The sequence below is a fragment of the Arthrobacter sp. 35W genome, assembly GCF_000482545.1.
Classification (GTDB): Bacteria; Actinomycetota; Actinomycetes; order Actinomycetales; family Micrococcaceae; genus Specibacter.
In genome coordinates this window covers 2,108,931-2,166,601 of the sequence record NZ_KI519454.1, presented here as the reverse complement: position 1 = coordinate 2,166,601, position 57,671 = coordinate 2,108,931, and the positions used below count along the sequence as shown (strand labels likewise).

The 57,671-nt window shown below is 66.8% G+C and carries 50 protein-coding genes (2 of these 50 cut by a window edge); 20 read left to right on the top strand and 30 right to left on the bottom strand.

Going from position 1 to position 57,671, the window contains the following annotated elements:
• On the top strand, nt 1-1,014 hold the 3' portion of the coding sequence (rox, locus tag K254_RS0109580; RefSeq protein ID WP_026555176.1) for a rifampin monooxygenase. Its footprint begins 414 nt before the window's first position; only the last 1,014 of its 1,428 coding nucleotides appear in the window; the start codon falls outside the window, past its left edge; its stop codon occupies nt 1,012-1,014.
• On the opposite strand, the gene K254_RS0109575 is transcribed toward rox, so the two are convergent.
• Nucleotides 1,011-2,369, bottom strand: coding sequence for an MBL fold metallo-hydrolase (locus K254_RS0109575; protein WP_026555175.1), 1,359 nt, complete (start codon nt 2,367-2,369; stop codon nt 1,011-1,013). The two genes, rox and K254_RS0109575, sit on opposite strands and share 4 nt — an antisense overlap.
• An 87-nt stretch (nt 2,370-2,456) precedes the next feature.
• Entirely contained in the window at nt 2,457-3,902 is a 1,446-nt protein-coding gene (locus K254_RS0109570) for an MFS transporter (RefSeq protein WP_026555174.1), read from the bottom strand.
• Between the two features lie 162 nt (nt 3,903-4,064).
• Between K254_RS0109570 and K254_RS0109565 the strand changes: the two genes are divergently transcribed.
• Together K254_RS0109565 and K254_RS0109560 are read left to right on the top strand one after the other, a co-directional pair.
• Complete coding sequence (locus tag K254_RS0109565) at nt 4,065-4,973, top strand: helix-turn-helix transcriptional regulator (RefSeq protein WP_026555173.1); 909 nt, start codon at nt 4,065-4,067, stop codon at nt 4,971-4,973.
• Between the two features lie 2 nt (nt 4,974-4,975).
• Nucleotides 4,976-5,386, top strand: coding sequence for a (R)-mandelonitrile lyase (locus K254_RS0109560; RefSeq protein ID WP_026555172.1), 411 nt, complete (start codon nt 4,976-4,978; stop codon nt 5,384-5,386).
• 71 nt (nt 5,387-5,457) lie between these two features.
• Here the strand turns inward: K254_RS0109560 and K254_RS0109555 are convergent, their stop codons facing one another.
• The 6 genes from K254_RS0109555 to K254_RS0109530 form a co-directional block, all read right to left on the bottom strand.
• A complete protein-coding gene (locus K254_RS0109555) occupies nt 5,458-6,369 on the bottom strand; it encodes a Gfo/Idh/MocA family protein (RefSeq protein WP_026555171.1) in 912 nt (303 codons plus the stop codon).
• On the bottom strand, nt 6,366-7,283 hold the full coding sequence (locus K254_RS0109550) for a carbohydrate ABC transporter permease (RefSeq protein ID WP_155848492.1): 918 nt from the start codon (nt 7,281-7,283) through the stop codon (nt 6,366-6,368). The genes K254_RS0109555 and K254_RS0109550 overlap by 4 nt, the downstream gene beginning before the upstream one ends.
• Entirely contained in the window at nt 7,280-8,182 is a 903-nt protein-coding gene (locus tag K254_RS0109545; protein ID WP_051389026.1) for a carbohydrate ABC transporter permease, read from the bottom strand. Before K254_RS0109545 ends, K254_RS0109550 begins: the two co-directional genes overlap by 4 nt.
• Nucleotides 8,183-8,267: 85 nt before the next feature.
• Nucleotides 8,268-9,539 (bottom strand): sugar ABC transporter substrate-binding protein, encoded by a 1,272-nt coding sequence (locus tag K254_RS0109540; protein ID WP_026555168.1) that lies wholly within the window; start codon nt 9,537-9,539, stop codon nt 8,268-8,270.
• 67 nt (nt 9,540-9,606) lie between these two features.
• Nucleotides 9,607-10,980: a sulfatase family protein gene (locus tag K254_RS22670; protein WP_051389025.1), complete on the bottom strand. Its 1,374-nt coding sequence runs from the start codon at nt 10,978-10,980 to the stop codon at nt 9,607-9,609.
• Nucleotides 10,981-10,986: 6 nt separating this feature from the next.
• A complete protein-coding gene (locus K254_RS0109530; RefSeq protein WP_026555167.1) occupies nt 10,987-12,039 on the bottom strand; it encodes a hydroxyacid dehydrogenase in 1,053 nt (350 codons plus the stop codon).
• A 124-nt stretch (nt 12,040-12,163) separates the two neighbouring features.
• On the opposite strand from K254_RS0109530, the gene K254_RS0109525 reads away from it, so the two are divergent.
• From K254_RS0109525 to K254_RS0109495, 7 genes are all read left to right on the top strand, one after another.
• Complete coding sequence (locus tag K254_RS0109525) at nt 12,164-13,333, top strand: ROK family protein (RefSeq protein WP_026555166.1); 1,170 nt, start codon at nt 12,164-12,166, stop codon at nt 13,331-13,333.
• Between the two features lie 192 nt (nt 13,334-13,525).
• The gene (locus K254_RS0109520; protein ID WP_026555165.1) at nt 13,526-15,514 is read left to right on the top strand and encodes a PQQ-binding-like beta-propeller repeat protein; all 1,989 of its coding nucleotides are present in this window, start codon (nt 13,526-13,528) and stop codon (nt 15,512-15,514) included.
• A gap of 50 nt (nt 15,515-15,564) precedes the next feature.
• Nucleotides 15,565-17,583, top strand: coding sequence for an outer membrane protein assembly factor BamB family protein (locus K254_RS0109515; protein ID WP_026555164.1), 2,019 nt, complete (start codon nt 15,565-15,567; stop codon nt 17,581-17,583).
• 62 nt (nt 17,584-17,645) lie between these two features.
• A complete protein-coding gene (locus K254_RS0109510; protein ID WP_026555163.1) occupies nt 17,646-18,374 on the top strand; it encodes a GNAT family N-acetyltransferase in 729 nt (242 codons plus the stop codon).
• A 73-nt stretch (nt 18,375-18,447) separates the two neighbouring features.
• Complete coding sequence (locus tag K254_RS0109505) at nt 18,448-18,891, top strand: VOC family protein (protein WP_026555162.1); 444 nt, start codon at nt 18,448-18,450, stop codon at nt 18,889-18,891.
• A gap of 128 nt (nt 18,892-19,019) precedes the next feature.
• Entirely contained in the window at nt 19,020-19,439 is a 420-nt protein-coding gene (locus K254_RS0109500; RefSeq protein WP_026555161.1) for a YciI family protein, read from the top strand.
• Nucleotides 19,440-19,490: 51 nt separating this feature from the next.
• Nucleotides 19,491-20,696 (top strand): DUF6596 domain-containing protein, encoded by a 1,206-nt coding sequence (locus tag K254_RS0109495; RefSeq protein WP_081710098.1) that lies wholly within the window; start codon nt 19,491-19,493, stop codon nt 20,694-20,696.
• 131 nt (nt 20,697-20,827) lie between these two features.
• On the opposite strand, the gene K254_RS0109490 is transcribed toward K254_RS0109495, so the two are convergent.
• Nucleotides 20,828-21,712 (bottom strand): SDR family oxidoreductase, encoded by an 885-nt coding sequence (locus K254_RS0109490; RefSeq protein ID WP_026555159.1) that lies wholly within the window; start codon nt 21,710-21,712, stop codon nt 20,828-20,830.
• 103 nt (nt 21,713-21,815) lie between these two features.
• Between K254_RS0109490 and K254_RS22665 the strand changes: the two genes are divergently transcribed.
• The 4 genes from K254_RS22665 (at nt 21,816) to K254_RS22660 (ending at nt 26,172) form a co-directional block, all read left to right on the top strand.
• Nucleotides 21,816-22,226 carry a winged helix-turn-helix transcriptional regulator gene (locus K254_RS22665; RefSeq protein ID WP_051389024.1) on the top strand — a complete coding sequence of 137 codons (411 nt, stop codon included), beginning with the start codon at nt 21,816-21,818 and terminating at the stop codon, nt 22,224-22,226.
• 25 nt (nt 22,227-22,251) lie between these two features.
• Nucleotides 22,252-23,151: a LysR family transcriptional regulator gene (locus K254_RS0109480; RefSeq protein ID WP_026555158.1), complete on the top strand. Its 900-nt coding sequence runs from the start codon at nt 22,252-22,254 to the stop codon at nt 23,149-23,151.
• 130 nt (nt 23,152-23,281) lie between these two features.
• The gene (locus K254_RS0109475) at nt 23,282-24,616 is read left to right on the top strand and encodes an MFS transporter (RefSeq protein ID WP_026555157.1); all 1,335 of its coding nucleotides are present in this window, start codon (nt 23,282-23,284) and stop codon (nt 24,614-24,616) included.
• Nucleotides 24,616-26,172 (top strand): carboxylesterase/lipase family protein, encoded by a 1,557-nt coding sequence (locus K254_RS22660; RefSeq protein ID WP_051389023.1) that lies wholly within the window; start codon nt 24,616-24,618, stop codon nt 26,170-26,172. Before K254_RS0109475 ends, K254_RS22660 begins: the two co-directional genes overlap by 1 nt.
• Before the next feature lie 77 nt (nt 26,173-26,249).
• On the opposite strand, the gene K254_RS0109465 is transcribed toward K254_RS22660, so the two are convergent.
• The 7 genes from K254_RS0109465 to K254_RS0109435 all read right to left on the bottom strand — a co-directional run bounded on the left by K254_RS0109465 (nt 26,250) and on the right by K254_RS0109435 (nt 34,229).
• On the bottom strand, nt 26,250-26,885 hold the full coding sequence (locus K254_RS0109465) for an HAD family hydrolase (protein ID WP_026555156.1): 636 nt from the start codon (nt 26,883-26,885) through the stop codon (nt 26,250-26,252).
• The gene (locus K254_RS22655) at nt 26,882-28,000 is read right to left on the bottom strand and encodes an ABC transporter ATP-binding protein (protein ID WP_081709991.1); all 1,119 of its coding nucleotides are present in this window, start codon (nt 27,998-28,000) and stop codon (nt 26,882-26,884) included. Before K254_RS22655 ends, K254_RS0109465 begins: the two co-directional genes overlap by 4 nt.
• A 4-nt stretch (nt 28,001-28,004) precedes the next feature.
• Nucleotides 28,005-29,309 (bottom strand): extracellular solute-binding protein, encoded by a 1,305-nt coding sequence (locus K254_RS22650; RefSeq protein WP_051389021.1) that lies wholly within the window; start codon nt 29,307-29,309, stop codon nt 28,005-28,007.
• Nucleotides 29,310-29,369: 60 nt separating this feature from the next.
• On the bottom strand, nt 29,370-30,191 hold the full coding sequence (locus K254_RS22645; RefSeq protein ID WP_035749174.1) for a carbohydrate ABC transporter permease: 822 nt from the start codon (nt 30,189-30,191) through the stop codon (nt 29,370-29,372).
• Nucleotides 30,188-31,027 (bottom strand): carbohydrate ABC transporter permease, encoded by an 840-nt coding sequence (locus K254_RS0109445; protein WP_231391802.1) that lies wholly within the window; start codon nt 31,025-31,027, stop codon nt 30,188-30,190. The genes K254_RS22645 and K254_RS0109445 overlap by 4 nt, the downstream gene beginning before the upstream one ends.
• A 107-nt stretch (nt 31,028-31,134) precedes the next feature.
• Nucleotides 31,135-33,273, bottom strand: coding sequence for an outer membrane protein assembly factor BamB family protein (locus K254_RS0109440; protein ID WP_035749173.1), 2,139 nt, complete (start codon nt 33,271-33,273; stop codon nt 31,135-31,137).
• 65 nt (nt 33,274-33,338) lie between these two features.
• The gene (locus K254_RS0109435; protein WP_231391801.1) at nt 33,339-34,229 is read right to left on the bottom strand and encodes a MurR/RpiR family transcriptional regulator; all 891 of its coding nucleotides are present in this window, start codon (nt 34,227-34,229) and stop codon (nt 33,339-33,341) included.
• A gap of 183 nt (nt 34,230-34,412) precedes the next feature.
• Here K254_RS0109435 and K254_RS0109430 point away from each other — a divergent pair, with 183 nt between their 5' ends.
• On the top strand, nt 34,413-34,883 hold the full coding sequence (locus K254_RS0109430) for a hypothetical protein (protein WP_155848491.1): 471 nt from the start codon (nt 34,413-34,415) through the stop codon (nt 34,881-34,883).
• A gap of 44 nt (nt 34,884-34,927) precedes the next feature.
• Here the strand turns inward: K254_RS0109430 and K254_RS0109425 are convergent, their stop codons facing one another.
• From K254_RS0109425 to K254_RS22630, 8 genes are all read right to left on the bottom strand, one after another.
• Nucleotides 34,928-36,274 carry an MFS transporter gene (locus K254_RS0109425; RefSeq protein WP_026555151.1) on the bottom strand — a complete coding sequence of 449 codons (1,347 nt, stop codon included), beginning with the start codon at nt 36,272-36,274 and terminating at the stop codon, nt 34,928-34,930.
• A 63-nt stretch (nt 36,275-36,337) separates the two neighbouring features.
• On the bottom strand, nt 36,338-38,101 hold the full coding sequence (locus K254_RS22640; RefSeq protein WP_035749172.1) for a sulfatase: 1,764 nt from the start codon (nt 38,099-38,101) through the stop codon (nt 36,338-36,340).
• 44 nt (nt 38,102-38,145) lie between these two features.
• On the bottom strand, nt 38,146-38,760 hold the full coding sequence (locus K254_RS22635) for a PadR family transcriptional regulator (protein ID WP_081709989.1): 615 nt from the start codon (nt 38,758-38,760) through the stop codon (nt 38,146-38,148).
• Between the two features lie 109 nt (nt 38,761-38,869).
• A complete protein-coding gene (locus K254_RS0109410; RefSeq protein ID WP_026555150.1) occupies nt 38,870-41,125 on the bottom strand; it encodes a glycoside hydrolase family 3 C-terminal domain-containing protein in 2,256 nt (751 codons plus the stop codon).
• Between the two features lie 64 nt (nt 41,126-41,189).
• Nucleotides 41,190-42,482: an MFS transporter gene (locus tag K254_RS0109405; protein ID WP_051389020.1), complete on the bottom strand. Its 1,293-nt coding sequence runs from the start codon at nt 42,480-42,482 to the stop codon at nt 41,190-41,192.
• Nucleotides 42,483-42,515: 33 nt separating this feature from the next.
• A complete protein-coding gene (locus tag K254_RS0109400) occupies nt 42,516-43,733 on the bottom strand; it encodes a family 1 glycosylhydrolase (protein WP_026555148.1) in 1,218 nt (405 codons plus the stop codon).
• 268 nt (nt 43,734-44,001) lie between these two features.
• Complete coding sequence (locus K254_RS0109395; RefSeq protein ID WP_026555147.1) at nt 44,002-44,619, bottom strand: TetR/AcrR family transcriptional regulator; 618 nt, start codon at nt 44,617-44,619, stop codon at nt 44,002-44,004.
• 67 nt (nt 44,620-44,686) lie between these two features.
• Nucleotides 44,687-45,181, bottom strand: coding sequence for a winged helix-turn-helix transcriptional regulator (locus K254_RS22630; protein ID WP_051389019.1), 495 nt, complete (start codon nt 45,179-45,181; stop codon nt 44,687-44,689).
• Nucleotides 45,182-45,269: 88 nt separating this feature from the next.
• On the opposite strand from K254_RS22630, the gene K254_RS22625 reads away from it, so the two are divergent.
• Nucleotides 45,270-46,673: an MFS transporter gene (locus K254_RS22625; protein WP_155848490.1), complete on the top strand. Its 1,404-nt coding sequence runs from the start codon at nt 45,270-45,272 to the stop codon at nt 46,671-46,673.
• 10 nt (nt 46,674-46,683) lie between these two features.
• Here K254_RS22625 and K254_RS22620 read toward each other — a convergent pair whose 3' ends face one another.
• Entirely contained in the window at nt 46,684-46,962 is a 279-nt protein-coding gene (locus K254_RS22620; RefSeq protein WP_051389018.1) for a GrpB family protein, read from the bottom strand.
• A 54-nt stretch (nt 46,963-47,016) separates the two neighbouring features.
• Here K254_RS22620 and K254_RS0109375 point away from each other — a divergent pair, with 54 nt between their 5' ends.
• Together K254_RS0109375 and K254_RS0109370 are read left to right on the top strand one after the other, a co-directional pair.
• Nucleotides 47,017-48,057: an isopenicillin N synthase family dioxygenase gene (locus K254_RS0109375; RefSeq protein ID WP_026555146.1), complete on the top strand. Its 1,041-nt coding sequence runs from the start codon at nt 47,017-47,019 to the stop codon at nt 48,055-48,057.
• 368 nt (nt 48,058-48,425) lie between these two features.
• Entirely contained in the window at nt 48,426-50,204 is a 1,779-nt protein-coding gene (locus K254_RS0109370; RefSeq protein WP_231391800.1) for a polysaccharide deacetylase family protein, read from the top strand.
• Here the strand turns inward: K254_RS0109370 and K254_RS22615 are convergent.
• The 5 genes from K254_RS22615 to K254_RS0109345 form a co-directional block, all read right to left on the bottom strand.
• A complete protein-coding gene (locus K254_RS22615) occupies nt 50,165-51,196 on the bottom strand; it encodes a carbohydrate kinase family protein (RefSeq protein WP_051389017.1) in 1,032 nt (343 codons plus the stop codon). The genes K254_RS0109370 and K254_RS22615 overlap by 40 nt on opposite strands.
• A gap of 63 nt (nt 51,197-51,259) precedes the next feature.
• A complete protein-coding gene (locus K254_RS0109360; RefSeq protein WP_026555144.1) occupies nt 51,260-52,321 on the bottom strand; it encodes an NAD(P)-dependent alcohol dehydrogenase in 1,062 nt (353 codons plus the stop codon).
• 55 nt (nt 52,322-52,376) lie between these two features.
• Nucleotides 52,377-53,294, bottom strand: a complete 918-nt coding sequence (locus tag K254_RS0109355; protein WP_026555143.1) for a carbohydrate ABC transporter permease — start codon at nt 53,292-53,294, stop codon at nt 52,377-52,379.
• Nucleotides 53,291-54,259, bottom strand: a complete 969-nt coding sequence (locus K254_RS0109350) for a carbohydrate ABC transporter permease (protein WP_026555142.1) — start codon at nt 54,257-54,259, stop codon at nt 53,291-53,293. Before K254_RS0109350 ends, K254_RS0109355 begins: the two co-directional genes overlap by 4 nt.
• 26 nt (nt 54,260-54,285) lie before the next feature.
• Complete coding sequence (locus K254_RS0109345) at nt 54,286-55,632, bottom strand: ABC transporter substrate-binding protein (RefSeq protein ID WP_026555141.1); 1,347 nt, start codon at nt 55,630-55,632, stop codon at nt 54,286-54,288.
• Between the two features lie 273 nt (nt 55,633-55,905).
• Between K254_RS0109345 and K254_RS0109340 the strand changes: the two genes are divergently transcribed.
• A complete protein-coding gene (locus K254_RS0109340) occupies nt 55,906-56,829 on the top strand; it encodes an AraC family transcriptional regulator (protein ID WP_081709988.1) in 924 nt (307 codons plus the stop codon).
• A gap of 108 nt (nt 56,830-56,937) precedes the next feature.
• A protein-coding gene (locus K254_RS0109335; protein ID WP_035749170.1) for a pyruvate, water dikinase regulatory protein crosses the window boundary here: on the top strand, nt 56,938-57,671 show its 5' portion. 82 nt of this gene lie beyond the right edge of the window; the window shows 734 of its 816 coding nt (coding positions 1-734); its start codon is at nt 56,938-56,940; its stop codon lies off the right edge, out of view.

Sequence of the window (57,671 nt, the reverse complement as noted above, 5' to 3'; positions counted from 1 at the left end):
GACGGCACGCGGCTGCGCTCGCGCTGGCTGGTCGGCGCCGACGGCGGACGCTCCCTGGTGCGCCGGCTGCTGGGCATCGGCTTTCCCGGCGACGCCGCCACCACCGAATGGATCCTCGGCGAGATGGCGGTGACGGCACCACCGGAGGAGATTGCCGCGGTGTCGGAGAAGGTCCGCAGGACCCACAAGGGCTTCGGCATCGGCCCCGCCGGCAACGGCCTGCACCGCGCCGTCGTGCCCGCAGCAACGGTGGCCGAGGACCGGACGGTTCCACCCACGCTGGAGGAATTCCGGACGCAGCTGCGGGCCTACGCGGGCACAGACTTCGGCGTCCACTCGCCGCGCTCGCTGACCCGTTTCACCGACGCCACCCGGCTGGCCGAACGGTACCGCGTGGGCCGGGTGTTCCTGGCTGGAGATGCGGCGCATGTCCACCCGCCGCTGGGCGGGCAGGGGCTGAACCTGGGCATCCAGGATGCCTTCAACCTCGGCTGGAAGCTGGCCGCGGAGGTCACGGGGTGGGCGCCGGACGGTCTGCTGGACAGCTACTTCACGGAGCGCCACCCGGTGGCAGAGGACGTACTGACCATCACCCGGGCCCAGTCGGAGCTGATCTCGCCCGAGCCCGGTCCACGGGCGGTGCGCCGGCTGCTGGCGAAACTGATGGACTTCGAGGACGTCAACCGCTTCCTGGCCGAGAAGACCACCTCGATCGGGATCCGCTACGACTTCGGCGAAGGACCGGCGCTGCTGGGCAGGCGGCTGCGCGACATCCCACTGTCCCAGGGCCGCCTCTACGAGCTCACCCGCGAAGGCCGCGGGCTCCTGCTGGATGCGACAGGCAGCCTGTCGGTGTCCGGATGGACGGACCGGATCGACCACGTCGTCGACGCCGGTGCTGACCTGGACGCGCCCGCCGTGCTGCTCCGGCCGGACGGCCACGTGGCGTGGATCGGTGGGGACCAGGAGGACCTGCTCCGCCACCTGCCGGCGTGGTTCGGAGCCCCCTCCTAGGCCCGCCCCACCATAGGCAGCCCGGCCTTGGCGGCATGGGAGAAATGGTCGTCGATGAGCACTACGGCTCGTCCCCGGGCAGCCAGCATCGAGGTGACGATGGAGGCGCGGTAGCCGCTGGCGCAGTGCACCCACAGCTCTCCGGGCGGCAGACCGTCCAGCCGGGCGGGTACATCGTGCAGGGGAATGTTCAGTGCGCCCTCGATGTGCCGCTCCGTCCACTCGCCCCTGCGGCGCACATCCAGAACGGCCACCTCGCGGTGGTGGCGGACATTGGCCAGATCCGTGAAATCAGCCCGCAGGTAGCTCGCCAGCGGGGCATCGCTCCACTGCCCGGGGCCGCCCGTGGAAGCCGCCGCCGGGCGGTCGACGCCGATGCGCACCAGTTCGCGCTGGGCCCGGGCGACGTCGTCGGGAGTCTCCCCAAGCAGCGTCACCGGCGTGCCCCAGGGAATGAGCCAGCCCAGGTAGGTGGCGAACGAGCCATCCAAACCAAAGTTCAGCGTCCCGACGGCGTGGCCGGCGGCAAAGGCTGTGCGGTGGCGCAGGTCAACCACCCATTCCCCGGCCTGGATCCGCGCCAACAGCTGCGCCGCATCGGCCTGTGACGGCTCCGCCAGATCCGCAGGCTTCGGCCCGGCCAGGTTCCGGGCGCCCATGTGGGCGTAGTAGGCCGGGTAGGCGTCCAGGCCCGCCAGCATCTCGCGGACGTAGTCCTCCTCATCCTGGGTGAGCACCGGATTGGCCAACCTTTCCGCCCCGACGGTGGAGGCCGTGGCATGGGAGATGGCCGTCGAGCAAAAGCTGCCAAACCCATGGGTGGGCAGCAATTGCGTGTCGTCGGGCACCGCAGCGGCAATGAGCTGGGCCGAGCCGTATTGCTGGTGGGCCAGCTCATGCGTGTGCTCCGGGCCCAGCAGGTCCGGGCGGCCGGTGGATCCGAACAACAGCGAACCTCCGGTGAACACACCAATGGTCCGCCCACCGGAGGTCAGGACGTAGGACAGGTGCGTCAGCGTATGGCCGGGGGTGGCGAGGACGTCGAGGGTCATGGTGGGGGAGATGGCGATCCGCTGGCCTCCGGCGATGGGCGTCCGTTCAAAGGAGACCTCGTCGGCACCGTTGACCAGGTACTGCGCCCCCGTGGCCTGCGCAAGCGCCAGTCCACCCGTGACGTAGTCATTGTGGATGTGCGTTTCCAGCACGTGGGTGATCTGCACACCCGCGGTGCTGGCCTTCTCCAGGATCCTGTCGATGTCCCGCTGCGGGTCGACGACGAACGCGATTCCGCCGTCGTGGGCCAGGTAGCTGCGGTCACCCAGAGTAGGGGTTTCAATGATGATGATGGCAACCATCGGGGGTTCCTCCGCATGGACAGGTAGTTGCCTCAGGCTACGCCGGAGCCGGCCGGTGCTCAACGCCCCGGGCACCGCAGGTTGGGCTCAGCGCCGGGCCGGGATGGGCGCCTCGACGGCGGAGGGGCGGTGCCGGGCGGCCAGCTCGGCCGGCGCTATGAGGGCCAGTGCCACCGCCAGGCAGAGGGCCAGCATGAGGCTGCCGGCCGTCAATGCCGCACTCACGTGCCCGGCCAGGGCCTCCCGGCCAGACCCGGCACTGGGAACACTGGCTGCTGCGACCGCGGCCAGAATGCCCAGACCCAGGCTGCTGCCCAGCTGATGGGCCGTGTTCACCAGGCCCGAAGCGGCCCCGGCATCCGACGCCGGGACTCCGGCGATGCCCGCGGAGGTCAGCGGCGCAAAGGCGAGGCCTTGCCCGATGCCGAGCAGCACCATCGGCAGGGCAACCCCGGTGAGGTACAGGCTCCCGGCGTCCACCCTGGCCAGCCAGATCATGCCCGCGAGGGTCACCGCCACGCCCGCCACCAGCAGGGCCGCGTTGCCAAGCCGGGCCGTCAGCTTCGGGATGGCCAGCGCGACCGCGAAGTTGACGACAGTCATCGGGAAAAAGGCGATGCCCGCCTGCAGGGGGTTGTAGCCCAGCACGCCCTGCAGGAACTGGGTGGTGAAGAAAAAGAAGCCGATCATGGCACCCATGTAGAGCATCCGGGCGGCGTAGGCCCCGGTGCGTTCACGGCTCACGAAGAGCCGCAGCGGCATGATCGGATGTGCCACCCGCCGCTCGTTGACCACCAGCAGGGCCAGCAGCGCCAGCCCGGCGCCAAAGGCCACCAGCGTCACCGGCGACCCCCAGCCGGCGTCGGCCGAGCTGATGATGCCGAAGACGATGGCACCCATGCCCAGGGTCGCCGTGATGGCGCCGACGACGTCGAAACGCCCGGCCGTGCGCTGGGCCTGGGGCAGGAACCGCGGAGCCAGCACGATCATGGCCAGGCCGATGGGAACGTTGAGGAAGAATCCGGCGCGCCAGGAGATCCAATGCGTGAGCGCCCCGCCGATCACGAGCCCCAGGCTGGCGCCGATGCCGGCCGTGGCCCCGTACCAGGCCACGGCGCGGGTGCGCTCGCGGCCCGGCGCGAAGCTGGACGTCAGCAGCGAGAGCGACGTCGGGGCAACAACCGCCGCGCCGACACCCTGCAAGGCCCGGGCGCCAATCAGCCATTCGCCGGTGGGAGCCAGACCGATCAAGAGCGACGCCACGGCAAAGGTGGCAAGGCCTGCCACGAAGACGCGGCGGCGGCCCAGCAGATCACCGGCGCGGGCGCCCAGCAGGAGCAGCCCGCCGAAGACGAGCGTGTAGGCGTCCTGCACCCAGGCCAGGGAGGTGGCCGAGAGGTCCATGGCGGCCTGGATGCTCGGAAGCCCGGTGAAGATGATCGAGTTGTCGAGCAGGATCATGAAGTAGCTGGCGAGGATGATCGCCAGAATCGCGCCGGTCTTGGCGCCGGTGGCTGTGGGAGTGCCGGTCACTGGATTCCTTGGGGTGGAGTGGGTGGTGGCCGCGCTGTCGGGGGACATCCCCGGGGCCGCTCATTCCATTGAAGCTGGGACCCGCACTGCCAGGGAGTGCCGGCCCGTACAGGTAATGACAGTGCCTCCCTCCGGACCGCGGCCCGGCGTACGGTTGATCGCATGGACCACCAAACAGAGATCCGCGAGTTCCTCACCTCACGCCGCGCCAGGATCACCCCCGAGCAGGCCGGGCTGCCGGCCTATGGCGGAAACCGTCGGGTGAAGGGGCTGCGCCGCGAGGAGGTCTGCCTGCTGGCCGGTGTCAGCATCGATTACTACGTGCGGATGGAACGCGGCAACCTGGCCGGCGTCTCGGAGAGCGTGCTCGAGGCACTGGCCCGTGCGCTGCAATTGGACGACGCCGAGCACGACCACCTCTTCGATCTGGCCCGCAAGTCCGTTGCCGTGCCCGCCGCGCGGCGGCGTCCGCCGTCGCCCAAGGCGGTGCGCCAGCCGATCCTGCAGATGCTCGAAGCCATCGCGGATGCTCCTGCGTGGGTCCGCAACGCGCGCCACGACCTCCTGGCCGCGAACCGGATGGCCCGCGCCCTGTACGCCCCGATGCTTGCCGATCCCCACCAGCCAGCGAACACGGCGCGCTTTGTCTACCTGGACCCGGCCTCCAAGGAGTTCTTCACCGACTGGGAGCGGGCGGCGGACGACATTGCCGCGATGCTCCGCTTGGAAGCCGGGAGGAACCCCTTTGACAAGGCGCTGACCGAGCTCATTGGTGAGCTGTCCACCCGCAGCGAGGACTTCCGCCAGCGCTGGGCCGCGCACAATGTGCGCTTCCACCGCACGGGGTTCAAGAAGCTGCACCACCCCATCGTGGGTGATCTGGAGCTCAACTTTGAGGCCATGGAATTCCCCTCCGACCCGGGCCTCACGATGCTGGTCTACACGGCCGCCCCGGGGACCCCGACGTCGGATGCGTTGAAGCTGCTCGCCAGCTGGGCGAGCACGCAGGACCAACTCGACACCCACACCACCGGTAGTGAACCTGCCACGACGACCTCAACGAAGGACTAGGAATGCACCAGATCCCCAAGACACCGAGCACCAAGGGCCCGGAGGCCTTGTTCACCGGCAACGTCAACTTTGACGTTATCGCCGCCGGCACCGCGCCCTCCAGACTGCGGGTCAACATCGTCCGCTTCGCCCCGGGCGCCCGCACGGCGTGGCACCGGCACGCCAACGGCCAGACCCTGCACGTCACGGAGGGTCTGGGCCTCGTCCAGGCCAAGGGCGGTGACGTCGTCCAGATGCGCCCCGGGGACACGGTCTACACCCCGCCGGGGGAATGGCACTGGCACGGTGCCGCGGCCGAGCACGCCATGTCCCATCTGGCGATGTGGGAATGCCTCGGCGAGGACCAGGACGGCCCGGAGGTCGAATGGGCCGAGCATGTCAGCGATGAGGAATACGGCGCCGCACAACCGTAGCGCCGGCAGCGACAAGGACGTACCGCCCACTGGGCGGTCCGTCCTTCTTGATTGTCAGGCTGTGTGGCCGGCTATCGGGTGTGGCTGCGGAGCTCCGCCAGCGCCACGGGGCGGCCCGCGTCCAGGCTGAGGTTGGCCGCCTCGACGATCGCCACAATCTCGCGGATCTGGCTGGCCGGCATCATGGGCGAACCCGTGCGGCAGGCGGCAACGATTGCTTCCAGCAGGCCGGTCAGCATGTCTTCGCAGGCCTCAATGGTGAACTCGGCGGGGCCGCCGTCCCGGCTGATCCGGCCGGAGGTCAGTGGCGACCATTCGGCCTCGCCGCCCAGGGTGGCCACGCGGCCATCGCTCCAGTGGAGCACCACCCGGCCGCCGGTGGCATCGACCAGTTTGCAGCCCGGGCCCAGCGCCGCAACCGCCAGATCAACCTGGTGCACGCCGTACCAGGCCAGGCCCGGGTGGCCGGGCTGCGTCGGCAGGGGGCCTGTCAGGTCGATGCGCTCCACCGGACCCGAGCCCGCCGCCGCCAGGAATTCCGGCGTGAACCGCTTGGGCGAGCCGGCCAGCACCAGAGTTCCGCCGGCTTCTGCCTGTTCCAGCATCCGCGCCGCGTCCGCCGCGGTCTGTGCAAAACGGGTGTCGACGTAGACCGGCTTGCCGAAGGGCGCGAGCCGGGCGAAAAGCCCCGGATGCGTGCGGGTGTCGGAGGCCACCAGCAGGAGGGCATCGGATTCCTCCGCCACCTCTTCCAGGCTCTCCCGCAGCGGCACGCCGAGGCCGGCCATCTGGGCCACAAAGTCCGCCATGCGGTCCCGGCTGGGCGGAAAGTCCGCCGATGCCACACCGGCCCAGGCGCTGGCCACCGTGGCCCCGGCGACGGCGCCGCCTACGCCGTCGCCGAGCAGCCGGGTGAAGGAGGGGGCATGCGGGGAATCGACGCCGATGAGGCCAAAGCGCAGCGGCGCCGATGTGGCCGTCATCCCTTGACTCCGCTGGAGGTGATGCTGGCGACGATGTGGCGCTGCAGCAGGACGAAGATGACCAGGCAGGGGATGAAGCTGATGAGCGCGGCCGCCATGATGTTCGCCGTCGACACGGTCTCGGTGTTCAGCGTGGCCAGACCCACGGTGAGCGTGCGCGCCGCGTCGGACTGACCCACCACCAGCGGCCAGAGCAGATCATTCCAGTGCCAGAGGAAGACGAAGATCGCCAGCGTAGCGAGCACGGGCCGGATCAGGGGCAGCACGATGCCGGCGAACGTCCGCCACTCGCCGGCGCCGTCGATCCGGGCGGCATCGAAGAGCTCATCGGGCAGGTCGCGGATGAACTGGCGGATGAGGAACACGGCCTGGGCATTGGCCAGGGTTGGCAGGATGAGCCCCCACATGGTGTTCACGCCGCCCATGCCGGCCACCAGGATGAAGGTGGGGATCAGGGTGGCCTGCATCGGCACCATCAGCGTCGCCACAATCGTCCACAGCACGGCGTTCCGGCCGGGGAACCGCTTGCGGGCCAGGGCGTAGGCGGCCATCGACGCCGTGAGCAGCACGACCACCACGGAGATGCTCGAGTACAGGAACGAGTTCCACAGCCACAGTGGGAATTCGCCCACGTTGAAGATGCGGATGATGTTGTCAAGGGTCAGCGACGCCGGGACGGCGTAGGGAATCGTCGGCGCGTCCTCGGGGGAGAGGGCAAGCACGATGACGGCCAGCAGAGGCGCGATGGTGAAGAGCGAGACGACGACGAGAGTGGACACCAGCCAGAGCTGGCTGCGCCGGCGTGCCGACTTCCGGCGGGCCCGCGGCGGGGCCTGGTGCTGGGCCGGCACCTTCGGTGTGCGGCGGAGGGGCTCGGTGAGCTGCGGAGCGTCGGGCAGCGAGGTGGAGGTCATTTCTCTTCCTTTCCTTCGAAGAAGCGGCGCTGGATGAGCGAAAGCACCAGGACGATGGCAAAGAGCACGATGCCGATGGCTGCCGCGTAGCCGAAGTCGAAGAACTTGAAGCCCTCGTCGAAGAGCATGTAGATGAGGCTGTGGCTCGCATGGGCCGGTCCGCCGCCGGTCATGACGTAGATGGTGTCGAAGACCTGGAAACCGATGATGGTCTCGATCACGAGCACAAAGAAGAACACCGGCTTCAGCAGGGGGAGCGTCACGTGGCGCAAGGTCTGCCAGGCGTTGGCACCGTCGATGTGCGCTGCCTCGTGGACCTCTCCGGGAAGGGCCTTCAACCCGGCCAGGAAGATCAGCATCGAGTAGCCGAAACCCTTCCACACCGACACCAGGGCCAGCGAGGCGAGCACCAGCCACTGGTCGCCGGAGAGGAACGGGACGGGCCCCAGCCCCGCCGTCGAGAGGGCCGCATTGAGCGGGCCGTCGGAGGCGAAGATCCACTTCCAGACAATGCCTGCCAGCACGAAGGAGCTCAGATACGGGACGAACAGCAGGGCGCGGAAGGCGCCGGTGAAGCGGACCAGTTTGTTCAACAGCAGCGCGCCGGCCAGCGAAACCACCAGGATCAGCGGTACGAAGATGCAGACATAGCCGAGCGTCACGCCCAGGCTCTGCCAGAAATTAGGGTCGGAGAACAGCCGGGTGTAGTTGTCGACGCCGCGGAAGTCCACATCCCCGTTGAGCTTGTAGCGGGTGAGGCTCATGGCCCCGGCCCCGAAGATGGGTACGAACTTGAAGAGGGCGAAAATGAGCAGCGTCGGCAGCACAAACAGGATGCCTGCGATGGCCTCCCGGCGCTGGCGCGAGGCCGGCCTGCGGATTGCTGTTGAAACGGACATGGTGGAACCAATCAGAATCTGGGGAATGGGACGGGGCTGTGGGGACGGTGCGCACGGGGCGGGGCCGTGGGCCCCGCCCCGACGGCTAGGAGCGCTTCAGCAGCGCCCTGGCCTCGTCGGCCGCCTTGGTGAGCGCCTCCTTGGCGGAGAGCTTGCCACCGAGCGCCGCCTGGATGTACGGGGCCAGAATGGCCATGACCTGGCGGGCCACGGGGGAGGATTCGCCCGGGTTGGCGAACTCCAGCGAGGCACTCATGGCCTCGACGTCGGGGCCGCTGCCCTGGATCTTGACGTCGGTGCGGGTGGGGAAGTTGCCGGCGGCGGCGTTCAGCGCCGTCTGGCTTTCGGGGGAGGTCAGGTAGGAGAGCACCTCGTAGGCCGCGGCGCGGTTCTCCTTCTTGTTGATCGAGGTCAGCGCCAGCAGGCCGGGGTTGCCATAGGTGGCCTGCACCTTGCCCTCAAGCGGCAGCCCGAGGGCCACGTGGTCCGCGCCGAGCGCGGTGCGCATCTTGGCCAATTCCGGCAGGGCTGCCGTGGCCCGCATTCCCACCTTGCCGGCGGCGATGGGTGCGCCCTCGACGGCGGGGCCGGCCGTGGCGGCGTCGACGGGCAGGCCGCCGGCCTTGTTCAGATCGACGAGGAACTGCAGGGCCTTCACCCCGGCGTCGGAGTCGAATTCGACGTTCTTGCCGTCCTTGGAGAAGACGGTTCCGCCGGCCTGCCACAGGAACGGGTAGTAGGAGAGGTTGAGAGTCTGCTCGGGGCTGCCGGCGTAGTCCATCACCGAGATGCCCTTGGCCGCAAGCACGGGGGCGGCGGCCAGGACGTCGTCCCAGGTCTTGGGCAGTGCCAGACCGGCGTCGGCAAAGACCTTGGTGTTGTAGACGGTGGTGTTGATGTTCTGGAAGAGCGGCACGCCATAGAGTTCATCGTCAAACGTTGCGGCCTTCAGCGTCCCCGGGAAGAAGGCATCGCGGCTGTTGGCGACGGCGTCGTCGACGGGCTGGAGCCCGCCCACGGTGATGTAGGTGGCCGCCTGGTCGGGAGTGACCAGGGCGATGTCGGGGCCGGAGTTCGCGGCAAGGGCGGCGGACATCTGGGCGTCGCGCTTGTCGAAGGTCTGGAGTTCAATCTTCAGATCGATGCCGGGGTGTGATGCCTCGAAGTCGGCCTCGGTCTTGTTCCAGAATTCCTTGCTCTTGGCCTCGTCTTTGATGACGGGGTACATCCACAGGGTTACGGAGCCCGTGGCCTTGCCGTCGGCGCCGACGGGGGTGGTGGCGCCAGGGGCGCAGCCCGTAGCGGCCAGGGCGATGGCCGCGGTCATGACGGCGAGTCGCAGGTGCTTCTTGGTCATGGTCTTTCTCGTTTCTTGGGTTGGTCCAGGAGCGGCATGGCCGCACACAGGCGCAAGGGTGCAAAGGCTAGGAAAGGACTTCGGCGTGCTGTCGCAGGCCGGCGTGGTTGGCCGCGCTGTGGAGGGCAGCCAGGGCCAAGCGATGGCGGGGAGGGGCGTTCGTTGCGGTGAGCAGCGGATCGCCGCAGCCGCGCATCCAGTCGAGCAGGGCGGTGGCCAGCTCCGCGAGGAGCCCTTCATGCCCGGGGCCGGAGGCCAGGTTGTCCGCCTCGTCCGGATCGACGGTGAGGTCGTAGAGCTCAAAGACCTCGCTCGTGGGGATGGTCGGCCCGCCCAGTTCAGCGGGTGCGCTGCGGTGCAGCCAGGACTGGGTGGGGTCCATGGCCCGGGGTGCATTGGAGAAATTGACGATCAACTTGTGGGTGTCCGAGCGCACGCACCGTTTGGGATCGAAGTAGGTGTGGTAGCTCAGCTGGGCAAAGGCGTGTGCCCGCGACGGAACGTCTGATTCAACCACGGGAACAAGGCTGGCGCCCGTGACGTCGGCCGCCGTCGGCAGTCCCAGGAGCTCCAGCAGCGTCGGCACCACATCGACATGGCTCACCATGGAGGAAACCCGCTGGTTTCCCCAGCCCGGCCGGCCCGGAACCCGCATCAGCAGTGCGACACCGAGGCCCGAGTCGTAGAGGGTGCACTTGGCGCGGGGGAGCGCCAGTCCGTGGTCGGTGGTGAAGACGACGACGGTGTCCCCGCGCAGGCCCAGGGCATCCAGATGGGCGAGGATGCTGCCCACGCCCTCATCGAGGTGGCGCACGGCGCCCTGCAGTTCCGCCATTTCCTCGCGCGCACCGGCGTCGTCGCGCAGATAGGCCGGCACCGTGAGGCCCCGGGAGGTGTCGGGCGAAACGCCTTCGGCCAGGAAGCCCATCACGCCGGGGCTGTCATGGTGGGACGGCGTGCGGTGGGGCTCGTTGAAGCCGACCTGCAGGTAGAACGGCCTCTCGGAACCGGCCGCGGCGCTCAGTGCGGCCTTGGTGCGCTCGACAACTACATCCCGCGCGCCGCCGGTGCAGACCTTGTAGAAGCCGAGCCTGGCGGCGATGTCTGCGTCGGCCAGCACCTTGGATTCGTGGTGGACGCCGATGAGTTCGGTGCTGTAGCCGTGGGTGGACAGCCGGTGCGCCAGGTGCGAGCTGGGGTCGTGCAGATCCCAGCCAAAGGGTTCATGGGTCAGGCCGAGCACGCCATTGGTCTGCGGGTACGTTCCCGTGAACAGGGATGCGCGGGCCGGGCTGCAGTGCGGGGCCGTGGAGAACGCGGCATCGAACTGCGTGGCCTCGGCGGCCAAGGCGTCCAGATGCGGCGTATTCACAGTTGCCACGCCATAGGCGCCCAGGAAGCGGCCGAGGTCGTGGGCATGGAGAAGGAGGATGTTCGTCATGGCGGCTCAGCCCATCCGCTCGAGCTGGACACGCGTGAGGGAATGCTGCAGCGGTTCGCCGGCCAGGTGCCGGCGGATCTCATCGACCACTATCTGCCCGCCGCGGCGGCGCGATTCAACAGTGGCCCCGCCCAGATGGGGCGTCAGCAAGGCTCCGGGCAGGGAGCGCCAGCGGTCCTGTTCGGGCAGCGGTTCGACGTCGAACACATCCAGTGCCGCGTCAATCCGGCCGGCCTCGACGGCCTCATAGAGTGCGTCCATGTCGACAATGGTTGAACGCGCGGTGTTCACGAAGAGGGTTCCGTCGGCCATGGCGGCGATTTCCCGCGCTCCGAGCATTCCGATGGTCTCGGGTGTTTCCGGAGCATGCACGGCCACCACCTCACTGGTTCCCAGCAGCTCCTGGAGCCCGACGGCGTGTGCGGCCAGCGGGTCGGTGGGGTCCAGGTAGGGGTCGTAGATCCGCACCTCGGCACCCAGCGCCTGGCAGGCGGCTATGTAGCTGCGGCCGGTGCGCGAGGCGCCGATGACACCGACGCGGGCTCCGGCGATTTCCCGGGAGCGGGAGATGGTGCGGGCATCCGCCCAGCTGGCTCCGCTGCGCATTGCGTGGTCCAGCCGCTGCGTGCGCCGCAGCAGCGAGAGGGTGAAGGTCAAGGACATCTCGGCCACGGCCGGGGCCATGGCGGCGCCTGACTGGGAGATGGGCAGACCCGACGCCCAGAAATCGTCGCTGACCAGGCCATGGATGGAAGAGGCCGAGTGGACCACAAATGCCAGCTCCGGAGCGAGGTCCAGATGCGCTTGGGTCAGGCGGGGGAATCCCCAGCCGGTGACAATGATCCGGGCATCGGCGGTGGCCTGGCCGAACGCCTCAAGAGAGGCGAGGGACGCGGGGTCCACCTCGACAACGTCGCCCAGGGCACCCAGTGCTTCACGGGTCTGCGGAGGGAAGAAGGCGTCCACTTCGGCGGGCGGGATGCTGAGCAGAATCCTGGCCCGTTGCCGCGGCCCGGAGCCACCGCCGGGGCTGTGATCTGGTTCATAGGGGGAGGTCATGCACTTGAGATTATTTGCCCGCAGATGCTTTTGTCAATGACTGAAGTAAGTAGACTGTGGTGTAGGTCCTATCCAGCACCACCGAGGGGAAGAACGGTTCCATGTCTACAGAAGCGAGCGGGCGATGAAGCCCCGCGCCGGCAGCAAGGCCTTGATCCGGGAGATCAATGAGGCGTTCGTCCTCGATGTGGTCCGGGCGCAGGGTCCGGTGGCACGTGCCACCATTGCGTCCCAGACGGGGCTGAGTCCGGCCACGGTCACGGGCATCACCGGCCAATTGCTCGGTTCCGGGCTGCTGGTGGAGACGGATGTTGTCCGCGACACCGGCGGCCGCCCCGCCAGGCTGCTGGAACTGGGGCACGACGCCGTCGTCGCAGCAGGGGTGCGGATCTCGAGCAAAGAGGCCCGCGCCGTACTGGTGAATCTGCGTGGTGAGGTGGTGGCCGAACACCGTGAGCCCATCGCATCGACGGAACCGCCCGAGGTGGCCGCCGCTGCGGCCAAGGCCGTGCAGGCGACGCTGCGCCACGCCTCCGCATCAACGCTGCTGGGCGTCGGCGTCGCCATCTCGGGGGTGGTGGATCAGGAGGGCGGGATCGTCAAGCACAGTGGTTCGATGGGCTGGGAGGATGTTCCCTTCCGTTCACTTCTTCGCAGGGTGCTCAGCGTCCCCGTCGTCATCGACAGCTACGTGAACTCCTTTGCCGTCGGGCTGCTGCTCTTTGACGGCCGGCTTGAGGGCCAGAACCTCCTGGTTTTCAGCGCCAGTGCGAGCCTGGGGGCCTCGGTGGTTGTCGAGGGTCGGATCCACCGGGGCTTCACGGGCGCCGCGGGCGGATTTGCCCACTCGTACGTCGGCTGCGGCGTGGACCCGCAGCGGCCCTGCCACTGCGGCGCCGTCGACTGTCTGGAAACGCGCAGCAGCCTGTGGGGCATCCAGGCCGAGGTGGCGCGGCGGGGTGCGGGGGAGGGGTCCGTTGATCCGGTCCGCGACGCCGAGGTGATCGCCGACGCCGCCACGCACCTTGGCGTTGCCATGGCCAATGCCTCCAAGATGTTCGCGCCGGAGCGTGTGGTGCTGGCCGTGGCTCCAGAGCTGGATTTCGCGGAGCTCACGGCCGGCGCCGAGCAGGCCTTCCGGGGGCAGTACGTGCATGAGAATGCGCCAGTGCCGCTGTTTGAATCCATGGCCAACGCGCCGGCAACACTGGCCCGCGGCGCCGCCTGCACGGTGCTCGGACGGCTGTTCACCGCCGATGCCTCGGGGCTGGAGGCCGTGGACCAGGCAGGTTGAGAGGTGTTCAGTTCTGTTCATTTGTGCGGGAAGGTCTAGCTGAACAGGCTGCTGGCTGAAACATTGATTGCACCGCACCCCATCGAGGCCCCGCAAACCGAGCGGCACCGCCGCCACGTGAAGCGGGCGCGCACTCCGTTGGCCTGGCCCGGACTGCCGCCGGGGGGTGCGCCACCAATCAAAGGAGATTAGATGGAACCGCTCATTGTCAGCCGCCGGCACATTGTCCAACTCGGCGGGGCGCTGGCTCTGGCCGCCGCTGCCGGACCGATGCTGGCCGGCCCGGCCTCGGCCGCCCCGAAGACCGGCGTCATCGAGACAGACCTTGGCCCCGGCGTCGTGCAGTTCTCGCTGATGAGCGGGCTGTTGGTCGGCGACACGGTCTACATCGGCTCGCGCAATCTGAACCCGCCCCGGGTCATCGGCTTCCACGTTCCGACGCGCACCATCACCTCCCGCACGGACCTGGGCTCCGGCTACAGCATCCAGGCGCTGGCGGCCGACGCCACCGGGCGCTACCTGTACGCCGGCGTCCTGCGGGACGGCATCGATGGGAAGCCGAACCTCTACCGCTGGGATCTCAGCACGCCCACGGTGCCGGCAGTGGGTGTTGGTGAAACCGGCGACCGCGACATCCGTGCGCTCGCCGTCGCCCCCGACGGCAAGGTCTACGTGGCAGGCGGCGGGCTGACCAACATTGCGCCCTCGCTGTGGGAGTACGATCCGGCCACCAACGCCATGACCAGCTGGGGTGTGCCGGACACGGGCGCCACCATTGCCCAGGCTGTCGCGGCTACCGGCAGCACCGTGTACTTCGGGACCGGCAGCGTACTCGGCGGCGGCAACGGCTCAAGCCCCGCCCGCCTGTTCGCCTTCGACCGCACCACCAAAACCTCCACCAACATCCTGCCGCCCGAGGTGGCCGCGGGTGTCTCCGTGACCTCGCTCAGCGTGCTGGACGGCCAGCTCGGCGTCGGCGTCAAGGGCCCCGGAAAGTCCGTGCTGATCAACCTGGCCGACCCCTCGAAGTACACGATCATCCCCAAGACCGGCGTGATGTTCCGCCAGCGCGGCAACCAGGTGTACTTCGTCAAGGAACCCGGCGTCTGGGCCTGGAACATGACCACCAAGCGGATCACCCAGATCCTGGCCGAGGACGTCGGCGCCATGTGGGGCCTGGACGTCTACGGCAGCAAGGTGCTCACCATCTCCTCCTACAGCGTGGTGGAGGTCGACCCGGCCACGAAGACCGCCGCGACGTACGACCTCGACGCGGCCGGTGCCCCGGGCGGACCCCAGCTGGGCATGGGCATCGCCGCCGGCGCGGGAAGCGTCTACGTGGGCGGCACCGGAACCATCGCCCGCCACCAGCTGGCCTCCGGCCAGGTGTCCAACCTGCGGGCCACCGGCGAGGCCAAGGACGCCGTCATCGTCGGGGGAGTCCTGTACACGGCCCAATACAACTCCCGGGGAATCTGCACCTACGACCCAGCCACGGGCCAGCTGCCCTACCAGGTGGCAGCCCTGCCACCGGGGCAGAACCGCCCCCTGGACATCTGCTGGGACGAGGTCAATGGACTGGTTGTCGCCGGTGCGCAGAACGACACCGGTGGCGGTGGCTGCTTTGCGGCCTACAACCCCACCACCACGCAGGTCACGACCACCGTGAACCCGATTGACAAGCTCCAGATGGTCCGCGCCGTGGCTGCGCAGGACGGTGTGGTGTACCTGGGCGGCGACAACATCTACGCGGACGGCCCGCGCAGCACGATCGTCGCCTGGGATCCGGTGGCCAACCAGGAGCTCTGGCGCCTTGATCCGGGGCAGAGTGCCGGCGTTGCGGCCCTGGCCGTCCACGGGAGGTACCTCTACGGCATGGCCCGCAGGGCCGCGGGGCTGTTCATCATCGACCTGCCCACTCGCCAGGTGATCCACACCGCCGATGCCAGCGCCGTCTGCACCGACTTCGGGGCGCTGGCCGTCAGCCGTGGAACTGTCTACGGCGTCTCGGACACCACCGTCTTCCGGGTTGATCCCAAGAGCTTTGCGGTGTCGGTGGTGGCCGCGGACATCAACGGCGGCTGGTACAGCGGCCCGCACATCGCCGCCGGCGACGACGGACTGCTCTACACCCTGCGCGGGCCCAACCTTGTCTCGCTCGATGACCGGACGCGCAAGTGATGACCAGAGGAATGATGGAAGATTTCGCACCACGCAACCAAGGAGCACCGATGGATTCACCACTCGTCAGCCGCCGCCGCATCGTCCAGCTCGGTGGCGCCTTCGCCCTGGCCGCAGCTGCTGGGCCGATGCTGGCCGGCCCGGCCTCGGCGGCCCCGGGGCAAAAGAAGCCCGGAACCGTGGTGACCGATCTGGGCCCCGCCGTCGAGCAGTTCTCCCTGATGAGCTCGCTGATGATGGGCGACACCATGTTCATCGGTTCGCGCAATCTGGATCCGCCCCGGGTGCTCGGCTACCATGTCCCGTCGCGGAAAGTGGTTTCGCGCACCGACCTCAGCGCCGGCTACACGATCCAGGCCATGGCTGCCGACCCGGGCGGCAGGTACCTGTACATTGGAACGCTGTCCAAGAGCATGGCCGAGCCGGCCAATCTGTTCCGCTGGGATGTCACCACACCCAGCGTGCCGGCCGTGGCCCTGGGCCGGATCGGCGACCGCGACGTGCGCGATCTCGCCGTTGCCCCTGACGGCAGGGTGTACGCCGTCGGCGGCGGCGCCACGACCCCTCCTGCATTGTGGGAGTACAACCCGGCAACCGGGGCCATCAGCAGCCTGGGCATTCCGGATCCGAAGGCCACGCTGGCCAGGGCAGTGGCGGCGACGGCGACCACTGTCTTCTTCGGCGCGGGCAGCGTCCTCGGCGGTGGCGGCTCCGCCAGCAAGACCTCCCTGTTCGCCTACGACCGCGCGCAGGGCACGTTCACCTCGATTGCCCCGGCCGAAACGTCGGGCGATCCCAGCCTGCGCGAGCTGGCCATTGTCGGGGACAAGCTGGCGATCGGCACCTCGGGATCGAAGGACCCCGCCCACTTCGCCATCATGGACCTGGCCGACTATTCCTCCTACACCGTGCTGCCCTCCAACGGTGTGACGGTGAAGACCTTCGCGGCGGTGGGCGAGAAGATCTACTACTCCACCGACAAGGGTCTGCAGGTCTACTCGACCACCGCCAACACCATTTCCGACGTCGACCTCAAGGGTCAGGACCTGGGCGAGATCTGGGGCGTGGACGGCCACCAGGGCAGGCTGCAGGTCTCCTCTGCCTATGGATTCATCGCCGACATCAACCCCGCCGACGGGACCTCCACCACCACGGACCTGGGGACCGCAGGCGCCCCGGTGGACCCGCAGCTGGTGATGGGCATCGCGGCCGGCGCCGGCCGTGTCTATGTCGGCGGCACGGGCACCGTCGTCGAGCGGTTGCTGCGCACCGGCAAGAAAACCTATCTGCAGCTCCCGGGCGAGGCCAAGGATGCGCTGGTCCTCAAGGGCACGCTCTACACCGGCCAGTACAATTCCCAGGGCATCTGGGGCTATGACCCGCGCGATGGCCAGGGGCCGCGGCGGCTGGCCGCCTTCCCGGCCGGGCAGAACCGCCCGCTGGACGTGGAATGGGACGAAAAGCACGGCCTGATCCTGGTGGGCGTGCAGGACGACGCCGACGGCGGGGGGTCGCTGACCACGTACAGCCCCAAAACGGGCAAGGCCACCTCGGCGGTCAACCCCATCGACGGCGTCCAGCTGGTGCGCGCCGTCGCATGCGAAGACGGCGTGGCGTACCTGGGCGGCGACAACGCCCAAGCCGCCGGTCCGCGGGGCACGATTGTCGCCTGGGACCCGGTGGCCGGCAGGGAACTGTGGCGCGTGGAATCCGGGCAGGCCAAGGGCGTCGCGTCCCTGGCAGTGAAGGGGCGCTACCTCTTTGGGCTGAGCCTCGGCGGCGGCTATTTCGTCGTCGACCTGCGCAGCCGCGCTGTGGTCCACACGGAAGACCTGCGCGGCATCTGTCCCGGCTTCTCCGCCATGGTGGTCAACCGTGGCTTCGTCTACGCCGCCTCGGACACCACCGTGTTCCGCTTCGATCCCAAGACGTTCGAGGTGGAGACGGTGGTGGCCGAGATCAACGGCGGCTGGTACAGCGGCCCGCACATCGCCAACGATGAGGACGGCATGCTGTACAGCATGCGCGGGCGCAATCTGGTGGCGATCGACGACCACCCGCGCCGCTGATGGCTGCCGGCCGGATCGTGGCAGCACGGTCCGGCCGGTCCCAGCGTCCTAGGATGGGGCGCATGGATTCCTTCTCCCCAACCATTGTCGATTTCTGGCGCGGCTCCTTTGCCACTGGCGAGGTCCTCGTGGACAACGGTTCCTTTGCCGTCGTCGTCAATCCCCAGCTCAGCGAGGACCGCCGCGCCATGGTGCTGGCCACCACGGACGGCAGGACCACTGCCGTGCTGGCGCCCTCTGTGGCGGCCAGGCTGGACCTGCCCGCCGGGCCGGAACTGTCGGAGCCGGCCCTCCGCCAGGCATTGGAGGATGCCGGGATCACACTGCACGATGCCGACTGCCTTTTCTACTACCCGGAGTCCGCCAAGACCACGTTGCTGGCGGAGGAGCCGGCGGCCCACGTCCGCCGGCTGGCGGAGGACGACGGCGCCGTGTTCGCGGAGTTTGAATCGTCGGCGCCGGAGCAGGACCGCGACGATGCCTACGTGGAATTGGACCACTGGGCGGTGTTCGGTTCCTTTGCGGACGGGCGCCTGGCCAGTGCCACCAGCATGTATCCCTGGGACGATGCGCCGCTGGCGGACCTCGGTGTCCTGACCGTGGAGGAGTTCAGGGGCAAGGGGCATGCCCGCGCGGTGGTGCGTGCGATCAGCCGGTACGCCTACAGCCAAGGCTATGAACCGCAGTACCGCTGCCAGCTGGACAACCACGCATCGCGGGCGCTGGCGGCGGCCGCGGGGCTGGAGCAGTTTGGCACGTGGCAGGTGGTGTCGCCAGACTCCGCCCAGTAGGCAAATGCTTGCCATCGGGGGGAAGGCTTGTTGAACTGGTGCATGCAGCAATCACCCGTATAAGGAGAGAGCAATGCCCACTAGCATTTTCGTCAACCTGCCCACCGAAGATCTCGACCGCTCCAAGGCGTTCTACACAGCGCTGGGCTGGAGCATCAACCCGCTGTTCACCGATGAGAACGCCGCCTGCGTTGTTATCGAGGAGAACATCTATTTGATGGTCCTCACGCGCGAGTTCTTTGCCACGTTCACCGACAAATCCGTCACGGATCCGCGCACCCACGCCCAGGCGCTGAACGCCATCAGCTGCGAGTCGCGTGAAGGCGTCGACGAGGTTGTGGCGAAGGGCCTTGCCGCAGGCGGCACCGAGCCGCGCGCCGCAACGGACTACGGGTTCATGTACTCGCGCGACATTGAGGACCCGGATGGCAACATCCTCGAGTTCGTCTACATGTCGCCCGAGGCGGCGGAGCAGGGGCCGGAGGCTTTCATGGCCGAGCAGGCCGGGACGGAGTGACACCGCCGCTGTTTCGCTGAAACGGCCTCTGCAAAAAGATTTTCCGCGTTGTGTCGATTTTCCCCGGCGTCGTTCGACCTATGGATGAGAAGGTCGAAGGGCGGTCTTCCAGAACCAAGGAGTTTGTGATGGCCAAGTACATGCTGATCATGCGGGCAACCGACGAGTCGATGGCAAGTTTCAAGGATGTCGATTTCGGCGAGCTGCTGAACGCGATGGGCAAGTTCAACGACGAGTTGATCCGTGCCGGCGTCCTGCTGGCGGCCGAGGGCCTCGAGGATCCGAGCGAGGGCGTCGTCGTCGACTTCACCGGTGAGACCCCGGTGGTCACGGACGGCCCCTACGGGGAGACCAAGGAACTGTTCAGTGGCTACTACATCCTGGACGTCGCCTCCAAGGAGGAGGCCGTGGAGTGGGCCAAGCGGATGCCGTACATGGCCGGCAGCAAGGCGGAGATCCGCCGGGTGCCGACCATCGACGAGTTCCCGCAGGACAACGAATGGATCCAAAAGGAGCGGGCCTGGCGCGAGCAGACGGGCCAGCTCTAACCAACAGTGAACACCACCGAGGCGCGGGGCGCCGTCGAAGCAGTCTGGCGCATGGAGTCAGCACGCATCGTCGGCGCCCTGGCGCGCTACACGGGTGATTTCGCGCTCGCCGAAGATCTGGCGCAGGAGGCGCTCGCCGAGGCGCTGGTCTCCTGGTCCGTCGACGGCGTGCCGGTGCAGCCAGCCGGATGGCTGCTCACCGTGGGCCGCCGCCGCGCCATCGACACCTTCCGGCGGCGGTCTGCGCTGGATGAGCGCTACGCCCTCCTGGCCCACGGTCTGGAGGAGGTGGAGCCGGGTGCCGATGCCCTGTTCGACCCCGATGCCATCGACGACGACGTGCTCGCCTTGATGTTCATCGCCTGCCACCCCGTGCTGCCCAGGGAGGCGCGGATCGCCCTGACGCTGCGTGTGGTGGGCGGGCTGGGCACCGCGGAGATCGCCAAGGCATTTCTGGTGCCCGTGGCGACCATCCAGGCCCGGATCACCCGGGCCAAGAAGGCCCTTGCCGCAGCCGGGGTGCCGTTTGGCCTGCCCCCGGCGGGGGAATTGGCGCAGCGGCTCGGATCGGTGCTCCACGTTCTCTACCTGGTTTTCAACGAGGGCTCCTTCGCCTCGGGCGGGGACTCGTGGATGCGCAAGGAATTGGCGGCCGAGGCACGCCGATTGGCCCGCGTGCTGGTGCGCCTCGCGCCCGAGCCGGAGGTCTTTGGGCTGATCGCATTGATGGAACTCACCGCCGCCCGCTTTCCGGCCCGGCTGGATGCCGCCGGCAACCCGGTGCTGCTGGAGGACCAGGACCGGCGGCTGTGGGACCAATCGGCCATCCGGCGCGGCCGGGCCGCCCTCGAGCAGGCGGTGGCGGCGGGCCGCGGTCTGGGGACCTATGGTCTGCAGGCGTCCATTGCCGAATGCCATGCCGTGGCACGGTCGGTGGCCGAGACCGACTGGCCCAGGATCGTGCTCCTCTATGAAGCCCTGGGACAGCTGTCGCCGTCGCCCATCATCGATCTGAACAGGGCCGTTGCGGTCGCCATGGCCTCCGGTCCGGCCGCGGGCCTGGAGCTGGTTGAGGGGATCGCTGCCGCAGGCGGGCTGGCCGGCACGCATCTGCTGCCGGCCGTCCGCGGCGAACTATTGCTCCGGCTCGGCCGTGCTGCCGAGGCGCAGGAGGCGTTCCGGGCGGCCATTGGTCTGTGCGGAAATGCGGCCGAACGCGCGGCCCTGCAGCGGAAGCTGGACGACGCCTGCGGGTAGCCGGCTCCGACCGGCTGGGCCTGCTCGAGTGGACCGCCTGGAACGGTGACCACGGCCCACGGCCCACGGCCCATGGCGCAGAGCGCAGGTCCGTCCCGGCTGCATGCAGCCGGGACGGATAGTTGTCGTGCCTAGTTCTGGGCCGCCTTGCCGGCCAGGGCGGAGAAGGCCGCCCGAACGGCGTCGTGCATCGATTCCGTGGGGCGGCCGATCAGCGTTGCCAGGTCTCCGCTGGTGACCAGCAGGTCTCCGCGCGCAATGCCCAGGTCGCTGTCGGCCAGGATCGCGGCATAGGGTTCCGGCAGCCCCGCGGCTACCAGCGCCGCGCTGTAGTCCTTCTCGGACAGGTCGGTGTAGACCACCGGCTGGCCAGCGGCGGCGCCAACCGCGCCGGCCAATTCACCGAGGGTGAAGGCATCGTCGCCACCGAGCTCATACACCTTTCCGGCGTGGTCCTCACCGGCCAGAACCTCGGCGGCGGCCCGGGCGAAGTCTGCACGCGTGGCCGCGCTGACGCGGCCCTCGCCGGCGCTGCCAAACACGGCACCGTGGGCGATGAAGGTTTCGAGCTGGGCCGTGTAGTTCTCCAGGTACCAGCCGTTGCGCAGCAGGGTGAAGGGCACACCGGATTCCCGCAGGGCGGCCTCCGTGGCCTGGTGGTCCGCAGCCAGCGCCATCGTGGTAGTGCCGGCATTGGCGACGCTCGTGTAGGCCAGAAGTTCGACGCCGGCCTCCTTGGCTGCGTCGATCACGTTCTGGTGCTGGTCCAGGCGCTGGCCGGGCTCGCTGCCGGAGACGAGCAGCACCTTCTTGGCGCCGTCGAACGCCTCCCTAAGGGTGGCCGGCTCGCTGAAGTCGATGGTGCGGGTCTGCACGCCTCGCTCGGCCAATTCGCCAAGGCGGGCGGCGTTGCGCCCGGCTGCCACGATCGAGCCGGCGGGGATGCCTCGCTCCAGCAGTTCCTCAACAACAAGACGGCCGAGCTGGCCGGTGGCTCCTGTGACAACAATGCTCATGATGGTTCCTTTCACCAAAGGGGGTGTCTGTCATCCATGCCAACTGTGGCCTCGTCCAGATGCTTCCCACAGGAGAGTACGCACTTTCAAGTAAGGTACTTACATGACGGTTAGTAGCTCCACCAACAGCCCCGTGCCTGGCGGCATCTTTCCCGCAGGCTGCCCCAGCCGGACGGTCCTGGACCACGTCACCAGCAAATGGGGCATCCTGCTTCTCGCGGCACTGGCGGACGGGCCGCAACGCTGGAGCCAGCTGCGCCGCCGCGCGGAGGGCATCAGTGAAAAGATGCTTGCACAGACGCTCAAGACCCTGGAAGCTGATGGGTTTGTGCGCCGGGATGCCTGGCCGGTGATCCCGCCGCGGGTGGACTACAGCCTCACCAGCCGAGGCGATGACGTGGTTGCAGTGCTGAAGCCCCTGGTCACCTGGATTGCCGAGCATGCCGAGGAAATCCTGGTTGACGCATCTGCCCAGGCGATCCTGAGGGACCAGACGCCTGTGCCCGTTCACTGATCCCACTCCCGGCTAAGCTGTGCCGGTGGAACTTCGATGGATGCGGACCTTTGTGGCGGTGGCTGCCGAGCTCAATTACGGCAGGGCCGCCCAACGGCTCCACCTGACCCAGCCTGCTGTGAGCCAGCAGATCCGGCAGCTGGAGCGGGACATCGGTGTTGAGCTTATCGACCGCTCCGCGAGGGCCGTTCGGCTGACGGCGTCGGGTGAGGGCTTTCTGCCGCTGTGCCACGAGACGTTGGACATGGCTGACAGGGCCATGCGGGCAGCACTCAATGCTGGAAGTGTGGACCGCGGCCTCGTGCGGGTCGGCTTTGCGGGTGCCCTGTCGACGGCGGCGGTGGCCAGCCTCGCCAGAACGGTGCGGGAGAAGCATCCCGGGATTGAACTTCGGATCACCGCCTCCCACTCCAGCGCCGGGATCATGGACCTGCTGCAGGCCGACGGTCTGGACATTGGCTTCACCGGCATGCAACGCAGCGTACCGGGGATTTCCACTCGATTGATTGGGTCCGACCGGATGGGCCTGGTGGTGGCGTCCGACCACCCCTTGGCAGGGGAGAAGAAGGTGGCCTTGGCCCGCTTCGCCGAAGAGCCCTTTGTTCTCACGGACCTGCATGCCGGACTCCAACTCCGGGAGGAAGCCATTGAAGCCTGCGTCGATGCTGGATTCCGCCCGAGGGTGGTGCAGGAGGCCCCGGACACCTTGACGGTCATGGCCCTGGTGGCGGCGGGCATCGGCGCCACGGTGGCGCCGACGCGCTTCACCGGTGAAGCGTCCGGCGCTCTGTCGTTCCTGGAATTGACGGATGTGGACCGCAGACTGAACACCGTGGTGGCTTGGCGCTCGACCCAGGCCTTCGGTGCGCTGGGCCGCGTCCTGGAGATTGCAGAGAACATCATGCCCTCGCCGCACTCCCATTAGGAATTCTTATTGGTTGGATAACGTCTTTGTATTGGACGCTTATGGGACCACCTTGAGACAGTGAAGGGGATCACATGGCTGGCAATCGGTTGCCGGCCGTGTCCGTTTCCGTGTTTCAAAGGAGAAACCCATGGTCCAGGCCACCCAGCCTGCAGGGGCGCAGCCCACAGCGCTCAAGCCCAACAACCGGATGGCGAAGCGCGCAGCGCTGAGCGCTCTGTTCGGCAGCACCGTCGAATACTTCGACTTCACCCTCTTTGCCACAGCCTCCGCCCTCATCTTTGGCAAGGTGTTCTTTGCGCCGTTGGGCAGCACCGGCGCACTGTTGGCATCGTTCGCCACCTTTGGTGTGGCCTACGTTGCCCGGCCCGCCGGCGCCCTGCTCTTTGGCAGCCTCGGTGACAAGATCGGCCGCAAACGCACGCTCATGATCACACTGAATCTGATGGGTGTTGCAACATTCCTCGTCGGCCTGGTGCCGGGGTATGCGGCCATTGGCATCGCGGCCCCCATCATTCTGGTGGTCCTGCGTCTGCTGCAGGGCCTCTCCGCGGGAGGCGAGCAGGCCGGTTCCAACTCGCTCTCCCTGGAGCATGCGCCGGAAGGCAAGCGCGGCCTCTACACCAGTTGGACGATGCAGGGCACTGCCCTGGGTACGCTGCTTGCCTCCGTTTCCTTCATTCTGGTCTCCAGCATGGACCAGGAAGCGCTGTTGTCCTGGGGCTGGCGCATCCCGTTCCTGGTTTCCGGACCGCTGATGCTGATCAGCCTCTACATCCGCAAGGGTGTGGATGAGACGGATGCCTTCATGGAAACCAAGGAGGCCCGCAACGACGCCAAGGTTCCCATCGCCGAGGTGTTCCGCCACCACTGGCGCTCGGTGCTCCGCGTGGTGTGCTGCAGCTTCCTGGCCGTGGGCGGCAGCACCATGAGCGTCTACCTGCTCGGCTATGCCACCGGAACCGTCAAGATCCCGGCAAGCCAACTTCTCATCGCCTCGGTGCTCGCCGGCGTCGTCGGCCTGATTGCCCAGCCGATCTGGGCCAGCCTGTCCGACCGGGTGGGCCGGCGTCCAGTCTTCACCGGCACCCTCATCGGTGCAGCGATCCTCTGGTTCCCGATGTTCGCCATCGTCAGCACCGGCAACATCGTTCTGACCTTCCTGATCCTCTGCGTCTTCGGTGCGGTGGCCTCGGGCGCCAACGCCGTCGGCGCCTCGATGTACACCGAAATGTTCCCCACGAAGGTCCGGTATACGGGAGTGGCCATTGGCACCCAGCTGGGCTTCCTGGTGGCCGGGTTTGCCCCTGCCATCGAACAGGCCCTTGCGGGCCAGGGGACCGGCGGCTGGCTGCCGGTGGCCATCTTCGCCTCCGCCTGCATGCTCATCGCTGCGGTGGCCGGATGGAGAGGGCCGGAAACCCGGAACATGCAGCTGCGCACCATCGATGAGGCGGCCCGCTGATGCTGGCTCTGGAGAACTCCTTCGTCGAAACCGACACCACCGCCGGGCGGCTTCGCGGCATCCGTTTCCGAGGGATTGAATCGTACCTGGGCATTCCGTACGGGGCGACGACGGCGGGGGAGGGCCGCTTCGCCCCGCCCCGTCCGGTGGAAGCCTGGGCCGGAGTCCGCGAGGCCCTGTCCTTTGGCGACGCCCCGCCGCAGGTGGACACCCGCCTCGGCTCGTCCAACAGCGCCCAGCAGGTCCACAATCTGATGTACATCAAAGGCGGCCATCCCCTGGACGGTGCCCGGATGAGCGAGGACTGCCTCAACCTCAATGTGTGGACGCCGTCCTCCTTGGATGGTGCCGCACGCCCGGTGATGGTGTGGTTCCATGGCGGCGGCTTTGTCCACGGTTCCGGCGGATCGGCTCTGTACCACGGCGACCAGCTTGCCCAGCTGGGCGACGTCGTTGTCGTTACGGTCAACGCCCGGCTGGGGTTGATGGGCTTTCTGGCCCTGGATCTTGCCGGGGCGGACGGGCACGCGGGGGCTTCCAACGCCGGAATGCTGGATCTGGTGGCCGCTCTCCAGTGGGTCCGGGACAACATCGCCTCCTTCGGCGGCGACCCGGACAATGTGACCATCTTTGGCCAGTCTGGTGGCGGCGGAAAGGTCAACGTACTGATGGCCATGCCCTCTGCCCAGGGGCTCTTCCACAAGGCGATCAACATGAGTGGGCCCATCCTGTCGGTCGCGGCCCCGGAAGACGTTGCCGGGCAGGCCCGCGAGGTGGCGGCGCGGGCAGGCGTGGCCCTCGATGATGCCGAGGCCTGGCGGGCCTTGCCGCTGCGGGATCTGCTGGAGATCCAACGCGGCCTCTCACCCGCCTTGGGTGCAGCCTTTGGCATGGACCCGCATCCGGGCTCCAATGCGATGCCCTTTGGCTGGGGGCCCGCCCTCGACGGCGACGTCGTCGCCGCCCACCCGTTCAGTGCCGGGGCGTCCGCAGCCGTCGACGGGATTCCCATGCTGCTGGGATTTGCCACCCACGATCCCAGCCTGCTCATGGCGGGCAGCGCAGCGTTCCCCACGCTGGACGAGGCTCAGGCGGTGGAATTGGCGAGGGCCAATTTTGGCCATGACGGCACAACCATGTTGCAAAAGGTCATGCGGGATCGGCCGGATGAGCCCGTGCGCCTGCAGTATGCCCGGGTGGTGAACGGCTTCACCTTTGCTGCGGCGGCGCAGGCGATGGCCGCAGCCAAGGCGGAGCAGTCTGCACCGGTGTTCGTGTACGAGTTTGCCCACCAGGGCGGCATCCTGGACGGGCTGCTGGGCGCCACCCACAGTCTGGACCTGCCCTTCGTCTTCCACAATGTCGACAGGGCCGTCTTTGCCGGGGCCGCCGAGTCGCGGCACCAGACCTCGCGGAACATGGCGCTGGCATGGGCCGCGTTCGCCCGGACGGGCAGTCCGAACCACGCGGGCATCCCCGTCTGGCCGGCCTACGATGCCACCAGCCGGCGTATGGTGATAGGCCCCGACTGGGAGGTGGCCGCCCGGGACGAGTAGCCCCGGACGGCCCAGGCCGGTGGTCGAGCTTGGAGACACTCCTGTCTCACCGGATTTCGGCAGGCTCAATCACCGGTCTAGGGGGTCGAACGGTCCCGCACGATCGAAGCGACGTCCTCCAACGACTCGACCACATGCTCGGCCCCTGCATCCCACAGGGTCCGGACGGCGGCGTAGCCATTGGCCACACCGATGGCCGTGTATCCGGCGGCCGCCGCGCACTGCATGTCATAGGCGGTGTCGCCGACATAGAACGCCCGTGCCCGCTGGCCGCGGCGGGAGCTCAACTGCGACAGCTTGTCTGCAATTGGCGCCTCCACCACCTGCCACACGGCCGGAACCGCGAGGGTGCGCTGGTCAAAGGCCACGGCCGTGGCGGACGCCGCCGACACCACGCCTAGCCAGGCCCCCTCCTCGGAAAGGGTTGGCAGCGAGGTGGCAACGCCGCTGCGCAGCCGTGTGGTGGCGCTGGACATGCTGCCGTTCCATTCATCCTCCGCCGTTGCCAGCTCGGTGCCGTCCACGCCCAGCGCGGCGAACATCTCCGCCATGGGGAGCTTGAACCGTGCCGTGAACTGCTCGCCGTCCAGCGTGGGCAGGGCCCTCTTGTGCAGGACGGCGTTGAGCGCCCCGTGGGCCCGGTCCGCGTCCAGGACGATGGTGCCGTTCCAGTCGAACATCACCATGGTGTCGGCCAGGGAGCCATCCATCATGCGAACGCCTCGCTCTCCAGCAGAACGCCGGCGGCCTCGGCGCTGCCGAGGCGACGCCCGTCAGTGGTGGAGTAGGCGTGCACCGCAGATGCCTGGCAGGCCACCGTTGCGCGTGCGCCGATGGCTGGTGTCTGGGCCACCTCGCAGCGGAACGCGAGGGGCTGGCCGGTTCCAGTGAGCAACTGCACCACACGGTCCTTGCCCGTCGGCTCCACCAGGCCCACTGTCCCGGTGATGCTCCAGAACCTGTCATCTGCGTGGCGGGCGGGTTCATCCGGCGTCGGCACCAGCTGGAGGTCCTCGGCACGCACCCCGAGCGTAATGTCCTGGCCAGCTTCCACCCGGTGCCGTCCGAAGGCGGACATGGCGGAGGCTGCGTCAACCGGCAGCAGATTCATGGCAGGGGAGCCGATGAACGAGGCAACAAACAGCGTTTCCGGCACTGCATAGAGCTCATCCGGGGTGCCAAGCTGTTCGATGCGGCCGTGGTTGATCACGGCAATGCGGTCCGCCATGGCCATGGCGTCAAGCTGGTCGTGGGTCACGTTGATGCCCGTTGCCCCGACGGAGCGGAGCAGCGAGGCAATTTCCAGGCGAAGCACCGCATGCAGCTGGGCGTCCAGTCCGGACAACGGTTCATCGAGGAGCACGATTCCGCTCCGGCGGGCCAACGCGCGGGCCAGGGCGATCCGCTGGCGCTGGCCACCGGACATCTCCTTCGGCTTGCGGGGCAGCAAATGCTCCACCTGCATGCGTGAGGCAACCTCCCGTGCGCGGTTCTCAGCCTCCTGCTTCGGCAGGCCCAGGCCGTGGCGCAGACCGAGGGTGATGTTCTCCAGCGAGGACAGGTGCGGGTACAGGGCAAAGTGCTGGAAGACAATGGCGGCGTCACGAAGGTGCGGCGGGACGTTGGATTGAGGCACCCCGCCGAAGCTGACGGTCCCGGCGTCCGCGTCTTCCAGCCCGGCAATGACGCGCAGCAGCGTCGACTTTCCCGATCCGGACGGGCCCAGGATGGCGAAGTTCTCGCCGTCGTGGATTGCCAGGTTGATGCCGTCCAGCGCCTTCACGGAGCCAAAGCTCTTCTGTATTCCTGCAAGTTCAACGGAGGTCATGGTGCTACTTCCCCACAATCGCGTTGACGCTGCCGGCTGCCTGGCTGACGGCCTTGGCCGGCTCCGCACCGGACTGCAGCTGCTGTGCCATCAAACGGATCGCATCATTGACCTGCGCCACCTTGCTTCCCTCGAAGCCGCCCCACGGGGTCAGCGGCTTGTCGTAGCTCCAGGCATAGGTCAGCTGCGGGGTGGCGGCCGAGCTAGCCAGCAGGGACTTTCCGGCGTCGGCGTTAACGGGGATGTAGCTGTAGGAGGTCCCGCTGGCCCCGGCCACGGCCTCGGGGGACAAGAGTTCGCCGATGAGGGCGTTGGAGTAGGCGGCCCGGCAGGATTCGTCGCTGAGCACCACCCAGCCGTTGCCGCCGGCGGGCAGGGCACCCTTTTCACCGCCGACGCTGGGCAGGTCCACAGGCATCCAGTCGAAGGAGGTGCCGATGCTCTTCTGCAGGCTGGCGATCACCGATGTGGTGTAGACGAAGAAAGCCGCCTTGCCGCTGGTGAACGCGGCCATGGCATCCTGGTCCCCGACGCCGAGCTCGAGGTTCTTGTTCTTCAGTTCCGGCCAGATCGAGAGCGCCTTCACGGATTTGTCCGAGCCAAAGCCGGCCGATCCGTCGGTGTTCACGAAGGTCTCACCGGAGCCCTGGACGAAGGCCTGGCTGAACCAGTCGGTGAGGCCCTGTGCAGGGATGCTGACGGAGGGGGCGCCTGTCTTCGCGCTGACCTTCTCGGCCGCTGCCTTCAGATCGGCCAGGGTCTTGATGTCGGCGGCTTTGCCGGCTCCAGCGGCGTCCAGGGCGCTTTGGTTGACCAGCAGGACGGGGGCGGAGATCTGGGCGGGGGCAAGGTACACGGTGTCGCTGACGGTGCCGGCGCCCAGGAACTGCTTCTGGTACCCGGCTGGCAGGGCATCGACATTGATCGGTGCGGGGGAGTAGGTGTCGACCCAGAACTTCAGCTGGCCCAGGCCGGTCATGATCACATCGGGGCGCTTGCCCACGGCGATGTCTGCGACCACTGACTTGGTGAGGTCGTCATAGCTGCTGGTCGACGTCGGCGTGGCCGAGACTTTCAGCCCCGGGTATTTGGCTTCCAGGCTGGCCGCGGCGATGGCAACGGACTCCTTGGCCTGGGGGCCGAAGGTGACGCTGATGGGGCTCTGTGCCGGATTGCAGGTGGAGATGTCTGTGGCTGCTGTGGCGACGGCGGCCTGGGGGTCTGTGCCGGCGGATGCGGAGCATCCGGAGAGCAGCAGGGCTCCGGCGGCAAGGGCGCCGAGGCTGCGAAGGGAGATGTTTTTGGACATGGCTGTGCTCCTAAGGTGTGCAGAGTGGGAAGGTCTGGTGTACGGGAGTAGCGGGCGGAATCAGCCGGGGATTTCCGAGCCGCTCATGCCCTGGACGAACCTCTTCTGGGCGACAAGGAAGAGGATGACGACGGGGGCTGTGACGATGGCAGCGCCGGCGGCAAGGGCCGAGTAGTCGAAGCCGATGTCACCTTGCTGGAAGATGGCAAGGGACAGCGGCGGCGTGGCCAGGGAGGGGCTTCGGGCGATGAGCAGGGGCCACATGTAGTCGTTCCAGTGCGTGAACACCGAGAAGACACTGAACGCGGCGATGCCGGGGCCCGCAATGGGAATGACGACGTTCCACAGGGTCCGGAAGTGCCCCAAGCCATCGGTCCTGGCGGCCTCCATGAGGGAATCGGGAATGGACATCATCTGCTGTCGCAACAGAAAGATGCCAAACGCGCTGGTCATGAACGGCAGCACCAGCCCAGGCAGGGAGTTGGCGAGCCCGGCGGCGTTGATCCCGATGAAGGTTGGGATCAGTGTCACCTGGGCCGGGACCAGCAGGCAGCCGATGACGACGGCCAGAGCGAATCCGGAACCTCGCATCTTGACCTTGGCCAGAACGTAGGCGGCCGGAATGCAGGTCACCAATTGCAGGACAAGGATGGACAGCGTCATGACCAGGCCGTCGACGATCGCATTGCCCAGATGCGCCTTCTCCCAGGCCCGGGCAAAGTTGGACCAGTCAATGCTGGAGGGCAGCGGCGAGATGCCGTTGAAGAAGACCTGGTCGGCCGGGGCCAGAGCCGTCCGGAGCATCCAGTAGAAGGGAAACAGCGAGATGCTGACGGCCAGCGCAATGAGCGTCCAGCGCAGGGAGCGCACAATATGGATCACTTGGAACCTCCGGAGAGCAGGCGGCGCTGCACCAGGCCGATGCCGACCAGCACCACCAGAAGCAGAAAGGACAGGGCCGAGGCCGCGCCGAGGTCGAAGTAGCTGAACCCGAGTTTCCAGCTCATGGTCAGCAGGGTTTCACTCGATCCCTGCGGCCCGCCCTGGGTCATCACATTGATGGTGTCGAAGGCCTGGACCGAGGAGAGCACGGCCAGCACCGTGGCGAAGACAACCGTGGGTTTCATCATGGGCAGAATGACGCGGGTGAGTTTGGTGTAGCCGCGGATGCCCTCGGCCTTGGTTGCTTCATGGATGGTGCCGGGGATGGTGGCCAGCCCGGCAAAGAAGATCATCATGCTGAAGGATGCGCTGCGCCAGACACCAACCAGTGCCACCGTCAAGAGCGAGGTGTTGGGGTCGCCGAGCCAATTGACGGCACCGATTCCAGCGATACCGAGCAGTTGGTTGACGAACCCACCCTGGAAGGCGAAGAGCCACCGAAAGACGACGGCCATGGCCACCAAGTTCGCCGTCATGGGCAGGAACAGGGCGGTCCGCACCAGCGGCCGGCCGCGTCCAACGGAGTTGGCCAGCAGGGCCAGAGACAGGCCGATCACGAGGCTGGGCACGATGGTCATTGCCGAATAGGCCAGCGTGTTGCCGATGGACTGGAGTACGGCGGGGTCGCCCAGCACTCGGGTGAAGTTGGACAGGCCCGCCCACTGCCAGCGCCCGCCGGCCAGGGGGACCTTGAAGAAGCTGGCCACCAGCGAGAGCAGCGCGGGCGCGATGACGAACACAGTGATGCCCAGACCCGCAGGGAGAAGGAAGATCACCGGCACGAGACGGGACCGCCCACGCGGCTTCCGTGCGGCGGCCGTTTCCGGGCCGCCCGGCCTGGGGGCGGCGGCCGTTCTGGGTTGTGGCTGCGTTGTGGTCGTGGTCATGATGCGATGTCCAGGGAAAGCGCCAAAACGTTGCCATCGGTGCCGACGCCGATGAGGCGGTCCCCGGCGAGCACCAGGCTTGCCGCAAGCGGTGAGGCCAGCTGGGCCTGCCCCACCACGTCGCCGTCGAGCGTGATCCGGCGGATGACGCCGTCAAGCCCCGGCAGCAGCAACTGCCCGTCCACCAGGGTGGGCGCGGCGATCACCGGATGAGGTGCCTTGGTGTAGGAAGACATCGGGAATGGTGCCCGGCCGGTGATCGGCAGGTCCCAGACGGTCTCGCCCGAGCCGCGTTCGAGCATGCGGATGCCGTGCGCTGCGGCCGTCACCACATAGCCACGATCCGTCACGAGCGGGGTCGCCGGACTGAATCCGCCGGCGTGCTTCTGGACCCACAGGGATTTGCCCGTGGCCCGGTCAACACCAGTGGTGCTGCCGAAGGCCGGCATCAGCACGGTGTCCGTCTCGGCGTCAAAGCTGGCTGTACCCATGATGAGCAGGCGCTTCATTTCGGCAAACGGATCATCGCCCTCCCACGAGGCCGGCGTCCACACCGAATCTCCGGTGAGGGCATCCAGTCCAATGGGGTGCTGGGGCGTGGGCCAGAACCCCATGACCAGCAGACCCTCGAGAACCAGCGGTGCCGAGTGATTGACCAGGTTGTGGTGGGGTGAGAGGTCGGTGCGGCGCCACACGACGTCGCCGGTGGCCACATCGACGGCCCGCAGGTCTGACTGGTCGCCCAGATAGACGATTCCGTCGGCCACCGTCGGGCTGCCCCAGACGAATCGGCGCAGCGCATCGCTGGAGGGCAGCCGCCACACGACGTCGCCGCTGGCGACGTCCAGGGCTGTCAGATCACCGCTCACCTCCGCAGCGACCACGACGTCCCCGGCCGGAGCCGGCGTCGTCTTCACGGCCGAAGATGTTGCGGCCCGCCACACCAGCTCACCGGTGGCGAGGTCAAAAGCCTCGACAGTGCCGGCGGCCCGGTCCTCGATCTGCCCACCGGCGAACACCAGTCCATTCTCGACCGCGGCTCGCTGGCGGTGTCCGGCACCGGCCAGCTCGCTCCGCCACAGGATGGCCGGGTGGGAGCTGGGGCTTGACGATGCGGCAAAGGTGGCCTGGCTGGTGGCACCGAGGTTCTGGTGGGAGCCAGCGGCGAGGGTCTGCGTCTTCAGCGTGATGCGCTCGCCGTCCCAGGTGACGCGGCGGAAGGCCGGCGGGGAGTAGTCCAGATTCGCAAAGAACGACGTCGGGCTGTTGACGTGCATCGTCCCGTCCACCTCCACCACCCGGGAGGTGTGCCAGTGTCCGGAGAAGGCCGCAATGGGCTGCCACGGGAGTTCATCGGTGATGGAGAAGTTGGGCTGGTCGTGGAAAAGGAGGATCCATGGACTGCCCTCCGGACGCTGGGCGAGGTCGGCCCGGATCCACTCATTCTGGATCTCGTGGTCCAGTCCGAGTTCATGGCTGTGCCAGTCCAGCGTGACGACGTGGAGGCCCGCGACATCGAAGCTGTACCAGCGCGGGCCCAGGTAGTGCTCGTACAGATCCGGTGTGCCCTGGTTGGTGAGGTAGTTGTTGCGGCTGATGACACCGCCGTGGGTCCCATTCATGTGGTCATGGTTGCCCGGGATCAGGTGGACGGGGACTGGGCTCTGGGCCATGGCGGCGATGTACGCCTCATACTCCCCGGCCAGCCCGTGGTCGACCAGGTCTCCCGTGACCATGATGCTCTGCGCCGCCGGGGCGTACTCGCCCAGACGGTCCAGGAAATCGGTGATCTGCCCCGGCAGGCTGCCCTCGCTGTACAGGCCAAAGTCCGACGGCGGCGTGGTGCCGGGCACTGCCGGCAGGCTCATGTGGGTGTCGGTCAGGTGGACGAATTCATAGGGGAGTGTCTGCGGCTGGGCCGTGAGCTCGAAGTCCACAGCCTCGGCGTCGTCGGCCGGCGTGGGCTTCCACCAGGGGGAGGCCGTGTAGTCGGTGGGGCGGGTGACGACGACGAAACGGCCTTCGTGCGGCAGCCCGTAGCTGCCGTCAGGACCCGTCACGGTGACATGGCGGCCGTTGGTTACTGCGATGCCCTCGGCCGGGATGCCTGGGGAGTAGGTGATCTTTCCGTGCACAGTAGTAGTCCTTCAATGAGAGGGGTGGAAACAGGGACGGTGCCAAGACCGGCGGTTGGCGCCGGTCAGAGGCGGTGTTCGACGAGGACGTCTTCGGTCAAAGCCAGATGGGCGCGGCTGGTGGGGCTGCGCAATGTGAGTGCCACAAAAAGGGCGTCGAGCACTGTCAGGTGGACCACACGGCTGACCATGGCCTCCACGCGGTACGCTGTTTCCTCACTCCCGGCCACCAGGCTGAGGTCAACGACTTCTGTCAGCGGGGAGCGCGAGAAGCTGGTCAAAGCAATGGTGGTGGCTCCGGATGCCTGTGCCGACCGCGCCGTTGCAAGGGTTTCAAAGGTCGATCCACTGTGGCTGATGGCGAAGAGGACATCGCCCGGCCGCAGCATCCGGGCGGTGACACGCTGCGTGTGGACATCCGGAGCAAAGGACGCGTCAATGCCCAGCTGGTTCAGCCGGTAGGCGGCATCAAGGGCCAGCGGTGCGCTGGTGCCCACGGCACCGAAGAGCACACGGCGTGCTCCCAGGACGTGGCCGACAATAGTGTCCAACACCGCCGAGTCGATGTTCTCGGCGGCGAAGGTGACGGCCCGCGCCGTCCCCTCCATGACTTTCGCCATGATCTGCGCGGTGTCGTCGCCGGGGGCGATCTCGCCGAGCGCCTGGCGCTCGCTGGAACTCGATTCGGTGGCGAGGGTGATTTTGAGTTCGTGGTAGCCGCGCAGACCCAGACTGACGCATAAGCGCACCACTGTTGCGGGAGAAGTTTCAGCGATGGCTGCCAGCTCGCTCACGGACAGGTGGATCACGGCCAGCGGATCGCGCAGGACCGCGTCGCCCACCCGCCGTTCCGCCGGGCTCAGGGCCGGCAGGACCGAGCGAAGGCGCTCGCGGATGCTGACCTCCGCAGCCGGGTTGCCGCTGCTGGCGTCTGTTGGGATCAATGTTTCGCTCACAAGAATGAGGCTAGGAGCGCGCGGTGAATGCCGGGGTCAGCCAGGGTTAACGCTGAACGACAATTTCATGACCGACTCACTTTTGAAATTGAGTTTCAGAGCCTGCCGCCCCGCCCGCTGGTCGGGCGAAGCCGAGACCCCGGCGGCCCGGCCCCTGCCCAACGCCACGCCTAGTATGAGGACATGACTCTGGGGAATCTGTGGCAGATGGTGGATCGTAAACGACAAGTGCTGATGTTGGCGGGAACCGCCATGGTGCTGGCCGGGGTGGTTTTGGCCATGTCCGGCTTCAGAGGCGGTGCGGATCCCTTCTCATCCATTTCCTCGATCCTGCCGATGGCCGGGGGACTCATTGTCTTTACCACCGCGCCTCTCGGTTCGCGGGAGAGGGTTCGGATGTTCCGGGATTGGCGCCTCCACCCGCTTGGGAGCAAGGTGCTGGCATTGTCCGGTCTTGCCATGATCGTCGTCTACTCGGTGCTCTGGTTTGGTGACGTTGGCGGGCTGCGTTCCCCGCTGAGCGGCTTCACGGGCCCGTATCTTGGCCTCACCTTTGCCGTGCTCGGCTGGTCCATCCTGCTGATGTCCATCGCCGTGGAGCGCCGCCGGATCACGGTGGGCCAGGCACAGCCCCCATCGAAGGGCCTCGCCTAGCCCACCTCCTCGGGCGCCATGGGTCGGCCACACGGCGCCCGAGGTCAGCGTCCCTGAAGTGCGTCCGCCCTCCGCTGCTCCAGCATGGCCGTGTTCCTGGCTACGTCGCGGGGGTAGCAGAAGTACAGTCCGGACAGGACCAACGCATTGACCAGCATGAGGACCACCAGTGTCCACAGGAACACCGTTTGGATGCCCAGCGATGCGGCAAGAATGCCCGCACCGAGGGAGAAGACTGCCCAGCCGATCGTCTCGAACACATTGAGGAAGATGGCGAAGGCCTGGCTGCGCAGTTCCGGCGGGACGACGGCGGCCACGATGGGCCGGTTGGCCGGCGGATTGGCCCCCTGGCAGAAGCCCAGCAAGGCCATGAAGACCCCGTACACGGCAATGCCCTCGTAACGGAACTGGGTGGTAAAGAAGGCGGCGACGGCGAACAGCACCTGGGCGCCCTGGAGGTACGCCACCCGTCCGATGCCCGGCAGCACTCGGTCAAGCAGGGTGATGAGCCACCCGCCGCCGACGGTTCCGGCGAAGTAGCCCAGGCCAAAGGGCAGCAGGACCGTGGCCGCAACGGCATTCGTGAAGCCGCGCTCCGTGACCAGGAACTGGATGCCGAAGACGGCGATCAGCAGGTGGCCGGAGAGCAGCCGCGACACCATCATGATGGAGAACGAAGGAATCCTGAACAGGGACAGCACGGACCGCACGGTGACCTTGGGCATGGCCTTCTCGCGGCCGGACAGATCGGCCAGCTGGCTTTCCGAGGCACCCACGCCGGGGTCCCTCAACAGGAAGGCAACGGGCAGACTGGCCAGGATGCAGATGACGCCGATGGACCACATTCCGAAGCGCCACCCATCGGTGAGGCCCGTGAACATGGCAATCAGCGGGCCAATGAAGGAGCTGATGAGGCTGACAAAGCCATAGAAATAGCCCGCAGCCTTGCCGCGCTGCGCGTCTTCGAAGGAGTCGGCGATGATGGCATTGGCAATGGGACCGCCGCCGATCAGCGCGGCGGACATCAATGTGTTGAAAATGAGCAGCTGGACAAAGTCCTGGGAGAACCCCGCGGCGATGCCGAAGACACCGCCAACGATGCTGGTGGCCACCAGGGTCTCCCGGCGCCCGATGCGCCCGGCCAGCCAGGCCCAGCCCGGCCCTGCCGGGACGGCGATCAGCTTGCCCAGGGCAGCGAGTAGACCCAAGTGGCTGCTTTGCAGATGGAGTGCGGCTGCGATGGTCGGGAACAGGGTGGTGCTCAGGCCGCTTTCGGTGTTGTCGACAACTGTGACACCTGTCAGTGTGGCGAGGTTCCGCCACCTGTGGGGTACGCGTCGTGCGTCGTGGGATGCTTCGGTCTTGGTGGTGCTGGTGGTCGTGGTGTCCATGCGAATTCCTGTCTTCGTTGGCAGGTCGAGGGATGGGGGAGTGCGCCGTGGGCGCGGGGCGGCCTAGCTGGCGGCGACGGGGGCGAGGTCTTCGGCGAGGTGAACCAGGATGGGCAGCGGGATGGGGCTGACCTTGGCCAGGTCGTAGAGGCTGAGCTGGGCGGGAATGTTGATCAGTTCCGTCCGGACCAGATGGGGCAGATGTTCCCCTAGGGCGGCCCGTGACCGCTGGTCCTGGAGAAGCGCCAGAAGCGGAACGGTCAGTGCCGCGCCGTCGGCGTGGAACTCGCCCAACGGAGGCAGGGGCTGCAGGGCCGCGCGGGCGCGCCCTCCCTGTTCCCTGGCCAGCAGGTGCTCCTTGCCCGGGGCAGTGCCAAACGGCAGCCCCAGCCTGGTGAACTGGCTTTGCGGAGCGTCGCTGTCGTGCATGAGCTGCACCAGCAGTTCCACCATCCGCAGCTCGAGGCCGTCGTCAAGGAGGGGGTTGTTCTGCCCGGGATCCGTCTGGAGGTCGAACAGCAGGGTTCCGTGGGTCCAGGAGCTCAGCATTGAGGAGGTCTGGATGCGCAGGGTGCGCAGTCCCTTGGTGAAGGAGAACGGTTCACCCACCTCCCACTCGGCAAGTTCTTGAACCGAGAACCGGGACCGCATGTTGGTGGGCATGAGGGTGTAGTTTTCCAGCGGCGCGTTGGCAGGTGCTGCCGCGGCACGCATGTAGACGTAACGTCCGTCGGTGACGTTGACGTGGCCGCCGTGGATGCCAAAGAGGGCGCCGTCGCGGATGTCGCTGTCCTCGGCCAGAACGGTGGAAAGGTCCTGGCCCTGCATATCAGAGGTGGGCTCGAGGCCGAAGTACCGCAGCATGGTGGGTGCGATGTCGATGGTCTGGGCCAGGGCGCCACGCCTGTCGTCCTTCCCGCCCGTACGGGGGTCCCACAGGAACATGGGCAGGTGCACCAACTCGTTGAACCATGGCTGGACGGACTTGGCCCACCAGCCATGTTCACCGAGCAGGAAGCCGTGGTCGGTATTGACCAGCAGCAGCGTGTCCTTCCACATGTCGTACTTGTCCATGGCGTCCAGGACGCGGCCCAGCGATTTGTCGCACATGGAAACCAGTGCCGCGTATTCCAACCGTGCATGCTCCACCTGGTCGGCCGGCTCGGTGACCTTCTGGTAGCCGGGCCAGTCGAATTCCGGGCCATCGTACTCATGCGGGTACATGGCCTTGAAGGCGTCGTGGGTGAAGAAGGGCTCATGTGGATCAAAAAGCTCAATCTGCAGCATCCACTGGTCCGCGGCCTGGTTGGTGTCTACGAAGTGGAGCCCGGCGTCGACGGTCAGTGTTTGTGAATGCTCGGCCTCGGTGGGCATGTAGGTGCGGTTGATGGCATCCTGGCGTTTCAGGCCCGAGCGCCAGTCACCGCCGCTATGCTGCGGATCGACCACGCCCTTCCACGGATCGCCCTCCTGGCCGCGGAAGAACTCCCACGTGGTGTAGCGGGGGTGGTACGTGGCGCCGCCATCCTCCCAATAGTGGGGATGGTCGGACACCAAATGGGTGTGGATGCCGGCCTGGCCGAGCATTTCCGGCATGGAATCGTCAAACGGTTCCAGGGGACCCCAGCTGCGGTGCAGGAAGTTGTAGCGCCCGGTGTGCATCTCGCGGCGGGCCGGCATGCACGGCATGGAGCCGGCGTAGAAGTTCTCGAACGTCACCGATTGTCCGGCGAGGCGGGCGAAGTTCGGAGCGTGGACAATGGTGTCCGCATACGGGCTGAGCATGTGCCGGTTGAGGCTGTCGAACATGAGGACAATGGCGCGCATGGTGGTCCTTTCGGGCCGGCGTGGTGGCCGGCAGGGGCTGGGAACTAGTGGGATCCCGCGGGGGTCGATTGCTCGGGCGTGGAGGTGAAGGAGCGCGATGAGAGGCCGCCATCCAGAAGTTCCTTGCGCAGTCCGACCAGGGTGGCAACGTGCGTGTCGACGGCGGCTGCACCCGTGGCATGGAGGCGCTCGCCCATCGCCTCGGCGAGTTCGGCATCGAAGGGGATGGTCGGAGCCCAGGACGCGCGGCGGTCGCGATGCCGGTACCTGGCGATCTCGGCCTGCCGGGTCTGGATCTCAACATCGATGATCCGCAGGAGCTGCTCGGCGCTCATGAAGCCCGCGAAGCTCAGGCGGACGGTCAGGTCAGGGTCCTGGAACCGTGTGGGCGGGTGGTATGGGCCGGTGAGCCAATCCAGGAACACGGTGGCTCCCTCGTCCGTGACCCGGTAGGTCTTGGCGTCCTGCGCGCCCGGACGAGGGTCCACGCTGTGGCCCACCCAGCCCTGCTTCTCCATCGATGCCAGTGAACGGTAGACCTGGCTCATCTGAGTGTTGGAGCGGAGGAACCGGCCGTGCATGTCGAGGAACTTCTTAAGGTCGTACCCCGTACTGGGGTGCTCCAGCAGCACCCCGAGCAGAATGTATTCGAGCTTCATGGCATGTCTCCGATAATCGAACCTTCACACGTGATGTGGCTCACGGTTGGTTAACTATGGCACAAGTGGAATCATCAATCAATGGCACAAGTGGAATGCTTTGCCGAACCTAGCTTTCGGAAACCAGATCCATCAGAGCATCCAGGTCCGCCTCGGTGACAGGGATGATGGGGAATTGGGCGAGCTGGCCCAGACGGGTCCCCATCAGCATCTTGTCCCGAGGCGATCCCTCCGGTGCACCCGCGCGGTACGTTGCCAGCACCGGTTCGATCAGGCGGAGCAGGGCCGGTCCACCGACTGGATGGCTGAGCCACTGTCCAATATTGGATTCCTTGTCCACCGGGGCGATGTAGTCCTCGCTGTGGATCCGGATGCTGGCGTCCAGCCGAAGGTCGCGGCTCGATGCGCCCACCTGGAAGCGGTACTCGAGGTCCTCAACCAGCCACGCCTGGACAGTGGTGTCGTAGAAGGCGAAGTCGTCGCGGGGAACGGTGATGACCACGACGCCTGTTTCACCCGGCTGCAATTCGATGCTGCCAAAACCCTTGAGTTCGCGTTCGGCCCTTTGCACACGGGATCCTGGCGCCTGCAGATACGCCTGGACCACCTCGCGTCCTGCACGGCCGCCGCTGTTGCGCACAGCAACAGTCAGCCGGGCACCGCCGTCGGTGGCTTCAATCCGCAGATCCAAGTACTCGAAGCTGGTGTAGCTGAGACCATGGCCAAATGGGAAGGAAACCTCCATCGCTCGGGCGTCGTAGTGCCGGTATCCGACAAACAGGCCTTCGCCGTAGGTGACATGCCCGGCCTCGCCCGGGAAGTCCAAATACGCCGGGGTGTCTTCGAGCCGCAGCGGCATGGTCTCGGTGAGCCTGCCCGAGGGGTTGGCGATGCCGAACAGCAGATCCGCCGTTGCCGAGCCGCCAGCCTGCCCGCCCAGCCAGCCCTCCAGGATGGCCGGAACCTTGTGCGCCCAGCCGGAAACGCCCACCACTGCGCCATTCGCGAGCACCACGGCTACGTTTGGGTTGACGGCCACGACAGCGTCGAGCAGCTCCGTCTGTTCCTTCGGCAGATCGATGTGCTCCCGGTCAAAGCCTTCCGACTCGTAGCTGGCGGGAAGCCCAAGGAAGAGCAGGACGACGTCGGCCGCTGCGGCCAGTGCCACCGCTTGCTCCCGCAATGCCGAGTCTGATGTGGACTCGGCGGCATCGTCCACGGTGAAGCCGGGGGCGAAGCTGATCCCTGCGTTGCCGGCCATCGCCGTGATCGCATCCAGCGCATTGTCGAGCCGTGTCGGGTTCACCTTGGAGCTGCCCGCACCCTGGTAGCGGGGCGTGCGCGCGAACTCGCCCAGCACGGCGATCTTCCCTCCGGTGGCCGGGTCCAAGGGCAGCAAGGCTCCGTCATTCTTGAGCAGCACCGCACTGCGGAGAGCAGCTTCGCGGGCGAGCGCATGGTGGACTGCCGGATCAAAGGTGGTTCCGGGGCGGGCGCCGCCGCCGCTCTTGGCGGCAAGATCGGCCAACCGGGCCACACTGCGGTCCAGTGCTGCCTCATCCAAGGCGCCGGCGCGCACGGCCGCGGCCACCTGGGCGGGGCCATTGCCGGAGGACGTGGGCATTTCCAGGTCCATTCCGGCGGCAAGTCCCTTGACCCTGTCCACCACGGCGCCCCAGTCCGAGACCACCACGCCGTCGTACCCCCAGTCATCCCGCAGCACGTCGGTGAGCAGCCAGGGATTCTGGGAGGCGTACACACCATTGACCCGGTTGTAGGAGCACATGACGGTCCAGGGCTTGGCCTCCCTCACGACACGGCGGAAGGCCCTCAGGTAGATTTCCTGGAGCGGTCGCGCTGCGATGTCCGCACTGACCGTCAGCCGGTCCGTCTCCTGGTTGTTGGCGGCGAAGTGCTTCAATGACGCGCCGACGCCCTGGGACTGGAGGCCGTTCACCCAGGCCACCCCAAGCTCCCCACTGAGCAGCGGGTCTTCCGAGAAGTATTCAAAGTTGCGCCCGCACAGCGGGCTGCGCTTGATGTTGATGCCGGGGCCCAGCAGAACGTTGACGCCAAAGGACTGTGCCTCTCGGCCCAAGGCAGCGGCAACGCGGTGCGCCAGGCTGCGGTCCCAGCTGGAACCGAGGGCGACGGCGGGCGGGAAGCAGGTGGCGGGCGCGCTGCTGGACAGGCCCAGGTGGTCGGCGTCGGCCTCTTGGAAGCGGACCCCGTGCGGGCCGTCGGACATCACGACGGCGGGGATTCCGGCCTCAGGGCAGGCGACGGTGTCCCACCACCCGGCTCCGGAGGTCAGGGCGGCCTTTTGATCCAGGCTCAGCTCGGCGGTGTTGTTGGTGTTCGTCATGTCAGGGCGTCCTTCTGCTCGATGTACTGGTGGTCCGAGGAACTCGGAGCTGGATGAGGGGGTGCTACTTGACCGATTTGATGGGGATGACGGCCAGGGCGCCGAGGACGCCGATGGCGGCGCCGATGGGGAAGAGCGGCGCGTAGCCAAACGCCAGCACGATGGCGCCGGCCACGGCGGGGGCGAGTATCTGCGGCAGTGTCACGGCAATGTTGACCACGCCGAGGTCTTTCGCAAAAGAGCGGTCGGACGGGAGGACCTCGGAGATGAGCGCGGCATCAACCGCCTGGAAACAGCCGAATCCGAAGCCTGCCAGGCCTGCCATGATCAACATCCCCGCCACGGTTGGCAGCACCAGCGGAATGAACAGGGCTGTGGCGACGATCAATCCCGAGGCGAAAACGAACGGCTTTCTGCGCTCCATCCGGTCCGAAAGCCGGCCGGCCGCAAGAGTGCTCACCAGCAATCCGGCAAGGGATATGAGACCCAGCGCCGGGATGAGGCCTATCGCATCCTGGCCCAGGCCAAGATAGTCCTGGAGGATGTAGAGCTTGTAGCCGATCACCACGAAGTATCCGACGTAGGTGAGCATCCTGGAAGTGAACGCCCAAAAGAAGTCGGGGTGTTTGATGGGGCTGACCCAAAAGGTCTGGGCGAAGTTCCGCAGGATGAACGGCTCGACGGCGGCGTCCTTGCTGGAGCGGTCCGGGTTGAACACCACAAAAAGGGTCAGCACGATCACGGCGAATCCGGCCAGCAGAAGGTATGCGGCCGGGATGTTCTTCGACAGCGACGCCGCGAAGATCTGTCCGCCCAGCGAGCCGAACATGGATCCCAGCCCCAGAACGGCCGCAAACGTGCCGCGGACCGAACGCGGAACCCGGTCGGGCATGATCGCGCTCAACGGGCCCTGGGCGAAGTTGTAGCCGATCTGCACCATCACCCAGGCGACGATCAGGAACGCAAGGTTGTTGGCGAAGGCCATGCCGACCAGCGCGAGCCCGCCGCACAGGGACCCGGCGACGATCCATGGTGCGCGCTTGCCGAATCGGCTGCGCGTGCGGTCTGACAGCGCTCCGGCGATCGGCTGGGCCAGCATTGCCGCAATGGCGCCAATGGTCGTGACAAGTGCCAGGACGGCGACCTTGGCCTCCTCGCCGAAGGCCTGCTGCACTTGCAGGGCCAGCAGAATTGAGGGGACGGCACCCCAGACGAGGGAAATGCTGAAAGTGGCCGGGGCAATGGTGGCGACGAGCCGGCGGGGGGTCTTTCCGCGGTCCGCCTGGGCCGCCGGCTGCAGGGGAGGAACTGTGGTGAGTGAAGCCGTGGTGCTGGAATTGCCTGACGACGATGTCATGGTCTGTTCCTTGCATAGGAGTGGAGGCAGGTATTAGTTGGCGCTCTCGGCGGACAGTGCGATGGATCGCGACCGACCTGCCGCGCCGAGCCATGCCGCCGATGGCTTGGGCGTCCGTTCGAAGGTCTTGCGGTCCACCGCAATCAAGCCAAAGGTCGGGACATAGCTGCCCCACTCGTAGTTGTCGAGTGCGCTCCAGTGGAAATAGCCACGCACGTCGATCCCCTCAGCCGCGGCATCGCGCAGGCCCGCCAGGGCCCCGGACGTGTAGGCAACCCGCACGGCGTCGTCGCTTTCGGCAATGCCGTTCTCCGTCACGATGATGGGCGTTTCCGGCACAAGGTGGGCAACGCTGCGGATAGATTCACCGAGGGCCGGCGGGTAGTACTCCCAGCCCGTCAGGGTCTTCCGTGCGTTCTCGGGAACGGGTAGCGGCCCGTCGGGCCCGACGAACACGCGGGTGTAGGCCTGAACCCCAATCCAATCGTTTCCTTCAGCGGCACGGACGAAGACGTCGCGCGAACGCGATGCAATGTCCACCGCCTTCTGTTCGCCACCGTCAACGACCCAGTAGTTCGCGATGGCCACCGACCAGCCGACCTGGATCTGCGGTGCGAGGCGCTTGATTACGTCCACGGCCCCCTGGTGGGCCTTGATCAGCGACGCGGTGGTGGCCTCATCGGGCCTGCGGTCGTCCATCCCGCTCCCATCGCCGCCCTGCAGGACGGCCTTGCGCAAAGTAGCGAATCCGGCCACCATATTGGGTTCGTTGATGGTGCAGATATGGTCGACGTTCGTTTCGAAGATGGGAGCCGCTGCTTCAACGAAGCGCGCAAAGAGCTCCACGGCGTCGTCGGATTCCCAACCGCCCTGTTCGTCGAACCACCTCGGGCAGGTGAAGTGGTGCAGCGTCAGCATGGGTCGGAGGCCGCGTTCGACGGCGCCTTCGACCATGCGCCGATAGTGGGCGATCTCGGCGTTGGAGAACTGGCCCGGCACCGGTTCAATGCGCGCCCACTCGATGCTGAACCTGTAGTCCGTAAACCCAAGGCCGGCCAGCAGGTCCATGTCCTCCGGCCAGCGGTGGTAGCTGTCGCACGCGTCGCCGCTCGTTTCCATGAAGCGCTCCGGGAGCATTCCGCTGTGTTCGTAGGCCCAAAAATCGCTGTTGACGTTCATGCCTTCGATCTGGTGCGCCGCGGTGGAGGCGCCCCAGAGGAAGCCTTCTGGAAGCTGGAAGTTGGGAGACATGCTGCCCTTTCACGTGATGGGTGGGGTGCCTGTGCGGGGCGGTGCCGGGCGAGGCCCGGCTGCTGCACGGCGGAATGGGGGAGAAGCCTGGACCGCGTCTCGCTGGGAGAGGAGAGCGGATTATGAAAACCTTACAGTGGTAAGTGTTCGAGGACAAGAGGTGGTTCCGAAGTATTTTCACCGCTTGGTTTGCAGGCATTTGGCGCTGAATCATGGCGCGCCAAAGCGGCCGATCCCCGATGGGTTCGGCAGGAGGGAGGGTGCGTGGCTAGTTGACGTCCGCCTCTGTGGTGGTGGCGGAGGCCCCCACCAGGCCCATGGCCTCAAGCATGTAGTCAATGTGGTCCGGCATGTCCAGGTCGCGCTTGTACAGCCACTGCAACTGCAACCCATCGGCGGCAGCCAGGATCAGGGTGGCGATTCGTTCGGCGTCCAACGCTGCGGGCAGCTTGCCGTCGGCCTGGAACGTGCGTACGCGTTGCGCGGCAAGCTCTCTGAGTTCGCTGTACCGTTCGGCGAAGTACGCATGGGCCGCATGGCCTTCCTCGCTCGCTTCGCCGGAAAGCCGCACGTAAAGCTGCACCAGGCCCGGAACATCGGCGTTGGCCCGGATGGTTGTGGCCAAATGTTCGGGGGTGCCAAGTTCGATGCCCGCCTCCACCGCCCGGGCGCGCGAGGCCTCGTCCCGCTTGCGCAGGACCTCGCGGAAGAGGACGTCCTTGGAGCCGAAGTGGTGCATTAGACCGGCGTGGGTGATGCCAACTTCCTCGGCAATCTCCCGCACCGAGCTGCGCCCATAGCCGACGCGCCCCACCACTTCCAGAGCGGCATCGAGCAGATCTTCCTTCGTGGCGACACCCTTGGCGTATGAACCTCTCTTGACCATGCCTTCGATCGTAGCCGGGTCCTCGACGTGGAACGTCCCGTGGCGGACGTTGGCGCACTCTTTGCCGTCAGGCGACGTTCTCTGTGAGGGGCCGCGGTGCATGGTCCTCATAGGTTGGCCGGATCCACGAGACGGTCTTGGTCGTCAGGGTTGCGCCGCAATTGCTGCAGGCCTCGCCGCTGGAGCTTTCCTGCCCGCAGCTGCGGCAGATGATGCCGAGCCGGCTCCCGTAGCCCTCACTGGGGGTGTGCTTCTGGGCCCAGAGGCTGTACGCGTGTAGGATCGGCAGCGCGTCGGCGCCGGCCTCGGTGGGGAAGTACTCAAACCTCTGCAGCCGGCCGTCCTGATAGGGCGTGCGGACGGCGAGTCCCTCATCCACCATGTACTTCAGGCGCTTGGCGAGAATGTTCTCGGCCGCACCGACCTGCTCGCGGATCTGGTCGAAGCGGTTCACTCCGGCGACAAGTTCCCGCAGGATCAACAGCACCCAGGGATCGCCGACGGCGTTGATGCCCCGGGCGATCGGGCACGGCTGCTGGGACCAGTCGGAACGCAGGACCATGAAAACCTCTTCTCCACACAATGACTTGCTTAAAGCAAGCTTATGCCAATAGCGTTGTCCCGTGCATAGCTTTCCTAAAGCAAGTCAGATGGAAGAGTCCGGCCGCAGCTGGTTGTTGGCGGCGACCCTTCTTGCCAGTGTGCTGGCCTCGCTCGACCTCTTCGTGGTCAACCTGGCCTTTGCCTCGATCAGTGCCAGCTTCCCGGAGGCGGCACCGCAGACGATGTCGTGGATCCTGAATGCCTACGGGATCGCGTTTGCCGCATTGCTTGTTCCCTCGGGGCGGCTCGCCGACAGGTTCGGTCGGCTGCGGTTGTTCCGATTCGGGCTCGGACTGTTCGCCGCCGGCTCGCTCCTGGCGGCCGTGGCGCCGGGGATCGGCGTGCTGATCGGCGCCCGGGGGCTTCAAGGCGTGGGTGCGGCACTCATCGTGCCCACCAGTCTCGCCCTCCTGCTGGCCCAGTACCAGCAGAGCCGGCACAAGCAAATGGTGTCGATCTGGAGCGCCAGCGGCTCCGTCGCCGCGGCCGCAGGGCCAGTGCTTGGCGGGCTGCTGTCCAGCTATGACTGGCGGTGGATCTTCGTCATCAACGTACCCATCGCGATCGTTGCGCTTCTGAGCACCATTTCGATGAAGGAAGAACCTCGTCAGGAGGCCAAGACCCCGGATCTGGTCGGAGTTGGCCTGCTCGCCGTGGGGATTGGGGCCTTGGTTGCCGCGCTGTCCTATGCCACCGACTGGGGACTTGGCAGTCCGCGGCTGTGGACGATGGTCGTGGCGAGCCTGGCAGCCACGGTCTGGTTCATCCGCCGGTGCCTCGTTCAAGGCTCGCCCGCCGTTGATCTGCGGGTGTTTTCGACGGCGTCGTTCTCCGTTGCCGCGGTGGGCATGGCCGGTTTCTACATAGGGTTCGCCATCATGCTGCTCGGCGGGAGCCTGTTCCTGACGAGCGTTTGGGGCTGGAGCCCGCTCGTCGCAGGACTGGGATTCGCCGTCGGCCCCGGAACCGCCGTCGCCGCAGCGCTTCTTGCCGGCAGGACGCGGCTGAGCCCGCGCTGGCTGGCAGGGCTTGGCAGCGCACTGTTCGTTCTTGGCGGGGCGCTGTGGGCCCTCCTCCTGGGTGCAGGCGCAGAGTCGGTCCCCGTGATGTTTGCCGGGCTAGCCGTGACGGGAGCAGGTGCCGGCGTAGCGCAGACCGGCTTCCTGGCCGGGGGAGTCAGCCCTCTTCCGCCGGAGTCCTACGCCACCGGCACCGGCGTCCTCAACACCGCACGGCAGATCGGCAGCGCCCTCGGCGTCGCCGCCTTGATCGCGATTGTCGGTGCAGGAACCAACGCGTCCAGCTATCAGCTGGCCTGGATAGTTCTCTCCTGCTCCGGTCTGGCCGGCGTCCTCTCCGCGCTGCTGATCCGCGGACGGTCCCGTGGTGCAGGCACGACGGCGGACGCCGGCGATGCCGCATCGGTGCGGCCAATCGACGTGGAGGTCTAGCCTCCTCCCGTCAGGCGGGTGGGGCGGCTTCGGCACGGGCCTGCGCCAGCAGCTCCGTGACGATGGCGCTCTTCCCCTCGACGTATTGCTGCCGGTCAACTGCGAGCAAGGGAGCCAGCTCCCGTTTCACAGCGGCGTAGCGCGCGGCCGCGATGGGGGAGGCCCGGAGGTGGTTGCGGAGGTCGACATGGTCCCGATGCGGCTCGCTGCCTACCACCACCAGATACAGGTGGTGGTAGGGAAGTCCAGAGAGTACGTCGAACGCCTCGCTGGATCGAGCCCATGGCATTTCCGAATCAGCCGTGCCATTCAGTACCGGAGACGGCGGTGGTAGGTTGCAGACATGGACGCACGATCCTCGTCAATTCCAGTTCTGGACCTGAGCACGGCCAGAAACGGAGACGGTCAGTTCAGCCCCGTGTTCATCAGCGAACTCCGCGACGCCGCCCATCGGGTGGGCTTCTTCCAGCTGACCAGCTACGGGGCAGGCGCGGAGCGGGTCGGTGAGCTCTTCGAGGTCACGCGCCGGTTCTTCGACCTCCCGCTCGAAGATCGTCTGGAGTTGGACAACCGCAAGTCCCCGCACTTCCGCGGCTACACGCGGCTGGGCCACGAAATCACCCAGGGGCGCCCGGACGCCCGCGAGCAGCTGGACTTCGGTCCTGAACGCCCCGCCGTCGAACGCTATCCAGCGGAGGAGCCCTATTGGCTGGTCCAGGGGCCCAACCTCTGGCCGGACAAATCCCTGCCGGAGTTGCGCAGGATCTCCATGGCCTGGGCCGAGCTGCTGTCCGGGGTGGGCGCCGAACTGCTCAGTGCCATCGCCGTCGCCCTTGAGCTGCCCGAAGACCATTTCAACGATGCCTTCACCGGAACGCCGGCCTGGATGGCCAAGCTCATCCACTACGTGGGGGGAGTGGTCAAGGAGGCCGGCAGCCAGGGGGTGGGCGCCCATGCCGACTACGGGTTCATCACCCTCCTGCTGCAGGACGAGGTCGGCGGCCTGCAGGTTCTGCCGCCCGGGAGCGAGGACTGGATTCCGGTCGAGCCCCTCCCGGGTGCGCTGGTGGTCAACCTCGGGGAAATGCTGGAGGTCGCCACCCAGGGCTACCTCGCGGCCACCATCCACCGTGTCGAAGCTCCGCCGGCCGGCGTTGACCGCTACACGATCCCCTTCTTCTGGTCGCCCCGGCTCGACGCCGTCATCGATCCCGTGGCCCTGCCGCCGGCGCTCGCCGACCAGGCGCGGGGAATCTCCGATGATCCGGACAACCCGATGCTCGCCTCCTATGGAGCCAACGTGCTCAAGGGCTGGCTTCGTGCCCACCCCCAGGTCGCGCGGATCCACCACCCAGAGCTGCTCCAGGGGCCCCCAACGGGCTGAACCGCCCCACGTGGCCGGCCACCGTGGTGCGGGTTGCGCCGAAGTGGTGACCAAGTAGCTGTGTCATCGGGCCGGGTGGCGGCCGGGCAGAAGCGGGTAGTCCACACTCATGCGGCCAAGTGGTGTTGCTCGGTAGCCTCCATAGGAGTCTGGGGCGAGAAGCGCCGTGATGTGCCGGCGCATACCTCCAGATACTGGGCGCCGTGAACCCGCGGCCCTGAAACAGGAGCGATGTTCCAGGAGGCTGGTCTCACGTGGTTCAGAATTCGATGCGGCCCAGTGGGCCCAAGCAACAACGTTCACTGCCAGGATCGGTTCGACCCCGCTGGGGCACCCGAGCGTTGGCGTCCCTGCTTGCAGCACTGATAATGGGGTTCTTCCTCGTGGCCACCGGGGCGCCGGCGCAGGCTGCCGCCCCGGTCACGGTGACGCTGACCTTCGACGACGGCGATGCCGACCAGCTGACGGCCGCCACCATCATGAACAGCTACGGTCTGCATGGCACGTTTTTCATCCCCTCGGGCTACATCGACCAACCGGGCTATCTGACCCAGGCCGACCTGCATGCCCTCGCCGCCGCCGGCCACGAGATTGGCGGGCACACGGTCACCCACCCCGATCTGGCCACGCTGCCGGCCGATGAGGCAACGCGGCAGATCTGCAACGACAGGGCCAATCTGGCCGCTTGGGGCTTCCCCACCACGAGCTTCGCCTACCCCTTTGCCTCGCTGACGGCCGCGACGGAAACGATCGTGGCGAACTGCGGATACAACAGTGCCCGCGGTCTGGGGGACACCGAAACCCGGTTTGGCTGCACCGGCTGCGACTTTGCCGAGACCATTCCGCCGGCGGATCCCTTCGTGACGAAGGCCCCCGACGAGGTGGATGACACCTGGACGCTGGCCGATCTGCAGGCCACAGTCACACAGGCGGAAGTAGCCGGAGGGTGGGTCCAGCTGACCTTCCACCACATCGGCACCGGGGGAACCGACCCCCTCACCATCTCGCCCACGCTGTTTGATCAGTTTTCCGCATGGTTGGCTGCACGCCCCGCCACCACCGTCTTCAGGACGGTGGACCAGGTCATCGGTGGCACGGTGAAGCCGGTGGTGAACGGCCCGGCCGTGGTGCCACCGGCGGCTGGCAGCAACCTCATCGCCAATCCCAGCCTGGAAACCGTGGCAAACGGGGTGCCGCAGTGCTGGCAGACCGGGGCTTACGGCGCGAACCTTCCCACCTACTCCACGGTTACGCCCGGGCGCACCGGGGCTTCGGCTGCCCGGCTGACCATGGCCGGGTATGCCAGCGGCGACGCCAAATGGCTGCCCGCGCTGGATCTGGGCGGCTGTTCCCCCACAGCTGAGCCGGGCCACAGCTATGCGCTGTCCGCCTGGTACACCTCGGATGTGCCGACGCAGATAGAGGTCTACTACCGCACCGGTCTGGGCTCCTGGACCTATTGGACGGCGAGTCCCTTCTTCGCCCCTGCCACCACCTACCAGCAGGCCTCCTGGACGACGCCGGCCCTGCCGGCGGGTGCCAGTGCCGTGAGTTTTGGGATGAACCTGGTCAGCAACGGAACCCTGACGACTGACGACTACTCGATGTACGACGCCGCCACGATCCCGCCGCCGGAACCGCCGGCACCGGGCACCAACCTTGTCTCCAATCCGAGCCTGGAAACGGCCGGGGCCGGAGGCCTCCCGCAGTGCTGGCAGGCAGGCGGCTACGGGGCCAACACTCCGGTCTTCACCGCCAGCACCGCGGCGCACACCGGGACCACCGCCCAGACGTTGACGGTCAGTGGCTACACCGACGGCGATGCCAAGCTCCTGCCAACCCTGGACAGCGGAAGCTGCGCTCCGATTGGCATCGGTGGGCACACCTACTCGCTGCGCACCTGGTACACCTCCACCGTGCCAACGCAGTTCGCCATCTACTACCGGGCCGCCGACGGTACGTGGAACTACTGGACCTCGAGCCCGTGGTTCGCCTCGGCTGCCACCTACACCCAGGCCGAGTGGACCAGCCCGGCACTGCCGGCCGGAGCCACTGCCATCAGCTTTGGACTGAACGTCTTCCAGGACGGGACGCTCACCACTGATGACTACGCCCTGTACGACACCGTCGGGGCACCTGCACTATGAGCGACGCCGCCGTCGGCCATGGATCCCAACTCCCTGGTCGACGGCGGATTGGCGCCCGGGCGGGAGCAGGTTATGGCGGCGGCCTTGTTTGCATAGGCGGCCAAGGCCTGCAGATCCTGCCGGTTAAGGGCATGCAGACGCTCCCTGGCCGGGGCGCCGAGGGCCTTCAGCTGCGCGAGTCCGGAGATCAGTGCTGCCATGAAAGAGTCACCTGCTCCGACAGTGTCTGCCACAGTGATGGATTCGCCTGGCATCTGAACGCAACCGGCCCTGGCCAGGATCACGGGGCCGTCCGCACCGCGGGTGAGAACAATCAAGGCCGGCCCCAGGTCCAGCCAAGCGGCCATCGACTCCTCCTGCGAACGGTCGGGGTACAGCCAGCACAGGTCCTCGTCACTGGCCTTGACGATGTCGCTGGCAGCAACAAGATCCTCAACCTGCCGGCGGGCATCGGCGGCATCCTGCATGACGGCGGGCCTGCAGTTCGGGTCGTAGCTAATAGTGGCGTGCGCGCGGGAGGCCGCTATGAGCCCGCGCACCGAGGCGTTGCCTGGCGGAAGAACGCTGGCGATGGATCCGGTGTGGACGTGGATCGAGCCTTCCACCGAGGCCAGGGCCGGACGACAAGCGCCGTCAATGTCCCAGCTGATGGCGAACATGTACTGGGCGGCTCCGACCGGGTCCAACGACGCCACGGCCGTTGACGTCGGCAATGATCCGCCGACGATGGCCCCAACCCCGTTGTCCGCCAGATGCCCGGCGATCATCAGCCCGTGGGGGTCGTCGGCAAAGTGGGTGACGAGATTGGTCCGCAGGTCCAGGCGGGCGCACCCGACGGCGACGTTCAAAGGACTGCCGCCGGGGTGGGCCTCCGGTCTAGAGCCTCCCCGGCGCGGATCATCGATAATGTCGACGAGCGATTCGCCAATGACGGTGACCAGGGCCCTATGGCGGGAGGTCTCGGGCCGGTGCCCGTCCTCATGTTGTGGCATGTGTTCCTCCTTGCAGATTGGTGGTGAACGCTTCTCTGTGCTGTCGCCGGGTGGCGGGAGCTCTCAGCGGCCGGGGTAGACGATGGACTTGAGCTGGCCGGCCTGCCTGCCGGCTTTGAGTGCCTCTTCGGACTCGGCGAGGGCGAATCTGCCGGTGACCAGGATGTCCAGGTCCACCTTCCCGTCGGCGATGAGCTGGATGGCCAGCGGCCAGGTGTTGGTGTAGCGGAACACGCCGGACAGCCAGATCTCCCGGTTCTGGATGAAGGAGACGGGAAGTTCGATGTCGTCTGCCCCCAACCCGACCAGGATGACCCGCCCGGCCGGCCCGACGGCCCTGATCCCGGAACGGACCGCCTGGGGTGCGCCGGAGGCGTCAATGAATGCATCGACGTCGAGCCCTTCCACGCTGTCCGTCCTGGCGTTCAGCGCATGCGTGGCGCCGTGCTGCAGCGCAAAGGCGAGCCGGTCCTCGGCGATGTCGGTGATGTAGATTTCGGTGGCGCCGAACGCGCGTGCGGCCTGGGCGGCGATGATGCCGATTGGCCCGGCGCCGGCGATCAGGACCCTGCTGCCGGGCCCGATCTCCGCGCGCTCGCAGGCCCAGAGGCCCACGGACAGCGGTTCGATGAGGGCGGCCGCCTCGTCGCTGACACTGTCCGGGATGTCGTAGGCGAAGTCGCTCTGGATGGTGACGTATTCGGCGAAGGCGCCGTCGATCGGTGGGGTGGCGTAGAACTCGATGTCGGGGCACAAGTTGTAGCGGCCGGCCTTGCACTGCTTGCAGGTGCGGCACGGGCGCTGTGGTTCGACGGCGACGCGGTTGCCGATCCGCGCCGGGTCAACGGCGCTTCCGACGGCGGCGATCCGTCCGGAGAGTTCGTGGCCAAGGACCAGCGGGTGGTCCACCACGTAATCGCCGATCCGGCCGTGCTCGTAGTAGTGGACGTCGCTGCCGCAGACGCCGACGGCGGCGACCTTGACCAGGACCTGGTCGGCGTCGAGATGCGGCAGAGGCAGAGTTTCCATGGCCATCTCGCCCTGGCGCTTCAGGACGGAGGCCCGCATGGTGGCCGGGAGTGCGGGGTGCGCGAGGGTGATTGCCTGGGCAATTGGTGTTGTCATCGAAGTCATCCTTCTAGGCGTTGGCGAGTGGGGGCGGCGGGGTTGCTTTGCGGCGCTATTTCACGGCGCCGAGGGAGAGCCCCTGGACGAGCTTGTCCTGGGCGGCGAACCCGGCGAACAGCACCGGGAGGGAGATCACGACGGCGGCCGCGCACACCTTGGCGAGGAACAGCCCCTGGCCCGACACGAAGCCGGTCAGAAAGACAGGTGCCGTACCCGCAACGACGCCGGTGAGGACCCGGGCCAGGAGCAGTTCGTTCCAGCTGAAGATGAAGCAGATCAACGCGGTGGCGGCAATGCCGGGCATCGCCACCGGGGCGACGACCTTTCGCAGGGTCAACAGCAGCCCGGCGCCGTCGATCTGGGCCGCTTCAAGCATTTCGACCGGCACCTCGGCGAGGAAGGACCGCATCATCCAGACCGCGATGGGGAGGTTCATGGACGTGTAGATCAGGATGAGGAACCAGATGTTGTCCAGGGCCCCGACCGTCCTGGCGAACAGGTAGAGCGGCAGGATCGCAGCCACCACGGGCATCATCTTCGTTGAGAGGAAGAAGAACATCACGTCGGTCCACTTCTTCACCGGCCGGATGGATAGGGCATACGCGGCGGGGATGGCCAGGACCAGCACGAGGATCGTGGACAGGATGGAGGCGGTGGCCGAGTTGATCAGCGACGGCCACGGGCTGACGCCGGAGGTTTCACCGAAGAATTCCCTGTAGGCGTCAAGGGTGAGGTTCGCAGCTATGGACGGTGGGTTGGTTGCTGCGTCGTTTTCGGAGTGGAAGGAGGTCAGAATCATCCACATCACGGGGGCTGCGAAGAGCAGGGCCAGCAGCCAGGCTCCGATGCCGGCGGCAGTGTTGTTGCGCGTCGGGTCCATGCGTGACTTGCCGCGACGACGTGGCCCGGCAATGAACGCGGCGGGGCGGGTGGTTGTCCTGCGGGGTGCTGCAGGAGTGAGCGTGCTCATCGTGCGGCCTCCTTCTTGAAGAGCGAAAAGACGGTGCGGAGGGCAAACGTGGCCACGATGATGGTGCCGATGACCACCACGACGCCGGCGGCGGAGGCCAGCCCGTACTCGTTGGCGAAGTAGAACGTCTGGTAGATGGCGTAGGGCAGATTGGCCGTGCCCAGCCCGCCTGCGGTGAGGGTGAAGACGGCGTCGAAGTTCTGCACGATGTAGATGGCCCCAAGCAGTCCGCCCAGTTCCATGTATTGGCGCAGGTGCGGCAGCGTGAGGTGCCGGAAGATGGCCCACGGTGTGGCGCCGTCCATCTGGGCGGCTTCCACTGTGTCCATGGGCCGTGACTGCAGGCCCGCGAGCAGGATGAGCATCATAAAGGGCGTCCACTGCCAGACGAGCGAGACGATGACGGCCATCATGGGTGCCTGGGACAGGATGTCCGTCTGGGGCGGGGTGCCGCTGCCGAACAGGGACCAGACCCAGGTCAGGGTGCCGTTGATCAGCCCATAGGTGGGGTTGAGGAGGGCGTGCTTCCAGATGAGGGCCGCGGCTACGGGCACCACCAGGAAGGGCGCGATCAGCAGGGTCCGTGCCAGGCCGCGGCCAATGAACTTCTTGTCCAGCAGCAGTGCCAGGCCCAGCCCGATGGCCAGACTCGCCAGGACCACCGAGACGGTGAGGAGGATGGTGGTGAAGATTGCCTGGCGGAGGTCCGGATCGGTGAGGACCGTGGCGTAGTTCTCCAACCCGGCGAATGCGGTCTTATCGGGGCTGAGGCTGTTCCAGTTCAGGAACGAGATGATCAGGGTCACCACGAAGGGGAGCTGGGTGACGATGATGAGGAAGATCAGGGCCGGAAGCAGTGGTGCGCGCCGGGCCCAGGCTAGGGCGCGTTCCCGCGACCGGGCGTTTCGTGATGGTGTGGCTGCATTGCGTCCCGGGCGGGAGATGCGCGCCGTTGCGGTAGTCATGATGTTCTCCTGCGGTTCTGTTGTGGCTACTTGTACTTGTTGCCGACCTTTTGGGCGGCTTGCTGGCCCTTGGCCAGTGCGTCGGCGACGCTGCCCTGGCCTGCGATGGCGGAGCTGACGCCCTGGGAGACATTGGTGCCCAGTGCCGCGAACTCGGGAATGCCCACAAACTGGATGCCGACGGCGGGCCGTTCCTGGGCACCGGGGTTCTTCGGATCGGCATTCTCAATCGCGAAGCGTTCGGCTTCGAAGAACGGAGCCGCCTTCTGGAATTCGGCGTTCTCGTAGGTGGAGATGCGCTTGCCGGAGGGGACCTTCGCCCAGCCGAGTTTTGAGGCGACCAATTCCTCGTAGTCGCTCGAACTGGCCCAGGCGATGAATTTCCCGGCTGCGTCCTGCTTCTTTGAGGCCGCCTGCGCAGCCCAGGACCAGGTCCACAACCAGCCGGAGGACCTGGTGTCCTTCACCGGGGCCTGGGCGTAGCCGATCTTTCCCTTCACCGGCGATGAGTCCGCCTCCAGGGCTCCGGCGGCGGAGGTCGCGTCGTACCACATGGCCGTTTTGCCCTGGGTCATGTTGTTCAGGCACTCGGTGAAGCCTGCCTGGGCGGCGCCTGCTTCGCCGTGCTCGCGGACCAATTTCGTGTAGAACTCGACGGCAGCCGTGAATTCCGGGCTGTCGACCTGGGCATTCCAGTCCTTGTCGAACCAGGTCCCCCCGAAGGTGTTCACCACGGTGGTCAGCGGTGCGAAAACCTGGCCCCAGCCCGGTTGGCCGCGCAGGCAGATGCCCTTCATCCCCGGGGCTGCGCCGTCGACCTGCGCGGCTATGTCCGCAACCTCGTCCCAGGTGGGCTTCTCCGGCATGGTCAGGCCCTTGGCCTCCAAAATGTCCTTGCGGTACATCAGGAAGGACGATTCACCATAGAACGGTTCGCCGTAGAGCTTGCCGTCCTTGCCGGTAAGGGAGGCGGTGTAGGCCGGGAGGATGTCGGCCTGGTTGAACTGGGGGTCCCTGGCCACATTGTCCAGTGGTGCGAGCCAGCCGTTGGCGGAATAGAAGGGGATCTCGTAGTTGGACAGCGATGCGACGTCGTACTGGCCGGCCTGGCTGGAGAACTCCTGGCTGATCTTTGCCCGGACATCGTTCTCCGGCAGGATCGTGTAGTTGACCCTGATGCCGGTTTCCCTGGTGAAGTTGTCCGCGGTGAGGCGCTGCAGGTCCTCCATTTGGGGGTTGTTCACCATCAAGACGTTGATGCTGTTAGGGTTCCCAGCGGAATTGCCTCCGCCGGCACCGGCACAGGCCGAGGCGCTCAGGGCGATGCAGAGGGCTCCGGCGGACAGGATGGCAGCGCGCGTTTTCGGGCGCATAAGGACTCCTTTGTTCTTCATGAGGTGCAGGGCCGGTCCACGTCAATTGCTGTGTCGATGTGTCCGGCTGGAGCGTGGCCCGCCACCGGAATTCCGGTGTGCCGCGCTGATGTTCCTCAAGATTAGGCGTGAGGCATAGGTCACAACTAGCGTCCTGGTTGCCGGTTTCTGATACTTATTTTCCGCAGCGGTTTCCCTTGACAGGCGCTAATCTGGGCTAAGGCCCCTTGGGTGCTGTCCAGATTTCATAAACCCTCGTGTACGGAGATGCCCATGACGGCCCAGGACGCTGGCGACGGAGCAGCGGCAAGGCTGGCGGAAAGGCTGCTGGGGATGCGGGCCAACAGGGAAGTCATCCCGCCTGACCCCAACCACTCGGTCCGGTGGAACGAGCACAGTTACCCAAGCCCTGTGGCGCGGTGGAACTACCACCCCGAGTACGAGATCCACCTCATCCGCAAGGGCACCGGAAAATTCATCGTCGGAGACCACATCGGCACGTTCGAGGCTGGTCATATCTCCTTGGTGGGGTCGGGGCTTCCGCACGACTGGGTCAGTGACCTTGAGCCCGGCGAAGTGCTGGAGAACAGGGACGCGGTGATCCAGTTCGACGGCAAGTGGGTTGAAGAGACCGCTTCCCTGGTTCCCGAGCTAGCTCAGGTGCGGCCGCTGTTGGAGCAGTCGGCGCGGGGGATTGAGTTCCTGGGACGGTCGGCCGAGGCGGCGGCCGCAGCCATCGAGTCGATGGGCGCCACCACCGGACTGCAGCGGCTGCAACATCTGTTTGCGCTGTTCGGGATCCTTGCCACGGCGCCCCAGGAGGAACGGCGCTACCTCGCCGACGAATGGTTCAGGCCGCAGCTGGACGGCCAGGCCGCGGCCGTGGTGGACATCGTCCTTGAGTACGTGTTCAGTCATCATGCCGGCAGCGTCAGGATGTCCGAGGCGGCGGCCCTGGTGGGAATGTCCGAGCCGACGTTCTCCAAATACTTCAAGCGCTCCACCGGCCAGAACTTCAGCGACCTGGTGCGGAAACTTCGTCTGGCTCATGCGCGGCGCCTGCTGGAGAGCAGCGACAAAACCATCTCCGACATTTGCTATGAAGTGGGCTTCTCGAACCTGTCCAATTTCAACCGGCACTTCCTCAATGACGGGGGCGAAACGCCGCGGCAGTACCGCCAACGCGTCCATAGGTGATCGTGCTGCAACTGAACGCAGAGCTGGACGGCATAAGCCGATGCCGACCCCGCCGTCGGAAACTGGCGGTTAGGATGTGACCACCAGTTTCCGCACAGGAGCGTGAGCATGCCAGATTCCCTTCGCCATGTATATTTTCTTTCCGACGGGACAGGCATCACTGCCGAAACCCTGGGCAGCACGCTGCTGACCCAGTTCCCCCAGGGCCGCTTCTACCGCACCACGGTGCCGTTCATCTCGACCCCTGCCAAGGCCCGCTCGGTGGTCAATGAGATAGACCAGGTGGCGCTGCGCGGCGAAGCGCCGCTGGTCTTTTCCACGGCCGTCAACGAGGAGATCCGCAACGAGTTGGCCAAGTGCAACGGCGTCCTGGTGGACTTGATCGGCGCGCATGTGCAAATGCTGGAGGAGGCGCTCGGCACCAAGGCCAGCCACCAGGCCGGCCAGGCCCACGGCCTCGGCAACGCCCTGCGGTACCAGTCGCGGATGCTGGCCGTGGAGTACGCGATGGAACACGACGACGGCCAAAGCCTGCGGGCGTTGGAAAAGGCCGAGGTGATCCTGATTGCCCCCTCGCGGTGCGGCAAGACGCCCAGCACCATGTATCTGGCCCTCCAGCACGGGGTTTATGCGGCCAACTTCCCGCTGGTTGAGGAGGACTTTCCCGGGGACAAGCTCCCGGCACCCCTGCGGCCCTACAGGGACAAATGCTTCGGCCTGACCTCGAACCCGATGCGCCTGAGCCAGGTGCGGGCCGAGCGCCGTCCGGGGTCCGAGTATGCCTCCCTGCGGCAATGCGGCATCGAGCTGCGCAGTGCGGAGCGGCTGTACGCCACGCACGA

Coding starts and splice junctions, on each gene's coding strand:
- K254_RS0109575 (WP_026555175.1), bottom strand. CDS start 2,369: ATGGTTGCCATCATCATCATTGAAACCCCTACTCTGGGTGACCGCAGC.
- K254_RS0109565 (WP_026555173.1), top strand. CDS start 4,065: ATGGACCACCAAACAGAGATCCGCGAGTTCCTCACCTCACGCCGCGCC.
- K254_RS0109560 (WP_026555172.1), top strand. CDS start 4,976: ATGCACCAGATCCCCAAGACACCGAGCACCAAGGGCCCGGAGGCCTTG.
- K254_RS0109555 (WP_026555171.1), bottom strand. CDS start 6,369: ATGACGGCCACATCGGCGCCGCTGCGCTTTGGCCTCATCGGCGTCGAT.
- K254_RS0109550 (WP_155848492.1), bottom strand. CDS start 7,283: ATGACCTCCACCTCGCTGCCCGACGCTCCGCAGCTCACCGAGCCCCTC.
- K254_RS0109545 (WP_051389026.1), bottom strand. CDS start 8,182: ATGTCCGTTTCAACAGCAATCCGCAGGCCGGCCTCGCGCCAGCGCCGG.
- K254_RS0109540 (WP_026555168.1), bottom strand. CDS start 9,539: ATGACCAAGAAGCACCTGCGACTCGCCGTCATGACCGCGGCCATCGCC.
- K254_RS22670 (WP_051389025.1), bottom strand. CDS start 10,980: ATGACGAACATCCTCCTTCTCCATGCCCACGACCTCGGCCGCTTCCTG.
- K254_RS0109530 (WP_026555167.1), bottom strand. CDS start 12,039: ATGACCTCCCCCTATGAACCAGATCACAGCCCCGGCGGTGGCTCCGGG.
- K254_RS0109525 (WP_026555166.1), top strand. CDS start 12,164: ATGAAGCCCCGCGCCGGCAGCAAGGCCTTGATCCGGGAGATCAATGAG.
- K254_RS0109520 (WP_026555165.1), top strand. CDS start 13,526: ATGGAACCGCTCATTGTCAGCCGCCGGCACATTGTCCAACTCGGCGGG.
- K254_RS0109515 (WP_026555164.1), top strand. CDS start 15,565: ATGGATTCACCACTCGTCAGCCGCCGCCGCATCGTCCAGCTCGGTGGC.
- K254_RS0109510 (WP_026555163.1), top strand. CDS start 17,646: ATGGATTCCTTCTCCCCAACCATTGTCGATTTCTGGCGCGGCTCCTTT.
- K254_RS0109505 (WP_026555162.1), top strand. CDS start 18,448: ATGCCCACTAGCATTTTCGTCAACCTGCCCACCGAAGATCTCGACCGC.
- K254_RS0109500 (WP_026555161.1), top strand. CDS start 19,020: ATGGCCAAGTACATGCTGATCATGCGGGCAACCGACGAGTCGATGGCA.
- K254_RS0109495 (WP_081710098.1), top strand. CDS start 19,491: ATGGAGTCAGCACGCATCGTCGGCGCCCTGGCGCGCTACACGGGTGAT.
- K254_RS0109490 (WP_026555159.1), bottom strand. CDS start 21,712: ATGAGCATTGTTGTCACAGGAGCCACCGGCCAGCTCGGCCGTCTTGTT.
- K254_RS22665 (WP_051389024.1), top strand. CDS start 21,816: ATGACGGTTAGTAGCTCCACCAACAGCCCCGTGCCTGGCGGCATCTTT.
- K254_RS0109475 (WP_026555157.1), top strand. CDS start 23,282: ATGGTCCAGGCCACCCAGCCTGCAGGGGCGCAGCCCACAGCGCTCAAG.
- K254_RS22660 (WP_051389023.1), top strand. CDS start 24,616: ATGCTGGCTCTGGAGAACTCCTTCGTCGAAACCGACACCACCGCCGGG.
- K254_RS0109465 (WP_026555156.1), bottom strand. CDS start 26,885: ATGATGGATGGCTCCCTGGCCGACACCATGGTGATGTTCGACTGGAAC.
- K254_RS22655 (WP_081709991.1), bottom strand. CDS start 28,000: ATGACCTCCGTTGAACTTGCAGGAATACAGAAGAGCTTTGGCTCCGTG.
- K254_RS22650 (WP_051389021.1), bottom strand. CDS start 29,309: ATGTCCAAAAACATCTCCCTTCGCAGCCTCGGCGCCCTTGCCGCCGGA.
- K254_RS0109430 (WP_155848491.1), top strand. CDS start 34,413: ATGACTCTGGGGAATCTGTGGCAGATGGTGGATCGTAAACGACAAGTG.
- K254_RS0109425 (WP_026555151.1), bottom strand. CDS start 36,274: ATGGACACCACGACCACCAGCACCACCAAGACCGAAGCATCCCACGAC.
- K254_RS22640 (WP_035749172.1), bottom strand. CDS start 38,101: ATGCGCGCCATTGTCCTCATGTTCGACAGCCTCAACCGGCACATGCTC.
- K254_RS22635 (WP_081709989.1), bottom strand. CDS start 38,760: ATGAAGCTCGAATACATTCTGCTCGGGGTGCTGCTGGAGCACCCCAGT.
- K254_RS0109410 (WP_026555150.1), bottom strand. CDS start 41,125: ATGACGAACACCAACAACACCGCCGAGCTGAGCCTGGATCAAAAGGCC.
- K254_RS0109405 (WP_051389020.1), bottom strand. CDS start 42,482: ATGACATCGTCGTCAGGCAATTCCAGCACCACGGCTTCACTCACCACA.
- K254_RS0109400 (WP_026555148.1), bottom strand. CDS start 43,733: ATGTCTCCCAACTTCCAGCTTCCAGAAGGCTTCCTCTGGGGCGCCTCC.
- K254_RS0109395 (WP_026555147.1), bottom strand. CDS start 44,619: ATGGTCAAGAGAGGTTCATACGCCAAGGGTGTCGCCACGAAGGAAGAT.
- K254_RS22630 (WP_051389019.1), bottom strand. CDS start 45,181: ATGGTCCTGCGTTCCGACTGGTCCCAGCAGCCGTGCCCGATCGCCCGG.
- K254_RS22625 (WP_155848490.1), top strand. CDS start 45,270: ATGGAAGAGTCCGGCCGCAGCTGGTTGTTGGCGGCGACCCTTCTTGCC.
- K254_RS22620 (WP_051389018.1), bottom strand. CDS start 46,962: ATGCCATGGGCTCGATCCAGCGAGGCGTTCGACGTACTCTCTGGACTT.
- K254_RS0109375 (WP_026555146.1), top strand. CDS start 47,017: ATGGACGCACGATCCTCGTCAATTCCAGTTCTGGACCTGAGCACGGCC.
- K254_RS0109370 (WP_231391800.1), top strand. CDS start 48,426: ATGGGGTTCTTCCTCGTGGCCACCGGGGCGCCGGCGCAGGCTGCCGCC.
- K254_RS22615 (WP_051389017.1), bottom strand. CDS start 51,196: ATGCCACAACATGAGGACGGGCACCGGCCCGAGACCTCCCGCCATAGG.
- K254_RS0109360 (WP_026555144.1), bottom strand. CDS start 52,321: ATGACAACACCAATTGCCCAGGCAATCACCCTCGCGCACCCCGCACTC.
- K254_RS0109355 (WP_026555143.1), bottom strand. CDS start 53,294: ATGAGCACGCTCACTCCTGCAGCACCCCGCAGGACAACCACCCGCCCC.
- K254_RS0109350 (WP_026555142.1), bottom strand. CDS start 54,259: ATGACTACCGCAACGGCGCGCATCTCCCGCCCGGGACGCAATGCAGCC.
- K254_RS0109345 (WP_026555141.1), bottom strand. CDS start 55,632: ATGCGCCCGAAAACGCGCGCTGCCATCCTGTCCGCCGGAGCCCTCTGC.
- K254_RS0109340 (WP_081709988.1), top strand. CDS start 55,906: ATGACGGCCCAGGACGCTGGCGACGGAGCAGCGGCAAGGCTGGCGGAA.